Annotated in this window: 52 protein-coding genes (1 of these 52 only partly in view); 17 read left to right on the top strand and 35 right to left on the bottom strand. The window is 70.3% G+C overall.

Translation table 11 applies throughout. The features are described from left to right. Both Psi02_RS25895 and Psi02_RS25890 read left to right on the top strand, forming a co-directional pair. Positions 1 to 338 carry the 3' portion of an RrF2 family transcriptional regulator gene (locus Psi02_RS25895; protein WP_203882727.1) on the top strand. 127 nt of this gene lie to the left of the window's left edge, so the window shows 338 of its 465 coding nt (coding positions 128–465); its start codon lies beyond the left edge, outside the window; it ends in the stop codon at positions 336 to 338. A 67-nt stretch (positions 339 to 405) separates the two neighbouring features. Continuing rightward, positions 406 to 1,191: a DNA-formamidopyrimidine glycosylase family protein gene (locus tag Psi02_RS25890; protein WP_203978249.1), complete on the top strand. Its 786-nt coding sequence runs from the start codon at positions 406 to 408 to the stop codon at positions 1,189 to 1,191. On the opposite strand, the gene Psi02_RS25885 is transcribed toward Psi02_RS25890, so the two are convergent. From Psi02_RS25885 to Psi02_RS25860, 6 genes are all read right to left on the bottom strand, one after another. Then, a complete protein-coding gene (locus tag Psi02_RS25885) occupies positions 1,188 to 1,553 on the bottom strand; it encodes a helix-turn-helix domain-containing protein (RefSeq protein WP_203957093.1) in 366 nt (121 codons plus the stop codon). The genes Psi02_RS25890 and Psi02_RS25885 overlap by 4 nt on opposite strands. Positions 1,554 to 1,824: 271 nt before the next feature. Continuing rightward, on the bottom strand, positions 1,825 to 2,301 hold the full coding sequence (locus Psi02_RS25880; RefSeq protein WP_203978248.1) for a CinA family protein: 477 nt from the start codon (positions 2,299 to 2,301) through the stop codon (positions 1,825 to 1,827). Then, a complete protein-coding gene (pgsA, locus tag Psi02_RS25875) occupies positions 2,298 to 2,957 on the bottom strand; it encodes a CDP-diacylglycerol--glycerol-3-phosphate 3-phosphatidyltransferase (protein WP_203978247.1) in 660 nt (219 codons plus the stop codon). Before pgsA ends, Psi02_RS25880 begins: the two co-directional genes overlap by 4 nt. Then, positions 2,954 to 4,369 (bottom strand): 30S ribosomal protein S12 methylthiotransferase RimO, encoded by a 1,416-nt coding sequence (gene rimO / locus Psi02_RS25870; protein WP_203978246.1) that lies wholly within the window; start codon positions 4,367 to 4,369, stop codon positions 2,954 to 2,956. The genes pgsA and rimO overlap by 4 nt, the downstream gene beginning before the upstream one ends. A 29-nt stretch (positions 4,370 to 4,398) precedes the next feature. Next, positions 4,399 to 5,130: a helix-turn-helix domain-containing protein gene (locus tag Psi02_RS25865; RefSeq protein WP_203978245.1), complete on the bottom strand. Its 732-nt coding sequence runs from the start codon at positions 5,128 to 5,130 to the stop codon at positions 4,399 to 4,401. Positions 5,131 to 5,262: 132 nt separating this feature from the next. Beyond that, positions 5,263 to 7,776 carry a DNA translocase FtsK gene (locus Psi02_RS25860; protein ID WP_203978244.1) on the bottom strand — a complete coding sequence of 838 codons (2,514 nt, stop codon included), beginning with the start codon at positions 7,774 to 7,776 and terminating at the stop codon, positions 5,263 to 5,265. Positions 7,777 to 7,898: 122 nt separating this feature from the next. Here Psi02_RS25860 and Psi02_RS25855 point away from each other — a divergent pair, with 122 nt between their 5' ends. Further along, entirely contained in the window at positions 7,899 to 8,822 is a 924-nt protein-coding gene (locus Psi02_RS25855; protein ID WP_203978243.1) for a sugar kinase, read from the top strand. Here the strand turns inward: Psi02_RS25855 and Psi02_RS25850 are convergent. The 8 genes from Psi02_RS25850 to Psi02_RS25815 all read right to left on the bottom strand — a co-directional run bounded on the left by Psi02_RS25850 (position 8,803) and on the right by Psi02_RS25815 (position 17,023). Continuing rightward, positions 8,803 to 10,170, bottom strand: a complete 1,368-nt coding sequence (locus Psi02_RS25850) for a purine-cytosine permease family protein (protein WP_203978242.1) — start codon at positions 10,168 to 10,170, stop codon at positions 8,803 to 8,805. The two genes, Psi02_RS25855 and Psi02_RS25850, sit on opposite strands and share 20 nt — an antisense overlap. Then, a complete protein-coding gene (locus tag Psi02_RS25845; protein WP_203978241.1) occupies positions 10,167 to 11,114 on the bottom strand; it encodes an isopenicillin N synthase family dioxygenase in 948 nt (315 codons plus the stop codon). The genes Psi02_RS25850 and Psi02_RS25845 overlap by 4 nt, the downstream gene beginning before the upstream one ends. 31 nt (positions 11,115 to 11,145) lie before the next feature. After that, the gene (locus tag Psi02_RS25840) at positions 11,146 to 11,604 is read right to left on the bottom strand and encodes a nucleoside deaminase (protein WP_203957102.1); all 459 of its coding nucleotides are present in this window, start codon (positions 11,602 to 11,604) and stop codon (positions 11,146 to 11,148) included. A gap of 230 nt (positions 11,605 to 11,834) precedes the next feature. Beyond that, positions 11,835 to 12,608 (bottom strand): IclR family transcriptional regulator, encoded by a 774-nt coding sequence (locus tag Psi02_RS25835; protein ID WP_203978240.1) that lies wholly within the window; start codon positions 12,606 to 12,608, stop codon positions 11,835 to 11,837. 30 nt (positions 12,609 to 12,638) lie between these two features. After that, on the bottom strand, positions 12,639 to 13,802 hold the full coding sequence (locus tag Psi02_RS25830; RefSeq protein ID WP_203978239.1) for an enolase C-terminal domain-like protein: 1,164 nt from the start codon (positions 13,800 to 13,802) through the stop codon (positions 12,639 to 12,641). Positions 13,803 to 13,919: 117 nt separating this feature from the next. Then, the gene (locus Psi02_RS25825) at positions 13,920 to 15,212 is read right to left on the bottom strand and encodes an ABC transporter substrate-binding protein (protein WP_203978238.1); all 1,293 of its coding nucleotides are present in this window, start codon (positions 15,210 to 15,212) and stop codon (positions 13,920 to 13,922) included. Between the two features lie 26 nt (positions 15,213 to 15,238). After that, positions 15,239 to 16,126: a carbohydrate ABC transporter permease gene (locus Psi02_RS25820; protein ID WP_203957106.1), complete on the bottom strand. Its 888-nt coding sequence runs from the start codon at positions 16,124 to 16,126 to the stop codon at positions 15,239 to 15,241. A 30-nt stretch (positions 16,127 to 16,156) separates the two neighbouring features. Next, entirely contained in the window at positions 16,157 to 17,023 is an 867-nt protein-coding gene (locus Psi02_RS25815) for a carbohydrate ABC transporter permease (protein ID WP_239095155.1), read from the bottom strand. A gap of 230 nt (positions 17,024 to 17,253) precedes the next feature. Between Psi02_RS25815 and Psi02_RS25810 the strand changes: the two genes are divergently transcribed. Then, a complete protein-coding gene (locus Psi02_RS25810; RefSeq protein ID WP_203978236.1) occupies positions 17,254 to 18,171 on the top strand; it encodes a 5-dehydro-4-deoxyglucarate dehydratase in 918 nt (305 codons plus the stop codon). Positions 18,172 to 18,232: 61 nt separating this feature from the next. Then, entirely contained in the window at positions 18,233 to 19,813 is a 1,581-nt protein-coding gene (locus Psi02_RS25805; protein ID WP_203978235.1) for a pectate lyase family protein, read from the top strand. 168 nt (positions 19,814 to 19,981) lie between these two features. Here the strand turns inward: Psi02_RS25805 and Psi02_RS25800 are convergent, their stop codons facing one another. Continuing rightward, positions 19,982 to 21,532 carry an aldehyde dehydrogenase (NADP(+)) gene (locus tag Psi02_RS25800; RefSeq protein ID WP_203978234.1) on the bottom strand — a complete coding sequence of 517 codons (1,551 nt, stop codon included), beginning with the start codon at positions 21,530 to 21,532 and terminating at the stop codon, positions 19,982 to 19,984. 1 nt (position 21,533) lies between these two features. After that, positions 21,534 to 22,334, bottom strand: a complete 801-nt coding sequence (locus Psi02_RS25795; protein WP_239095154.1) for an NAD-dependent epimerase/dehydratase family protein — start codon at positions 22,332 to 22,334, stop codon at positions 21,534 to 21,536. 265 nt (positions 22,335 to 22,599) lie between these two features. Between Psi02_RS25795 and Psi02_RS25790 the strand changes: the two genes are divergently transcribed. Genes Psi02_RS25790 through Psi02_RS25770 form a run of 5 tightly spaced genes read left to right on the top strand, consistent with a single transcriptional unit; the run spans position 22,600 to position 30,715 of the window. Then, positions 22,600 to 23,505, top strand: a complete 906-nt coding sequence (locus tag Psi02_RS25790) for a 5-dehydro-4-deoxyglucarate dehydratase (RefSeq protein WP_203978233.1) — start codon at positions 22,600 to 22,602, stop codon at positions 23,503 to 23,505. Next, a complete protein-coding gene (locus tag Psi02_RS25785; RefSeq protein WP_203978232.1) occupies positions 23,499 to 24,758 on the top strand; it encodes a glucarate dehydratase family protein in 1,260 nt (419 codons plus the stop codon). The genes Psi02_RS25790 and Psi02_RS25785 overlap by 7 nt, the downstream gene beginning before the upstream one ends. Continuing rightward, positions 24,755 to 25,885, top strand: a complete 1,131-nt coding sequence (locus Psi02_RS25780; protein WP_203978231.1) for a hypothetical protein — start codon at positions 24,755 to 24,757, stop codon at positions 25,883 to 25,885. The genes Psi02_RS25785 and Psi02_RS25780 overlap by 4 nt, the downstream gene beginning before the upstream one ends. A 15-nt stretch (positions 25,886 to 25,900) precedes the next feature. After that, complete coding sequence (locus Psi02_RS25775) at positions 25,901 to 29,146, top strand: AfsR/SARP family transcriptional regulator (protein ID WP_203978230.1); 3,246 nt, start codon at positions 25,901 to 25,903, stop codon at positions 29,144 to 29,146. A 30-nt stretch (positions 29,147 to 29,176) separates the two neighbouring features. Further along, positions 29,177 to 30,715 carry a DHA2 family efflux MFS transporter permease subunit gene (locus Psi02_RS25770; RefSeq protein ID WP_203978229.1) on the top strand — a complete coding sequence of 513 codons (1,539 nt, stop codon included), beginning with the start codon at positions 29,177 to 29,179 and terminating at the stop codon, positions 30,713 to 30,715. Here the strand turns inward: Psi02_RS25770 and Psi02_RS25765 are convergent. From Psi02_RS25765 to Psi02_RS25750, 4 genes are all read right to left on the bottom strand, one after another. Continuing rightward, positions 30,708 to 31,280, bottom strand: a complete 573-nt coding sequence (locus Psi02_RS25765; protein ID WP_239095153.1) for a DUF402 domain-containing protein — start codon at positions 31,278 to 31,280, stop codon at positions 30,708 to 30,710. The genes Psi02_RS25770 and Psi02_RS25765 overlap by 8 nt on opposite strands. Before the next feature lie 85 nt (positions 31,281 to 31,365). After that, on the bottom strand, positions 31,366 to 33,051 hold the full coding sequence (locus tag Psi02_RS25760; protein ID WP_203957117.1) for a ribonuclease J: 1,686 nt from the start codon (positions 33,049 to 33,051) through the stop codon (positions 31,366 to 31,368). Between the two features lie 225 nt (positions 33,052 to 33,276). Further along, a complete protein-coding gene (gene dapA, locus Psi02_RS25755) occupies positions 33,277 to 34,194 on the bottom strand; it encodes a 4-hydroxy-tetrahydrodipicolinate synthase (protein ID WP_203978228.1) in 918 nt (305 codons plus the stop codon). 254 nt (positions 34,195 to 34,448) lie between these two features. Beyond that, the gene (locus Psi02_RS25750; RefSeq protein WP_239095152.1) at positions 34,449 to 34,838 is read right to left on the bottom strand and encodes a hypothetical protein; all 390 of its coding nucleotides are present in this window, start codon (positions 34,836 to 34,838) and stop codon (positions 34,449 to 34,451) included. A 217-nt stretch (positions 34,839 to 35,055) separates the two neighbouring features. Here Psi02_RS25750 and Psi02_RS25745 point away from each other — a divergent pair, with 217 nt between their 5' ends. From Psi02_RS25745 to Psi02_RS25735, 3 genes are all read left to right on the top strand, one after another. Next, positions 35,056 to 35,793, top strand: coding sequence for a GntR family transcriptional regulator (locus Psi02_RS25745; RefSeq protein WP_203978227.1), 738 nt, complete (start codon positions 35,056 to 35,058; stop codon positions 35,791 to 35,793). Between the two features lie 52 nt (positions 35,794 to 35,845). Further along, on the top strand, positions 35,846 to 36,529 hold the full coding sequence (locus tag Psi02_RS25740) for a JAB domain-containing protein (protein ID WP_203978226.1): 684 nt from the start codon (positions 35,846 to 35,848) through the stop codon (positions 36,527 to 36,529). A gap of 87 nt (positions 36,530 to 36,616) precedes the next feature. Further along, positions 36,617 to 37,099, top strand: a complete 483-nt coding sequence (locus Psi02_RS25735) for a GntR family transcriptional regulator (protein WP_239095151.1) — start codon at positions 36,617 to 36,619, stop codon at positions 37,097 to 37,099. 31 nt (positions 37,100 to 37,130) lie between these two features. Here the strand turns inward: Psi02_RS25735 and Psi02_RS25730 are convergent, their stop codons facing one another. The 5 genes from Psi02_RS25730 to Psi02_RS25710 form a co-directional block, all read right to left on the bottom strand. Continuing rightward, complete coding sequence (locus tag Psi02_RS25730) at positions 37,131 to 37,754, bottom strand: DJ-1/PfpI family protein (RefSeq protein WP_203978225.1); 624 nt, start codon at positions 37,752 to 37,754, stop codon at positions 37,131 to 37,133. After that, positions 37,688 to 38,722: a GlxA family transcriptional regulator gene (locus tag Psi02_RS25725; RefSeq protein ID WP_203978224.1), complete on the bottom strand. Its 1,035-nt coding sequence runs from the start codon at positions 38,720 to 38,722 to the stop codon at positions 37,688 to 37,690. Before Psi02_RS25725 ends, Psi02_RS25730 begins: the two co-directional genes overlap by 67 nt. Positions 38,723 to 38,805: 83 nt before the next feature. After that, positions 38,806 to 39,234 carry an MmpS family transport accessory protein gene (locus tag Psi02_RS25720; protein WP_203978223.1) on the bottom strand — a complete coding sequence of 143 codons (429 nt, stop codon included), beginning with the start codon at positions 39,232 to 39,234 and terminating at the stop codon, positions 38,806 to 38,808. A 213-nt stretch (positions 39,235 to 39,447) separates the two neighbouring features. Next, a complete protein-coding gene (locus Psi02_RS25715) occupies positions 39,448 to 40,470 on the bottom strand; it encodes a hypothetical protein (protein WP_203978222.1) in 1,023 nt (340 codons plus the stop codon). A gap of 65 nt (positions 40,471 to 40,535) precedes the next feature. Beyond that, positions 40,536 to 41,555: a DMT family transporter gene (locus tag Psi02_RS25710; RefSeq protein ID WP_203978221.1), complete on the bottom strand. Its 1,020-nt coding sequence runs from the start codon at positions 41,553 to 41,555 to the stop codon at positions 40,536 to 40,538. Here Psi02_RS25710 and Psi02_RS25705 point away from each other — a divergent pair. The 4 genes from Psi02_RS25705 (at position 41,554) to Psi02_RS25690 (ending at position 45,463) form a co-directional block, all read left to right on the top strand. After that, positions 41,554 to 42,957, top strand: coding sequence for an aminotransferase-like domain-containing protein (locus tag Psi02_RS25705; RefSeq protein ID WP_203978220.1), 1,404 nt, complete (start codon positions 41,554 to 41,556; stop codon positions 42,955 to 42,957). The genes Psi02_RS25710 and Psi02_RS25705 overlap by 2 nt on opposite strands. 221 nt (positions 42,958 to 43,178) lie before the next feature. After that, positions 43,179 to 43,757, top strand: a complete 579-nt coding sequence (locus Psi02_RS25700) for a CGNR zinc finger domain-containing protein (RefSeq protein ID WP_203978219.1) — start codon at positions 43,179 to 43,181, stop codon at positions 43,755 to 43,757. Between the two features lie 5 nt (positions 43,758 to 43,762). Continuing rightward, positions 43,763 to 44,347, top strand: a complete 585-nt coding sequence (locus Psi02_RS25695; RefSeq protein ID WP_203978218.1) for a GNAT family N-acetyltransferase — start codon at positions 43,763 to 43,765, stop codon at positions 44,345 to 44,347. A gap of 246 nt (positions 44,348 to 44,593) precedes the next feature. Beyond that, complete coding sequence (locus Psi02_RS25690) at positions 44,594 to 45,463, top strand: 1,4-dihydroxy-2-naphthoate polyprenyltransferase (RefSeq protein WP_203978217.1); 870 nt, start codon at positions 44,594 to 44,596, stop codon at positions 45,461 to 45,463. Positions 45,464 to 45,520: 57 nt separating this feature from the next. On the opposite strand, the gene dapB is transcribed toward Psi02_RS25690, so the two are convergent. From dapB to infB, 10 genes are all read right to left on the bottom strand, one after another. Then, complete coding sequence (gene dapB, locus Psi02_RS25685; RefSeq protein WP_203978216.1) at positions 45,521 to 46,258, bottom strand: 4-hydroxy-tetrahydrodipicolinate reductase; 738 nt, start codon at positions 46,256 to 46,258, stop codon at positions 45,521 to 45,523. Positions 46,259 to 46,348: 90 nt separating this feature from the next. Next, on the bottom strand, positions 46,349 to 47,659 hold the full coding sequence (locus Psi02_RS25680; RefSeq protein ID WP_203978215.1) for a M16 family metallopeptidase: 1,311 nt from the start codon (positions 47,657 to 47,659) through the stop codon (positions 46,349 to 46,351). Next, a complete protein-coding gene (locus Psi02_RS25675; protein WP_203978214.1) occupies positions 47,656 to 49,962 on the bottom strand; it encodes a polyribonucleotide nucleotidyltransferase in 2,307 nt (768 codons plus the stop codon). The genes Psi02_RS25680 and Psi02_RS25675 overlap by 4 nt, the downstream gene beginning before the upstream one ends. 367 nt (positions 49,963 to 50,329) lie before the next feature. Beyond that, a complete protein-coding gene (rpsO, locus tag Psi02_RS25670) occupies positions 50,330 to 50,599 on the bottom strand; it encodes a 30S ribosomal protein S15 (protein WP_203957134.1) in 270 nt (89 codons plus the stop codon). A 240-nt stretch (positions 50,600 to 50,839) separates the two neighbouring features. Then, on the bottom strand, positions 50,840 to 51,808 hold the full coding sequence (locus Psi02_RS25665; RefSeq protein ID WP_203978213.1) for a bifunctional riboflavin kinase/FAD synthetase: 969 nt from the start codon (positions 51,806 to 51,808) through the stop codon (positions 50,840 to 50,842). Between the two features lie 194 nt (positions 51,809 to 52,002). Further along, complete coding sequence (gene truB / locus Psi02_RS25660) at positions 52,003 to 52,902, bottom strand: tRNA pseudouridine(55) synthase TruB (protein ID WP_203978212.1); 900 nt, start codon at positions 52,900 to 52,902, stop codon at positions 52,003 to 52,005. A 177-nt stretch (positions 52,903 to 53,079) separates the two neighbouring features. After that, positions 53,080 to 54,099, bottom strand: a complete 1,020-nt coding sequence (locus tag Psi02_RS25655; protein ID WP_203978211.1) for a DHH family phosphoesterase — start codon at positions 54,097 to 54,099, stop codon at positions 53,080 to 53,082. After that, positions 54,096 to 54,581, bottom strand: coding sequence for a 30S ribosome-binding factor RbfA (gene rbfA / locus Psi02_RS25650; protein WP_203978210.1), 486 nt, complete (start codon positions 54,579 to 54,581; stop codon positions 54,096 to 54,098). Before rbfA ends, Psi02_RS25655 begins: the two co-directional genes overlap by 4 nt. 48 nt (positions 54,582 to 54,629) lie before the next feature. Beyond that, the gene (locus tag Psi02_RS25645; protein WP_203882775.1) at positions 54,630 to 54,929 is read right to left on the bottom strand and encodes a DUF503 domain-containing protein; all 300 of its coding nucleotides are present in this window, start codon (positions 54,927 to 54,929) and stop codon (positions 54,630 to 54,632) included. A 61-nt stretch (positions 54,930 to 54,990) separates the two neighbouring features. Beyond that, positions 54,991 to 57,078 (bottom strand): translation initiation factor IF-2 (gene infB, locus Psi02_RS25640; protein ID WP_203978209.1); only part of this gene is annotated, 2,088 nt, incomplete at its 5' end.

Here is a 57,078-nt window from a genome sequence, read left to right as displayed (position 1 = left end):
ACATCCTCCTCCAGATGCGCCGTGCCGGGCTCGTCCGCGGCCAGCGCGGCCCTGAGGGCGGCTACGTGCTGGCCCGGCCGGCCAGCCAGATCTCGCTCGCGGACGTGATCCGCGCCGTTGACGGACCGCTTGCCAACGTCAGGGGTGAGCGGCCCGAGCACGTGGGCTACCTGGGCGCGGCCCAGGCGCTGCAGCAGGTGTGGATCGCGTTGCGGGCCAGCGAGCGGGCCATCCTGGAGGAGGTCACGCTCGAGCAGATCGCCAAGGGTGAGCTGCCCGCCCGCGTGACCGAGCTCTCCTCCGACCCGTCGGCGTGGAACTCGCACACTCCGGTCTGAGAACCGGCGGCGACGCCAAGATCTTTCCGAGCAGGTGGCGCGGCGACGCGCCGGAGAGACGGTCCGCATGCCCGAAGGTGACGCCGTCCACCGGACCGCGAAACGGCTCAGGGAGGCCCTCGACGGCCGGGTGCTGACCCGGTCGGACTTCCGGGTCCCCCGTCACGCCACCGCCGACCTGCGGGGTCGCGCCGTCGTCACGACCATCTCGTACGGCAAGCACCTGCTCACGCGAGTCCAGGGCGGGGTCACCGTCCACACCCATCTGCGGATGGACGGCAGTTGGCGGGTGGTCGCGACGGGGCGTCCCGCGCCACGAGGCGACGTCGTCCGGCTCATCCTGGCCAACGCGGAATGGACGGCCCTGGGCGTCAGGCTGGGCATGGTCGACCTGGTTCCCACGGATCGGGAGGATCGTGTCATCGGCCATCTGGGGCCGGATCTGCTCGGCCCGGGCTGGGACGCGGCGGTGGCGGCGTCGAACCTGCTCGGGGAACCGCGGCGCACGATCGGGGAGGCGCTCCTGGACCAACGCCACCTGGCGGGGATCGGCACGATCTGGCGGGCCGAGACGCTCTTCGCCGCGCGTCTGTCGCCGTGGCGGACGGTGGAGTCGATTCCACCCGATGAGCTGCACTCACTGGTGACGCTCGCGCACCGGCTCATGGACGCGAGCAAGGACGCGCCGCTACCGGTCACGACGGGGGATCTCCGACCCGGGCGCTCACTCTTCGTGTACGGCAGGGCCCGCCGACCCTGCCGCCTCTGCGGAAACCCGGTCAGCAGCGGAGAGATGGGGGAACAGCCATACGAACGGTTGATCTTCTGGTGCCGTGTGTGCCAGCCCGGCTAGGCGGCGACCATGTCCTTCACTTCGGGGAAACCGTCGAAACCCGAGTCCGAAATGGCACCCGGCACGGTCTCCGCAACGGGAAGCCGCTCGTGCTCCGGCACATCGGCCATCACCGGGGCGGCCTGGAGTTCGGCGAGCGCGAACTGGTCGGACACCTCACGCAACACCTGAGAAAGCGGCACGCCGAGGGCGCCGCAGATCGAGGCGAGCAGCTCCGACGAGGCTTCCTTCTGGCCGCGCTCGACCTCGGACAGGTACCCGAGCGAGACGCGCGCGAGAGTGGAGACCTCGCGAAGGGTGCGATTCTGCCGCACCCTCAGCCGCCGCAGCACGTCACCGAGCAGCTGACGCAGCAGGACCATCTGTCGCTCCCTCCCCAGCGGGGGCGCCTTGACGACGCCTCGCGCGGTGGGCTCATGTCGCCCGTTCTTCGAACGCCCTTCGTACATGCTCCTCGCCGTCATCATCGATTCGCTCGGCCCCTTCGCCGGACGCGTGCCTGACTTGCTCCTCGCCGATGGCTCACGGACCTCACTCACACATCCACCGTACCTGTAGAGGGCAACACCGCGGCAGACCGTGGTGAGCATGTTCGCTGGTGACGTAACGCGGTAATCACCCAGAATGTTCCCCTCAATTTGCCTCCAGCACACCTGCGAGCAGGCCCAAAGCCTCCAGACATGTCCCGGTTCGTATCGCCTCGCGGTCCCCGTCAAGGAGCAGATCCCGGTGCCAGACGCGGTCCCCGGGACCTCGCAGAGCGATGTGGACCGTGCCCACCGGCCTGCCGTCCTGAGGGTCGGGTCCCGCCACTCCGGTCACCGCGAGCCCGTAGTCGGATCTTGTGAGCTTGCGCACTCCGGCCGCCATCGCCGCGGCGACGTCCGGGTGGACCGCGCCTTCTCTTTCGAGCAGATCCGCGGGCACGCCGAGTAACTCGGCCTTGAGTTCGGTCGCGTAGGCGATCACGCCCCCGCGGAACGCGGCCGACGCCCCCGCCGTGCCGGTCAGGGTCGCGCCGATGAGCCCGCCCGTCAGGGACTCGGCCACGGAGATCGTGGCGTTGCGCCGGACCAGCGACGCGAGGATCCGCGCGGCGTCGGCCGTCATTCGGACCGCGCCGCCTTGGCCACCCGCCTGAGCCGGACGGCCCGGAACACGTAGTCGGCGCCGGTTCCGATGGTCACGGCCAGGGCCAGCCCGAGGACGGCCCACCGGAGCAGGTCCGGGACGCCGGGGAGGATGTACAGGCCGATGGCGACGATCTGCAGGACGGTCTTGACCTTGCCGCCGTAGCTCGCCGGAATGACGCCGTGGCGGATCACCAGGAAGCGCAGGAGGGTGACGCCGGCCTCTCTGGCGATGACGACGATGGTCACCCACCAGGGGATCTCACCGAGGATCGACAGGCTGACGAGCGCGGCGCCGATCAGCGCCTTGTCCGCGATCGGGTCGGCGATCTTGCCGAAGTCGGTGATCAGGGCGTACTTCCTGGCGAGCCAGCCGTCGAGCTGATCGGTGACGGAGGCGACGATGAAGACGGCCAGGGCGGCGATCCGCCACCCGGACCCCTCGAAGAACAGGAAGACCGTGAAGACGGGGACGATCGCCAGCCGGGCGATGGTCAGCACGTTGGCGATGTTCCACGTGCTGACGCGCCGGATCAGCGGCTCGGCGGACGCGTCCGCGACGGAGGGGGGCTGAGCCGCCGGCGCGGCTTCCGGCGGGCTCGGAACGCCGGAGGGGGGCTCTATTCGCTCCGTCATGCGCCTGCCTTGATGCGGGCGATCAGGTCAACCCCCTCCGAATCGACGACGACCGCCTGGACGATCTGACCGGGGACCAGGCCGATGCCCTGAACGGTGACCGACCCGTCCACCTCGGGCCCCTGGTGGGCCGCACGGCCCTCGTAGCCGCCGTCTCCCAGGTCCTCCTCTATGAGGACCTCGAGCTCGGTTCCGATGCGCTCCTCGGCCCGCTGAGCGGTCAGCTCCTCGGCGAGCTCGCTCAGTGCGGCGACCCGCTCGTCGACCACGTCCTGGTCGAGCTTGTCGTCGAAGGAGAACGCCTCTGTGCCCTCCTCGTCGGAGTAGCCGAAGACGCCGATCACGTCGAGCCGCGCCTCTTCGAGGAACGCGGTCAGCTCGTCGAACTGCTCCTGGGTCTCCCCGGGGAAGCCGACGATGAAGTTGGAGCGCACACCCGCCTCCGGCGCCAGTTCGCGGACGCGCTCCAGCAGGTCGAGGAAGCGCCGCGGATCGCCGAACCGCCGCATGCGCCGCAACACCGGCCCGCTCGCGTGCTGGAAGGACAGGTCGAAGTACGGCGCGACGCCCTCGGTCGAGGCGATGATCTCCAGGAGGCCGGGACGCAGCTCGGCGGGCTGGAGGTAGCTGACCCTGACGCGCTCGATCCCCTTGGTCCCGGCGAGCTGGGGCAGCAGCTTCTCCAGCGCCCGCAGGTCCCCCAGATCCTTGCCGTAGGAGGTCGAGTTCTCGCTGACGAGCACGAGCTCCCGCACTCCCTCGCCGGCCAGCCACTCGGCCTCGGCCAGCAGGTCCTCAGGCCTGCGGGACACGTAGGAGCCGCGGAACGCCGGGATCGCGCAGAACGTGCACCGGCGGTCGCACCCCGACGCGAGCTTCAGCGCGGCGACCGGTCCCCCGGTCAGCCGCTTCCTGAGCGTCCTCGGCCCGCTGGCGGGCGCAAGACCCTCAGGAAGGGCCTCCGGGAGTGCGCCGTGCCCGGGGATGTGCGCGTGCGCGGCGGAGCGGTCCACGGGACTGATCGGCAGCAACGTCCGCCGGTCACGCGGCGAGTGCGGTGTCAGCGCCCTGCCCTCGAGCACGTCGTCGAGACGCGCCCCGATGTCGGCGTAGTCGTCGAAGGAGATCACGGCGGCCTCAGGCAGAGCGCCGGCGAGTTGCTCGCCGTACCTCTCGGCCATGCAGCCCGCCGCCACCACCTTCGCGCCGGAGTCGGACGCGGCGAGCAGGGTGTCGATGGAGTCCTTCTTCGCCGAGTCGATGAACCCGCACGTGTTGACGACGATGACGTCCGGATCGTCGTCGTGCATCTGCCAGCCGGCAGCCTCGAGCCGGGCCGCGAGCTCCTCAGAGTCGACCTCGTTGCGTGCGCAACCCAATGTGACCAGCGATACGGTTCGGCGAGAAGACATGATGAACCTACGGTATCGGGAGTAGGCCCCTAACGGGCACTCGGGATGCCGAGCCCGAATGACCGGCGCACGGTCTGCCCATCCTTGCCGATGGCTCCGATGTCCTTGCCGTTGACCTCGAACCGGACCGCACCCGCGTCACCGATGACGACCTTCACCTTGTCCTTGGCCGTCCATGTGGCCGTCTTCCCCTGTTCCAGGGTGCCCTGGAAGAGCCGGTGGTTCTTGGCGTCCCTGACGTTGATCCAGGCCGGCTTTACGGCGGACACCTTGACGACGACGACGTCACGGGCGACGTGCGGCGCCTTCGCGTGCTGCACCTTGGCGTCCGACGAGCCCACGGGCGCCTCCGCCGCCGTCTGCCCCGTCTTCGCGTCCGACCCCCCGAGGAGCCGCACGATCGCGAAGATGACCACGATCGCCAGGGCGACCGCCGCGGCCATCGTCCAGTTCGGTATCCGGCGCCCGTGCTTGCCGGGGAACAGGTTGTTGACGTTGAACACGGTCGCCGCGCGGACGGGAGGCCGCGTGTCGGCGTGCACGTCGTCGTACTCCCGGATGATCGACTCCGGTTCCACTCCCAGATAGCCCGCTATCGCCCTGATGTGACCGCGAGCGTAGAAGTCGCCGCCGCACGCGGAGAAGTCGTCCCGTTCGATGCCGTGAATGATCGTTTCTCGGATATTCGTGCGATCGCTGAGCTGGCTAACGGTCAGTTCGGCGTTCTGTCTCGCCTCCGACAGAGCAGCGCCAACACTCATTTGGTCACGCCCCCTCGCCCGAGCTTCCACCTCGTCCTACATTGCGTAGTTAATCACATTCAGCGAGTAATCGCTACGCAGAGTACAGGCGAGTCCACTCAGAGCATTCACCGGCCCTCTTCGGCCGGGCTCTCACTGGCCGCGGAGGTCGGCCAGCAGACCGGGCAGGTCGTCGGGTTTGACCATGACCTCGCGCGCCTTGGAACCCTCGCTGGGCCCCACGACGTTGCGGCTCTCCAGCAGGTCCATCAGGCGGCCCGCCTTGGCGAATCCGACCCGCAGCTTGCGCTGGAGCATCGAGGTCGAGCCGAACTGGGTGGAGACGATCAGCTCGGCGGCCTGCACCAGCAACTCGAGATCGTCGCCGATCTCCTCGTCGACCTCGCGCTTCGCCGCGGCCGGCGCGGCCACGTCGTCGCGGTACTCGACCTGCATCTGGGTCTTGCAGTGCGCGACGACCTCCGCGATCTCCTTCTCGGAGACGAAGGCGTTCTGCAGCCGGATCGGCTTGCTCGCACCCATCGGCAGGAAGAGCGCGTCGCCCTGCCCGACCAGCTTCTCGGCGCCGGGCTGGTCGAGGATGACCCGCGAGTCGGCGAGGGAGGAGGTGGCGAACGCGAGACGCGACGGCACATTGGCCTTGATCAGGCCGGTCACCACGTCGACAGAGGGCCGCTGGGTCGCGATGACCAGGTGGATCCCCGCGGCACGGGCGAGCTGGGTGATGCGGACGATCGAGTCCTCGACGTCACGCGGAGCGACCATCATCAGGTCGGCGAGCTCGTCGACGATCACGAGGAGGTAGGGGTAGGGCTGGTAGACGCGCTCACTTCCGGGCGGCGGCACCAGCTTGCCCGCCCGGACGGCCTTGTTGAAGTCGTCGACGTGCCGGAAGCCGCTGGCCGCGAGGTCGTCGTACCGGCGGTCCATCTCCCCCACGACCCACTCGAGGGCCTCGGCGGCCTTCTTGGGGTTCGTGATGATCGGCGTGATGAGGTGGGGGATGCCCTCGTAGGTGTTGAGCTCGACCCGCTTGGGGTCCACCAGCACCATGCGCACCTCATCGGGCGTGGACCGCATGAGGATCGAGGAGATCAGGCCGTTGATGCAGGTCGACTTGCCCGCGCCGGTGGCGCCCGCGATGAGGATGTGCGGCATCTTCGCCAGGTTGGCGACGATCGTGCGGCCTTCGACGTCCTTGCCCAAGCCGACGATCATGGGATGGTGGTCGGCCTGCGCCACCTGGGAACGCAGCACGTCGCCCAGCGAGACGAGGTCCTTGTCCGTGTTCGGGATCTCCACCCCGATCGCCGACTTGCCGGGGATCGGGGACAGGATCCGGACGTCGGCCGACTTGACGGCGTAGGCGATGTTCTTGGTGAGGGCGGTGACTTTCTCCACCTTGACCGCCGGGCCGAGCTCGATCTCGTAGCGGGTGACCGTCGGCCCGCGGGTGAACCCGATCACCTGGGCGTCGATGCCGAACTGCTCCAGCACGCTCGTCAGGGCGTTCACCACGATCGTGTTGGCCTTGGTCTGCGGCTTGGGCGCGCTCCCCGGGCGCAGCAGCTTCGGGTCGGGCAGCGTGTACGGCCCGGCCTGCGGAGAGAGCACGAGCTGCTCGACCTTGCGCGGGGCGGGTGTGGGAAGAGGCGGCTGAGAGGGCGACTTCGCCGGCTCGGTCTCGACGCCCTCCGGCGCCTCCGCGTCGTCGACCAGGCCGGGCACGATCTCGGGAGAGTGGTCCTTCTCCGACAGGACCGGCGTGTCGTACGGCTTGACGTTGTCGCCGACCTCACGCTTGCCGTCCGCCGGCTTCTTGGTCCGCTTCCTCGGCGGCGTCGCGGGCTTCGGCTCGCCGTCCTCGTCCGGCCGCTGGAAGAGCAGGTGCCTGATCTCGGCGAAGCGTTCCGGGATCCGGTGGATCGGAGTGGCCGTGATCACCAGCACGCCGAACCCGGACAACATGAGCAGAAGCGGGATCGTGATGAACGAGGGCAGGATGCTCGACGGCGGAGCCGACACGATGAACCCGAGCATGCCGCCCGCCGCGGACACCTTGTCCATGCCGTCGGTGGGGCCGCCCGAGGGGTACGGCGTGCCGTGCGCGACGTGCACGACACCGAGAACGCCGACGAGCAGCGCCGTCCAGCCGATCCCCATCCGGCCGGTCTCCGCGTTCTGGTCCGGGTGGCGCAGGAGCCGCCACGCGAGCAGCGCGAGCAGGACGGGCACGCACCAGGCGAACGACCCCACGACCCCGCGCAGCGCCACGTCGACGACCAGGGCGATCCCGGTCTTGGTGTCGCGCCAGATCATCGTCGCCAGCACGATCGCACCCGCGAGCACCGACAGGCCGACGCCGTCGCGGCGGTGCGCCGGGTCGAGGTCGCGCGCGCCCTGCCCGAGCGCCCTCGCCGCCGCGCCCATGCCGTGCGCGAGCAGCAGCCACAGGCCGATGACCAGCTTGCCGATCATCAGGAAGACCCAGCTGACGGGATCCTGGCCTGTCGCCACCGGGCGCTTCTGTGCGGGCCGGGAGGACGTCCTGCCCCGGGCCGGTGAACGCTTCGCGGAAGTCGTGCGAGACCCGGAGCGCGCTGTCGGGCGCTTCCCGGGACCCTTTCCGGACGTACGGGTGGCCATGATGCCGAAGGTACCGGGGTGGCCAGGAGATTTCGGGAAGACTCGCCGAAGGCGGATAGCTCTACACTGGCTGTTGCATAGGGGCGTAACAGTGTTTCACTACATGGAACATGGGAGCACTCATGAATGTCGTGGTGCTGGGCGAGCCCCTGGTGGAGTTCTCGACGGCGGCCTCCCTCGATCGGGCCGACCTGTTCCGCCTCTCCTTCTCCGGTGACGCGCTGAACGCGTCCGTCGCGGCCGCCGCCACCGGGGCGAGCGCCGCTCTCGTGGCCCGCGTGGGCGCCGACGAGTTCGGGGAGCGCCTGGTCCGGTTCGCCGCGGGGCACGGCGTGGACACCCGGTGGATCGTCACGGGTGAGGGCTCCACCGGCGCGTACGCCCTGAGCGCGGACCCGACCGGCAGACGGGCGTTCGCCTACATGCGCGCCGGCAGCGCGGCCTCCCGCATGGGTCCCGGCGACGTCGACCGCTCCCCCGTCTCCACCGCGGGCGTCGTGCTGCTCTCCGGCGTGACCGCGGCTCTGTCACCATCGTGCGACCAGGCCGTACGGCACGCGGCGGCGACCGCCCGCGGCAAGGTCGTCTACGACCCCAACTTCCGGTCGAGGCTCACCGGACCCGAGGCCGCGCGGGACGTCCTGAAGGCGGTGGCGCCGCACGCGGCCCTGGTGGTGCCCTCGTGCCCCGGCGACAGCGGCCCGCTCTTCGGCACCGACGACCCGCACGAGGTGCTCCGCGCCTGCCTCGGCCTCGGCGCGCGGGCGGCCGCGGTGACGATGGGGGCCGAGGGAGTGCTCCTCGGTACGGAGGACGGCTCGGTCCTGCACGTCCCCGCCATCCCCGCCGAGTCCGTCGTCGACCAGACGGGCGCGGGCGACGCGTTCGCGGGCACGCTGGCCGGCTGGCTGGCCAGGGGCGCCGACCTGGTGCAGGCGGTCCGGGCGGGCACGGCCGCCGCGGCGATCTCCCTGCACGGCCAGGGCGGCACGGGCCGGGTCGCCACGACGGAGGAGATCCACGCCCTCATCGGCGAAGCGGCCTGAGCACCGCGTAGACCACGGCGGAGATGACGAAGCCCACCTCGAAGGCGATGTCGCCCACCTCGGGGACCCGCGCGGGCACCAGGCCGACGTACCGCTCCTGGTTGGAGAACAGCCAGACCGACAACACGACGCCCGCCACCATCGCGATCGGCCCGGCCCAGTTGACGTGCCGGGTGTCGAACAGCAGGCGTTCGATGTCACGGTCGCGGCGCAGGTAACGGTCGGCGAGCACGACGCCGAGCCACGGTCCGATCCAGTAGGCGATGATCAGCAGGAACGCCTCGTACTTGTGCCCGGCGTCCTCCAGGCCCGACAGCGCCACGAGGAAGCCCGCCACGCCGCAGGCCAGCGCGACGATCGCGCGCCGCAGGGTGAGCGGGAGCCGTACGCCGAGGGCGAGCAGGGACATCGCGCCCGAGTAGACGTTGAGCGCGTTGGCCGAGATCGCGCCCAGGGCGATGGCGAGAAGGGTCAGGTTCGCCACCAGGCCGGGCAGGTGACCGGTGAACGCCGTCGTCGGCTGTCCGAGGGCGTCGCCGCCGATGGTCGCCGACGCCGCTCCCACGACCTCGAGGACCACGCACGAGACGAACACGCCCAGCCCGGCCGACAGCCCGACCGCCCGCCTGCTGGAGCCGGGCGGAAGGTAACGGGTGTAGTCGGCGGCGTAGGGGTTCCAGCCGGCCGCATACCCGAACGTGGCGCCGACGGCCAGCAGGAAGCCGCCCGTCCCTCCCCCGGTGCCCGCGTAGCCGGGATCGGCCTTGCCGAGGATGACGGCCGCGGCGATGAGGAAGATCAGGGCGAGCACGGGGAAGGCGTACCGTTCGAAGGCCTGCACGAGGTTGTGGCCGAAGAACCCGAGCGCGACCATCACCGCGACCACGATGACGAGGCACGCCCAGCCCGGCAGCCCGGTCAGCGTGTTGAGGGCCAGCGCCCCGCTCACGCTGTTGACGGCGAACCAGCCGATGCCCGCCGCCACCGTGTTGAACGCCGACGGCAGCAGGTTCCCCCAGAAGCCGAACGGCACCCGGCCGAGCACCATCTGCGGCACTCCGGCCGACGGGCCGCGGGCCGAGAGCACGCCGTGGGCGAGGGCACCCAGGCCGGTGCCGACCACGGCGGCCAGCGCGGCCTGCCAGAAGCTCAGCCCGAACGCCGCGACCGCCAGCACACCGAGGAAGACGGTCGCGAACTCGAGGTTGGGCGACATCCAGGTCCACAGCAGATCGAGGGGCCTGCCGTGGCGTTCCGTCAAGGGGATGAACTCCAGGCCGCCGGGCTCGACGGCGGCGACCCTGTCGCCGTACTCGCCTTCCCGTACGGCAGGCCCTGTGGTGGTCATAGGCTGATCGCCCTCAGTTTCTCCAGCAGGTAGTCGGACGCCCGCACCGGCGGGTAGGTGGCCGTGCCGACGGGCAGCGACTCGACGAGGGCGCCGGGGTCGCACTCGTAGAAGTAGATGAGCGAGACGAGTTCCTCGTCGGGGGCGCTCGGGTCGGGCGGCAGGACGCGGTGCCGGTTAGAGCACCAACGGTCCCCCGTCCACCGGGCCAGGAGATCACCGATGTTGATCGTGAACGAGTCCTCGGCGTAGGGGGCGTTCACCCATTCGCCGTCGGCCCAGACCTGCAGCCCGCCGACGCCCTGCTGGCGGTCGAGGACGGTGACCGTGCCGAAGTCGGTGTGCGGCCCGATCCGGAACTGGCCCGGCTCCGGCTCTCCCACCTGCGACAGCGGCGGATACCTGTTGATGTTCATGGTGTACGACGGGTGGGCGGCGCGTGAGGTGAAGAAGCCACCGTCGAGATCAAGCGCCTTCGCGCAGATGACCAGCAGTTCGTCCGCGAGGGCGCGCATCCGGGCCAGATACTCGACGATCAGCGGTTCGAGGTCGGGGACCTCTGCCGGATAGACGTTGGCCGGGAACCAGACGTCGTCGACGGACGGGTCGCCGATCGGCCGGTCGGCCCCCACGGCGAACGTCTCCTTCAGGTCGGGAGGGGTCGGCGTGCCCTCGGCGTACCCGTTGGCCTCCACTCCCGGCGGCAGCCACCCCCGCTCGCCGACCTTGGCCGCATATCGCGTCTTGGCCTCCTGCGGCAGCCCGAAGAACCGCTTGGCCGCCGCCCGCACGTCGGCCCGCAGGCCGGAGGGCACGCCATGGCCGGTGATGAGCAGGAACCCCACCTCGCGGAGGGCGGCGTCGACCCGTTCCGCGACGTCCCGCCGGTCCGCTGGGCCGCCCTCGAACCAGGGCGTGAGGTCGATCGTCGGGACGGTCCGCATGGGCCCTCCTAAGGCGGCGGATCAGGGGTTTTCAGCGCCCGATGTCCTCGTTCCACAGCTCGGGACGGGCCGCGATGAACTCGGTCATCAGATCGACGCACTCCCGGGAGTCGAGGACGTGGACCTCGACACCCGCCTCGGCCAGCCACTCGTGGCGGCCCATGAACGTTCGGCACTCGCCGACCACCAGGCGGGAGATGCCGAACTGCCGGATCAGGCCGCTGCAGTACCAGCAGGGCGACAACGTGGTCACCATGGTCGTGCCGTGATAGCCGCGCTGGCGGCCCGCGTTCCTGAAGGCCGCCGTCTCGCCGTGGACCGAGGGGTCGTCGTCCTGGACCCTGCGGTTGTGGCCCCTGCCCAGCAACCGGCCGTCGGCGGCGAACAGGGCCGCCCCGATCGGGATGCCGCCTTCGGCGTATCCCTTCCTCGCCTCTTCGACGGCGACCGCCAGCATGGCGAGGTCCGCGTCGTCACGTCCGTCTGTCATCGGGCCGCCTCTCCGCTCCGCGAAGGGACCTGCGACGGAGGATCACGCGGCCGGGGCCGCGGTGTCCGCCACCTCCACTATCCGCCTTCGGGGCGTCCGGGAGAAGATCTCCGGACGTCCCAAAAGGGCCCGATGGACGGCCGTGCGATCCGCGCAACGTCCGTGACACGAATCCGGTGGCGGGCGCATGCGGCGCGACCGCCGGGGGCGCGGACTCCGGGGGCGCGGGTTCAGTAGGCGCGGCGCTGCCGCAGAGCCGACCGTTCGATGCGCTCCCGCGCCTCCAGGAGGCAGGCGACGATGTCCTTCTCCCTCTCGGCGGTCAGCCGCGGCACGGGCACCGAGCAGCTGATGGCGTCGCGGGGCGGGTCGGTGATGTGCAGGGCGACGCCGAAGCAGCGCAGCCCCTCGGTGTTCTCCTCCCGGTCGACGGCGTAGCCGCGCTTGCGGACCCTGTGCAGATCGGTGACGAGCCGGTCGTGGTCCACGATCGTGTGCCGGGTCAGCGCGGGGAGCTCGGCCGGCAGCAGGGTGCGGACCTCCGCGTCGTCCCTGGTCGCCAGGATCGCCTTGCCCAGAGAGGTCGTGCTGGCGGGCAGCCGCCTGCCGACCCGGGAGAACGGCCGCAGATAGTGACGGGACGCCCGGGTGGCGAGGTAGACCATGTCGAAGTGGTCTAGCCGGGCCAGGTGGACGGTCTCCCCCGTGGTCTCGGCCAGCCAGTCGAGCGCGTCATGGGCGATCTGCACCAGCGGGTCCCCGTCGATGTAGGTCGCGCCGACGAGCAGGGCCCGCATGCCGATGCGGTACAGCGTGCCGGTGACGTCGGTCTCGATCCAGCCGAGGTCCACGAGCGTCCGCAGCAGGGCGTGCAGGCTGCTCTTGGGGTAGCCGAGCTTCCCCTGGAGGTCGGTGAGACTGTGCTGCCCGGGATACTGCGCGAAGAAGTCGAGCAACTCGACCGTTCGCAGCGCCGACTTCACGTGTGGCACCGGTTCCGCCATGTGTACCTCCCTGACCCGCCTGTCCGCCTCCTATTGTGAGCGGGTTCCCCAGGACGCGACCGCGTGGGCGGCGATGTAATCGTGGTCCAGGTCGTCGCCCAGCCCCGGAGCGGTGGGCATCCGGACGTTTCCGCCGGTCAGAGGGTCGACGATCGACCGCAGATGCGGCGGCGCGGTGTCGTAGTCCGAATGGGGATGCAGCAGCCCCCGCTCGTACCAGTGCCCGCACGTGGTGGCGCCGATGACCGCGAGCGCCCCCGAGCCGTTGCCGTGGATCTCGCACTCCATCCCGAACGACTCCGCGAGATGCACGGCCTTGAGCGCCGGGATGACCCCGCCGGATCCCACCACGCCCACTCGGAGGATGTCGCACGCCCCGGCGGCGACCCATTCGGCGCGGGCCATGTGCTTGCCCCACGAGGTCTCCGGCCCGAGGATCGGCGTGCTCAGCTGATCGGCCAGCCAGCGGTAGGACTGGACCGACGCCTCCTCCATCGGCTCCTCGTACCAGGCGAAGCCGAGGCCGTCGAGCGCCCGCCCCAGCGTCAGCGCCTCCGACCGGGAGTACCAGTGATTGCTGTCGAGCATGAGCGCGACGTCCGGCCCGACCGCCTCGCGGACCGCGGCGCACGCCGCGATGTCGCGGGCCACGCCGTACGGCATGGGCGGCATCCAGGTGTGCAGTTTGATGGCGCGGTAGCCGCGGGACACCAGGTCCTTGGCGAAGGCGGCGTAGTCCTCCGGCGTCGCCAGCCCGCCGGGGATGTCGTCGCCGCACATCGTGCTCGCGTAGGCGGGGACCTCGGACCGGGCGCCGCCGAGGAGCTTCCACACGGGAAGGCCGACCGTGCGCCCGGCCAGGTCCCACAAGGCCTGGTCGGCGGTGCTGAGCGCGCGGTCGGAGAGATTCCCCTGGGCGCCGCGCTGACGGTGGGCGATCCGGTGCCACAGCCGCTCGCGTTCGAGGCTGTCCTGCCCGAGGAGCGCGGGCCCGATGTGGTTCCTGATCACGGTCTCCCTGACCGTGTCCGGCTGGGTCAGGCAGTGGCCGGTCACGCCGTCGCTGTCGGTGACGGTGAACAGCGCCTCCTGGACCTCGCGCGGCGGTCCCGGATGCCGGTGGCCGTGCCCGTCGACCACGGATCTGGTCACCGTCGTGAACACGGTGACCTCGACGCTTTCGACGACCGCCATGTACCCGCTTCCTTTCTCGATGCCTCTTCTGGGCCTCTTCTGGGCCTCTTCTGGGCCTCTTCCGGTCGCTCCTGAGGGCCGGTGCGAGGTCAGGGTCGCACCGGCCCCGTCCAGGGGTCAGCCGCCGGTCGCCTTCTTCCATTCGGCCTGGGCGTCGGTGAGCTTCTGCGCCATGGTGTCGAGGAACTCCTGCGGCTTCATCTGCCCGAGCAGCACCTTCTGGAAGAGCGGCTCGGTGTCGGCCTTCGTGATCGAGGAGAACTGCGGCAGGTAGTAGGGCGGCGACACGACCGCGGTGTTCGGGTCGTTGAGCGCGTCCACCGCCGTCTTGAGGTGCGGCAGGGCCGTCACCCAGGAGTCGCCCTGCGCCTCGGTGTTGGCCGGGATCTGGCCCGTCTGCTGGTTCCAGTAGCTGTTGCTCTCCTTGGAGACCAGGAACTCGACGAACTTCCAGGCGGCGTCCTTGTGCTCACTGCCCTTGAAGACCGCGAAGCCGTCGACGGGGTTGGCCACGATCGTGCGCTTGCCGGACAGGCCGGTCGGCAGCGCGAACGCGCCGATCTTGTCGGCCCCGTGCGCCTTCACGTGGTCGTTGTACGAGCCGAGGTTGTGGTGCATCATCGCGATCTTCCCGGTGCCGAACGCGGCCACCATCTTCGGGAAGTCGTTGGTGACGTCGGCTTCCGGCGTGTCCTTCTTGTACAGCCCAGCCAGCTTGGTCAGGTACTCCACGTTCTTCGGGTCGTTCACCGTGCTCTTGCCCGAGGCGTCGAAGAACTCGGTGACGCCCGAGTAGGCGTACATCTCGGCGAGCACCTGGAAGATCGAGCCCGCGCCGCCGCGGATCGTGTAGCCGTACTGGTCGGGGGCCTTGGTGAGCTCGTGCGCGTCGGTGAAGAACTCGTCCCACGTCTTCGGCGCCTCGGGAAGCTTGTCCTTGAGGTACCAGACGACATCCAGGTTGGAGGTGCCGGGAACGAGGTACAGCTTGCCGTCCGGCACGGTGTCGCGGACCGAGTCGAGCATGGGCGCGGCCAGCTTGCCGTTCACCGCGCTCTTGCCGAGCCAGTCGTCAGCGGGCTCGAGGGCCTGCTGGCCGACCAGGTTCGCCAGGTAGGAGGTGGTCACGCCGCCGACATCCGGGGTGTCGCCGCCCGCGACGGCGGTGTCGTACTTCTGCTGGACCGAGGCGATCGGGATGCCGACGTACTCGACGTGGATCGTCGGGTTGGCGGTCTCGAACCGCTTGATCAGCTCCTGGTAGATCGGGGTGCGCGTGCCCCCGTTGTTGTCCCAGAAGGTGATCGTCGTCTTGCCGGACTCCGCCGAGCCCGGATCGGATCCCGAGCCGCAGCCCGCGACCGCGACCGCGAGGACGGCTGTCGCCGCCCAGGCCGTTGTTCTCTTCATGGTTCCTCCTGATGGTGGCGGGGGAGCTATCCCTTCACCGCCCCGGCGCTGATACCGGTCACGAGATAGCGCTGGACCACTGCGAACACGCAGACCACGGGAACGGCGGCGACGACGCCCCCGGCCGCGAGAGCCCCGAAGTCGGCGCTGTACTCCCCGATCGTGTAGCTGAGCCCGACGGGGATCGTGAAGCTGTCCTGCCGGCTGACGAACATCAGCGCGAACAGGAAGTTGTTCCACGTGTGGATGAACGCGAACGATCCGACGGCGATCAGCCCCGGCCGCAACTGGGGCAGGACGACGGCCAGGAAGGCCCGCAGCCGGGTGCAGCCGTCGACCATGGCCGCCTCCTCGACCGTGAAGGGAACGGCCGAGATGAATCCGCTCATGAGGATGACCGAGAGCGGCAGGTTGAACACCGTGTCCGCGACGATGAGGCTGCCGAGATTGTTGATCAGCCCGAGCGTCTTGAAGATCGTGAACAGTGGGATGAGCAACATCGCCCCGGGGATGAACTGGGTGCACAACAGCACGACCATGAACAGGCTCCGGCCCCTGAACCGGAACCTGGACAGGGCGTACCCGCCCATCACGGCGAGGACGGTGGTGGCCAGCAGCGACCAGACCCCCACGATCACGCTGTTGCGGAAGAACACCGCGTAGCCGATGTCGTTCCACACCGTCTCGAAGTGCTCGAAGGTGATCGGCCAGGGCACGGGCGTGGTCGAACCCGAGGGCCGCACCGCGAAGACGACCATCCAGTAGAAGGGGATGAGGGTGAAGACCAGGTACAGCCCGAGCGGCACGTAGAGCCGAAGGACACGGCCGCGGTCCCGCTTCGGCCGGGGCCGCCTGCGGGATCGGTTCTGCGGCGCGTGCGCCCGCCCCGGCCGGATCGCGACGTCAGTGCTCATTCCGGTCGCCCATCTCCTCGGCTTCGCCCGTCATCGTTCCTCCCCGAACCGGCTGAGCCGGAGATAGAGAAGGGAGAAGAACAGCAGGATCACGAACCCGGCCATCGTCAGCGCCGAGCCGTAGCCGAAGTCCTTCGAGTCGATGGCGCGCTGCGCCACGTAGAGCGGCAGCGTGGTCGTGACCTGCGCGGGGCCGCCGCCGGTGAGCGTGTAGAGCAGGTCGACGTTGTTGAACTCCCACACGGAGCGGAGCAACGTGGCCAGCACGATCGCGTCACGCAGATGGGGCAGCGTCACGTGGCGGAACCGCCGGACACGGCCGGCGCCGTCGACGGCCGCCGCCTCGTACAGCTCACCGGGGATGCCCTGCAGTCCGGCGAGCAGGAGGATCGCGAAGAACGGCACCCCGCGCCACAACTCCGTCACGACGACGGCGGGGAAGACCGTGTCGAGGTTTCCGAGGACGGCCGTCTCCGGCTGACCCAGGAACCTCAGCACGCCGGTCCCCGGTGTGTAGAGGAGGATCCAGATGCCCGTCGTGAGCACGCCGGAGACCGCCCACGGGGAGAACACCAGCGACCGGGCGAGCCCCCTGCCGATGAAACTTTCATTCACGATGAGTGCCAGCGCGAGACCCAGCAGGAGTTGCAGGCCGATCTCCGCGACCACCCATTTCGCGGTGAAGCCCAGGCTCTGCCAGAAGAGCTCGTCCTCGAAGAGCATGCGGCGGAAGTTCTCCAGCCCGGCGAACCCGTCGGCCCACGGCCGGGTCAGGTTGCGATTTTGCAGGCTGTAGTACGCGACGCTGCCGATCGGATAGACGAGGAACGCGGCGATGAGCGCCACCGTCGGGGATATCAGCAGGTACGGCACCGCTCTGCGGCGCAGGGACGCCATCGGCACCCACCTCTCAAGATGACACATTTCTGAACCAGGTTCACAAACGTGGACGGCCTCCACGGTGATGTTCGGTCAGGGGGTTGTCAAGGAGTCGTGTCCTATTCGAAATGTTTCCGATCTCCGCATTCCTGATTTCGGCTCGATGTCTTGACCGCGGGGCGTGCCGGGCTTACCGTCCGGGTGTTCATGTATATGAATTCCGTCCAGAGACATGTCAGGGGTGCCAGTTGTCGTTCGACGGCCTGCTGTTCTTCCCGGTCACGCCTTGCGACGAGGAGGAGCGGCTCGATCTCGGAGCCTTCCGGCGGCATGTCCGCCAGGGCGTCGAGGCGGGCTGCGGAGCCGTGTTCGCCTGCTGCGGGACCGGCGAGTTCGCCGCGCTGAACCTGCGCGACTACGCGGCCTGCGTGGCGGCCGCCGTCGAGGAGGCCGGCGGCCGGGTGCCCGTCGTCGCCGGCACCGGGTACGGCACGGCGATGGCCCTGGAGTTCGCGGCGGCCGCGGCGGACGCGGGGGCCCAGAGCCTGCTGGCGCTCCCGCCGTACCTCGTCCAGGCCGGCCAGGACGGCCTGCGCCGCCACTACGAGGCGCTCGCCGACGGGAGCCGGTTGCCGATCATCCTCTACCAGCGGGACAACGCCGTCTTCGAGCCGGAGACCGTGGCGGAACTCGCCCGGCATCCCGGGATCATCGGCCTGAAGGACGGCCACGGCGACCTGGATCTGATGCGGCGGATCATCGCCGCCGCGCCCTCCGGGCTGCTCTACTTCAACGGCCTGCCGACCGCCGAGACGTCCCAGCGGGCCTACCGCGACCTCGGGGTGGTCCGGTACTCCTCCGCGGTGTTCTGCTTCCTGCCGCAGCTGGCACTGGCCTGTCACGACGCCTTCCGCGACGGGCGGGACGACGTCGCGGACCGTCTGATGAAGGAGTTCTATCTGCCGCTCGTCGAATTGCGGGGCCTGGGCCCCGGATATGCCGTCTCCCTGGTGAAGGCGGGGGTGCGCCTGCGTGGTCAGGACGTGGGACCCGTCCGCCGGCCGCTCGTCGATCCGAGCCCCGAGCACGTGAGCAGGCTCGCGGAGCTGATCGAGCGCGGCCTCGCCCTGATGGAGGACCTGGAGCGATCCCCGGACCCGCCATGAGATCGCGGCTCGGCAGCGATCGCGGGAGCCGGCCCCGGGCCACCGGAAACGGAGTCAGCTCATGCGCAACAAGACCCTCCTCCTGTCGGCCGTTCTGGCGCTCGCGACGGCCGCGCCCGCCGGGGCGGCGACCGCGAGCGAGGCGGCCGCCACCGGGACGGCCACCGGCGTCGTCAGCACCATCGCCACGGCTACCGACACGACCACTGACACGACTACCGGCACGGGTGCCGGCGCCGTCAGCACCGCCGGCGCCGAGCACGGCGCCGGGCTCGGCGCCGGGCTCGGCCGTCGGATCCTGCCCGCGAACGACGGCTGGGCGTCCGCGGGGACCGGGACGACCGGTGGAGCCGCGGCCCCACCGGCGAACGTCCACACCGTCACCAGCCGGTCGCAGCTCGCGGCGGCGCTGGCCGCGCCCGGTCCCCGGATCATCTACGTCAAGGGCCGCCTCGACAGCGGCAGGAGCTGCGCCGACTACGCCACGGACGGATACACGCTCGCGGGCTACCTCGCCGCCTACGACCCGGCCGTCTGGGGCAGGGACGCCGAGCCGTCCGGCCCCCTCGAAGACGCCAGGGCCGCCTCGGCGGCGAACCAGACCGCCCACATCAAGCTGAAGGTGCCGTCGGACACCACGATCGTCGGCCTGCCCGGCGCGACGATCCGGCATCTCAACCTGCACGTCGACAAGGCCGACAACGTCATCATCCGCAACATCCGGTTCGAGGACGCGGTCGACTGCTTCCCCCAGTGGGACCCCACGGACGGTGAGACGGGCAACTGGAACTCGCTCTACGACAACATCTCGGTGACCGGCTCGACACACGTCTGGGTGGACCACAACACCTTCACCGACGGCACCAACCCCGACTCCGCCCAGCCGCTCTACTTCGGCCGGCCGTACCAGGTGCACGACGGGCAGACGGACATCACCAACGGGTCCGACTTCGTGACCGTGTCATGGAACGAGTTCTCCGGCCACGACAAGACCATGCTGATCGGCTCGACCAACAACCCGGCGGCCGATGCCGGGAAGCTCAGCGTGACCGTTCACCACAACCATTTCTCCGACACGCTCCAGCGACTGCCCCGCGTGCGGTTCGGCAAGGTCCACGTCTACGACAACTATTACGAGGTCCCCGACGCAGCCACGTTCGTCTACGCGATCGGCGTCGGCGTGCAGTCCCAGATCGTCGCGGAGAACAACTACTTCCGGCTGAGCCGCGCCGTCGACCCGGCGGCGCTGCTCTACGACTGGGGCGGCACGACGCTGACCGCACGCGGCAACCTGCTGCGCGTCGGCGGGAAGGAGCGGCCGATCGACCTGGTCGGCGTTTACAACGCGGCCCACGACCCCGACCTGGGCACCGACGCGGGATGGACCCCGACGTTGCACACGCGGATCGACCCCGCGGGCACGGTCAGGCGGGAGGTGTCCCGCCACGCGGGTGCGGGTCACCTGTCCTGCCCCGTCCCCGTCCCGACCGGCGCGGCGATCGCGCCGGGCCCGGGGCGCCTCAGGCCCAGGGCGCCCAGGGCGCTCAGGGCCGGGCTCGCCATCGAGCCCGGCCCCCGAGTGGGCGTGATCATGCACAAGTTCGGTCCTGCACCCCTCCGCCTGCGAATTCTTCAAGCATGATCATGCACGGATTCGGAAGAGTGCCCGCTGACCTGCACCGCCGGTCATGGTGATCATGCAGAAGCCTGGGGGCGTCACGAGGCCACAGCGGCGTAGAAGCCGAAAGCAGGGCACAGCCGACAGCGTGTTGAGGAGTACCGACGATTAGGGCCGGCGCGGAGGCGTCCTTCAGGCGCGCAGACGGCCGTCCACGCGCTGGGGCACCCCGAGCGGGTTGTCGTCGCGCAACTCGGGCGGCAGGAGTGCCTCGGGCCAGTCCTGGTACGCCACGGGGGTCAGCCACCGCCTGATCGCGGCCGCTCCGACCGAGGTGTGAGCGGGGGCGGTAGACGCGGGCCACGGGCCGCCGTGGTGCATGGCCCACGTGACGGCGACCCCGGTCGGCCAGCCGTTCCAGATGAGGCGGCCGGCGAGCCGTTCGAGGACCGGCACGATGTCAGCGGCCTCCTCAGGCCCGGCCCCCTGATCGGCTCTCTGATCAACTCTCTGACCGCCCGCCTGCGCGGCTTCCTGCGCGCCTCCCTGTACGGCCGAGTGGACGGTTGCCGTCAGCGAGCCCGGCAGCCGCCGAAGTACGGCAGGCAGGTCGGACGGATTGCGATATTTCACGACTATCGCGGCGGGGCCGAAGCACTCCTCCCCCAGCTCGGGAAGCCCGTCGGCGAAGGCCTCCAGCGGAACGGAGAAGACCTGGGGAGTCACCGCGTCCGCGACGGTCCCGGCGGCGCCGGTCGCCAGCCGGGCCACGCCGGCCCGCACGGACAGCCGGTCGACCGCGCGGAGATACCCGTCGTGGATTTTGGCGGTGAGCATCCGGCCGCCGGTGGTCGCGGCGACCGCGTCCCCGATCGCCCGCTCGAACTCGCCCGCGTCACGGACCCTGTGCCCGCCCGCGTCACCGGCCGTGTCGCCATCCGGGCCCTCCGGCACGAAGATCAGGCCGGGGTTGGTGCAGAACTGCCCGACGCCCAGCGTCAGCGAGGCGGCGAACCCCGCCGCCACGGCCGCCGCGTCCGCCGAGGGCAGCACGATCACCGGGTTGACGCTGCCGAGCTCGCCGTAGAAGGGGATCGGATCCGGCCGCTGGTCGATCAGCCCCTTGATGGCCGTGCCGCCCGCGAGCGAGCCGGTGAAGCCGACCGCCGACACCAGCGAATGCCGCACCAGCGGTCCGCCCGCGTCGAAGCCGTGCACGAGCCCGAGGAGGTCGGGATCCGGCAGGGCCTGCCGTACGACGGAGGCGGTCAGGTCGGAGGTCTCCGGGTGGCCCTCGTGCGCCTTGACCACGACGGCGCAGCCGGCCGCGAGCGCCGAGACCGTGTCGCCGCCCGCCACCGAGAACGCGAACGGGAAGTTGCTCGCCGCGAAGACCGCCACGACCCCGACGGGGTGGTTCATGCGCCGCACGTCGGGACGGGGAGGCGTCGCCCCCGGATCCGCGTGGTCGATGACGGCCTCGGCCGAGCCGCCGTCTCGCAGCACCTCGGCGAACAGCCGGAACTGCGAGGCGGTCCGCCCCACCTCACCGCGCAGCCGCACCTCGCCGAGGTGCGTCTCGGCGTCGGCGACCGGCCACAGTTCGTCGAGATGCTTCAGCAGCGCGTCGGCGACGCCCTCCAGGATCGTCGCGCGCTCCGCCGCCGGGGTGGCCCGCCACTTCGCCCCCGCCGCGGCCGCGCGTTCCACCACCGTGTCAATCACCGTGTCGATGCCGGTCATGTCAGCGCTCCCGGGTGAGGTTGTCGACGTCGAGCGCGGGTCCGCAGAACCGCCCGCCCAGCAGCGCGTGCTCCATGCTCTCCGGATCGGGCTCACCGAGCTCGGCGATGAGGTCCGGCGCGTAGACCTCGGCGTCGTCCTTGGGCTCGTAGCCGATGGCCCGGCCCTCCTCCAGCGACCACCAGCCGCGGGTGTTGGCGGAGACCCCCCAGACCACGTGATATCCGTCCGCGGCCAGCGACGCCTCGGTGAGCCGGGCGCAGTCGTCGGGCGACAACCAGGTCGAGAGCATGCGCAGGTCCCTCGGCCGCGCGAAGCACGACCCGATGCGCAGACAGGTCACCGCCATGCCGTACCTGTCGTGGTAGAGGGAGCCGAGCGCCTCCTTGGTCACCTTGCTGACGCCGTAGAAGGTGTCCGGGCGGGGGAACAGATAGTCGGGGGCCTCGGCCTCCCGAGGGTGGAAGCCGACGGCGTGGTTGCTGCTCGCGAGCACGACGTGCCGGACGCCGGCCTTCCTGGCGGCCTCCAGCACCACGTAGGTGCCGTTGATGTTGACGTCCAGGATGTCCTGCCAGGGGTGCTCCACGCTGTACCCGCCGAGGTGCAGCACGGCGTCGACGCCGTCCATGGCCCCGGCCATGGCCTCGGGATCGGTCACGTCGGCCGTGACCGCCTCCTCGCCGTCGCCGGGCTCGACCGCGGCGAGGTCGAGCAGGCGAAGGACCCGCCCCTCGCGGGCCAGTCTGGGACGCAGCAGGGTGCCGACGCCGCCCGCGGCCCCCGTCATGAGAATTCGCATGGTTCTCCTGTCCGACGTCGAACCCGCCGCACCTTGGCCTTGCCGGCCCGTCGTGGCGGCCTCTCCCGTAATCTCCACCTGTCAGATATCAGCATCTATGTCCGCTTATTTAGGGAACCTTGACACCGTTAGTACCGATTCTTACAGTTGCCGAGGACAGTTCACAATCCTGACTCTGATTCACGTATATGAACAGAGATGGATGTCGCCCTCGGCTCCGGCCTGGCCGCGCCGACGGTGACGGCTACGAAGATTGCGTGGATCGATGCGTCTCGATGGTGTCTTGTTCTTCCCGGTCACTCCTTTCACCGCCGACGGCACGCTCGACGAGGAGGCGCTGCGCCGGCACGTGGAGGACGGCGTGCGCGCGGGCGCCGGAGGGGTCTTCGCCGCCTGCGGCACCGGCGAGTTCCATGCCCTGAGCCTGGAGGAGTACGCACGCGTGGTGCGGATCGCCGTCGAGGCGACGGCGGGGCGCGTCCCCGTGTTCTCAGGCGCCGGAGGACCGCTGCCGTTCGCGCGGGCGTGCGCCGAGACCGCCGCCCTGGCCGGGGCGGACGGCCTGCTGGTGTTCCCGCCCTATCTGGTGACCGCTCCCCCCGCCGGACTGGTGGGCTACGTCCGCCGGGTGTGCGCGGCGACGGATCTTCCCGCGATCGTCTACCAGCGCGGGAACGCGGTGTTCACCCCCGGCGCCGCGGCCGAGCTCGCTCTGGAGCCGAACATCGTGGGGTTCAAGGACGGCCTCGGCGACCTCGACCGGCTGCAGCGGATCGTCCTGGCCGTACGGCAGGCCACCGACCGCGACTTCGCCTTCTTCAACGGGATGCCCACGGCGGAGATGACCGTCCTCGCCTACCGGGGGCTCGGCGTGAACCTCTACTCCTCGGCCGCCTTCTGCTTCGCGCCCGAGGTCGCGCTCGCCTTCCATCGTGCGGTCACACAAGGGGACGAGGTCCTGACGCGACGGCTGCTCGCCGAGTTCTACCGCCCGCTCGTCGAGCTCCGCGATCTCGTGCCGGGCTACGCTGTCGCCCTGGTCAAGGCGGGCGTCACGCTGCGCGGGCTCGACGTCGGCGTGGTGCGCCCGCCCCTGATCGACGCCGCGCCCGAGCACGTCGCGCTGCTCGAACGCCTCATCACGAGGGGAATGGAGATCGCCGCATGCTGATCCGCGAGGTCACGGTCACGCCCGTCGCCTTCAGGGACCCCCCGCTCCTCAACGCGGCGGGCGTGCACGAGCCGTGGGCGCTGCGCACGATCGTCGAAGTGGTGACCGACGAGGGCCTCACCGGCCTGGGCGAGACCTACGGCGATCTCGACCACCTCGGCAAGGTGCGGACGGCCGCGCGGGCGCTGATCGGGCTCGACGCCTATCACCGCAACGCCGTGTACACGGCCGTGGCCGCCTCCGTCGGCGCCGAGGTGGTCACCGACAAGCACGGGCTGACCGGGGCCTCCACACGGGAGAAGACCGTCGACCGGGTGTTCTCCCCGTTCGAGGTGGCGTGCCTCGACATCCAGGGCAAGGCCGCGGGACGGCCCGTCGCCGACCTGCTGGGCGGCAAGGTCAGGGACGCCGTGCCGTACAGCGCCTATCTCTTCTACAAGTGGGCCGGGCATCCGGACGGGCCCGACGACGTGTTCGGGGCGGCGCTCGACTCCGCCGGCCTCGTCGAGCAGGCCCGCCTGCTGGTCGACCGGTACGGCTTCCGCTCGATCAAGGTGAAGGGCGGGGTGCTCCCTCCCGCTGAGGAGGTCGAGGCCGTCCTGGCCCTTCGGGAGGCGTTCCCCGAGCACCCGCTGCGTCTCGATCCCAACGCGGCCTGGAGCGTGGACACCTCGATCGAGGTGGGCCGCGCGCTCGACGGCGTCCTGGAGTACCTGGAGGACCCCGCCGACGGCATCGAGGCGATGGCCGCCGTCGCGCCGCACGTCCCCATGCGCCTGGCGACGAACATGTGCGTGGTCACACCGGACCACCTCCCCCCGGCGGTCCGGCAGGGGGCGATCGGCGTGCTGCTCCTCGACCACCACTACTGGGGCGGGCTGGTGAAGTCCTCCCACATCGCGACGTTGTGCGCGACCTTCGGCATCGAGCTGTCGATGCACTCCAACTCGCACCTGGGGATCAGCCTGGCCGCGATGACCCACCTGGCGGCGGCCACGCCCGCCGTCACCCACGCCTGCGACACCCACACGCCGTGGCAGGACGGTCAGGACGTGGTCGCGCCCGGCGCGCTGCGCTTCGTGGACGGGGCCGTCCCCGTGCCGGACGGCCCGGGGCTCGGTGTCGAACTCGACCGCGACACTCTCGCGGTCATGAACGAGCAGTATGAGAAGTGCGGGATACGCTCACGCGACGACACGTCGTACATGAAGCGCTTCCACCCGTCCTTCTCCGCCCGGAGGCCACGCTGGTGAACGTCATCTACGCCTACCCCTGGGACCTCATCGGCGACGACGCCGCCGCAGGGCGTCTGAAGGCGCTCGGCGCCGACGCCGTGGCGCTGGCCGCCTCTTACCACACGACCCGGGCGGCCACCCCCCTGCATCCGGCCCATCGGCTGGTCGACGCCCCGCACTCCGCGTGTTACGTCCCGGTCCGGGAGGAGGCGTGGAAGAACAGCCGCCTGGTGCCCGGCACGCCCTCGTGGATGGCGTCCGGCGACCCGTTCGGGGAGGCGCGTGACAGTCTGCGCGCCGAGGGCCTGGCCGTACACGCCTGGACGGTGCTCACGCACAACTCGCTGCTGGGCGCGGCCAATCCCGACCTCGTCGTCAGGAACGCCTTCGGGGAGTCCTATCGATACGCGCTCTGCCCTGCGTCCGGCGACGTGCGTGAGTACTGCCGGACGCTGGTGCACGAGGTGGTCGAGCTCGGCGAGCCTGACGCGCTGATCCTCGAGGCATGCGGCGCGCTGGGGTTCCGCCACGGCGGCCACCACGAGAAGACCGACGGGACCGACTGGTCCCCCGCCCAGCTCACGCTGCTGTCCCTGTGCTTCTGCGCGGCCTGCGTCTCCCGGTACGAGTCGGCGGGTCTCGACGTCACCGTGCTGCGTTCGAGGGTCAGGGCGGCCGTCGACCGCGACCCCCGGTCCGTCTCGTCGGTGGAGGAGGCCCTCGGCGACCTGGCGGAAGCCGTACGGGATCTCCGGACGGGGCTCGCGGGCGAGTTGCGGGACCTGCTCCTCGCCGAGGCCCGGTCGGTACGGCCCGGCATGCCCGTCGCCCTGCACGCGAGCGCCGACCCATGGGCGACGGGACCCTTCGCGACCGTGCCCGCCGGGGTGGACGCCGACGTGCTCGTGGGCAACTGCTGGAACGCCCTCGAGGTCGACGAGGCCGGCCTGCGGGCGCTCGCGCGGCTCGGCCCGCGCGTCGGCGCCTACCTGCTGGCCCTTCCCCCGCGGCCCGCGGACCCGGCGGCCCTGTCGTGGCTGGCCGACGCCTACACCGCGGCGGGAGCCGAGGAGATCCACTGGTACCACGGCGGCCTCGCCTCGGCCGCCCGCCTGGAAGCGATCTCCGCGACCATCGCCCGGTGAGCGACAATCACTGTCATGCGGTTCGGCATTCTTGGCCAGACAGAGGCCTGGCTCGACCACGAGCGCCCGGTCTCCATCGGAGGCCCGGGCCTTCGTGCGCTTCTCGGACTGCTGCTCCTCGGCGCGGGCCGGGTGGTCACCAGCGAGCGCCTGATCGACGGCCTCTACGGCGCCGAGCCTCCGGCGAGCGCGACCAACGCCCTGCAGGCCCAGGTCTCCCGGTTACGTCAACAGATCGGCGACCTCGTGGTGCGCCACCCCGCCGGCTATCGCCTGGCCGTCGAACCCGACGACGTGGACGTGTCGCGGTTCGAACGGCTGGCGGCCGAAGGCCGGCGCGCCCTGGCATCCGGCGATCATCACGCGGCCGCGGCGCTCCTGCGTGAGGCGCTCGGCCTCTGGCGCGGCCCCGCGCTCGCCGACATCCCCGACGCGCCGTTCGCCGCCGCGGAGGCCGCACGGCTGGAAGAGCTGCGCCTGGACACGGCCGAGGACCTCGCGGAGGCGGCGCTCGCGCTCGGTGAGCACCGCGATCTCCTGCCCGAGTTGCACCGGCGCGTGACGGTCCATCCGCTGCGCGAACGGTCGCGCGGCCAGCTCATGCGCGCGCTGTACGCGAGCGGACGGCAGGCCGAGGCGCTCGCGGCCTTCGAGGACGCACGGCGGCGGCTCGCCGACGAGCTGGGCACCGATCCGTCCGCGGAACTGGCCGCGATCCACCTGGCCGTGCTCCGCTCCGACCCCTCCCTCTCCCCCGCCTCTCCGGCCCGGCGGTCGATACCGGCCCAGCTCACGACGCTGGTCGGGCGGGCGGACGAGCTACGGCTCATCGACGCCCTGCTCAGTGAGGCACGGCTGGTCACCCTCACGGGACCCGGCGGCACCGGCAAGACCCGGCTCGCGGCCGAGGCCGCGGGGCGCCGGTCCGGCGGCGTCTGCTTCGTCGAGCTGGCGCCGCTCGGTGACGGGACGGACGTGCCCCAGACGGTGCTCGCCGCGCTCGGCCTCCAGGAGACCGGCCTGCTGGCAGGCCCCGCCCCCGGACGGCAGGCGGCGCTCCCGGATCCGCTCGCCAGGCTCGTCGCGGCCCTCACCGACCGGCCGCCACTGCTCGTGCTGGACAACTGCGAGCACGTCGTCGAGGAGACCGCCCGGCTCGCCGACCGGCTGCTGGCCGCCTGCCCCGCACTCCGCATCCTCGCCACCAGCCGCGAGGCGCTCGGCATCACCGGCGAACGGCTCTACCCCGTTCCGCCGCTGGCGCTTCCGCCGTCGGGCAGCGGCGCCGGCGAAGCGCTCGCCTACCCGGCGGTCGAGCTGTTCGCCGAGCGTGCCCGCGCCGTGTGGCCCGGCTTCGAGCTCGACGCCTCGATCGCCGAGGACGTCCTGCGCGTGTGCCGCGCGCTCGACGGGCTGCCGCTCGCCATCGAGCTTGCCGCCGCCCGGCTGCGCTCGATGAGTGCCACCGAGATCGCGACCAGGCTCGGCGTCGCCGTGCGGGGCGACGTGGAGACGATCTCCGGGGTCGCGGACGACGCTCCCGCCGACCGTTTCGCCCTGTTGTCACGCGGAAGCCGTACGGCGCAGCCACGGCATCGGACGTTGCGCGCGGTGGTCGAGTGGAGCTGGGACCTGCTCGACGACACCGAGCGTGCGCTCGCGAGACGACTGACGGTCTTCGCGGGCGGAGCGACGCTGGAAGGGGCCGAGCAGGTGTGCGGGCTTCCGGACACCGACGGCGTGCTCGCCTCCCTCGTGGAGAAGTCCCTGGTCGAGGTGGTGGGCGACCGCTATCGGATGCTCGAGACCATCAGGGCCTTCTGCGCGGAACGGCTCGCGGAGGCGGGCGAGGAGGCACGCCTGCACGACGCCCACTCCGCGTATTTCCTTCGGTTCGCGGAGTCCGCGGACGCCCACCTGCGCCGGTCGGAGCAGTTGGAGTGGCTGCGCCGGCTGGACGACGAGCACGACAACCTGCACGCGGCCGTGCGCAGGGCGATCCGCTCGGGCGACGCCGTCCGCGCGCTGCGCCTGCTGTCCGCCTCGACCGGTTACTGGCTCCTGCGCGGTCTGCGCAGTGAGGTCGCCGGCCTCGCGAGGGACCTCCTGGCGCGGATCGGCCCGGAGGTGCCGGCCGGTCTCGACGAGGAGTACGCACTGTCCGCGTTCTTCGCCGTGTGGGGCGGCGGTCACGTCGCCGAACTCGGCGGCTACATGGAGACCGCCCTCGGGCTGGTGGACCACATGGAGACCATTCCGCGCCAGCCGTACGTCTTCCTGGTCCGCGCGACCGTGGGCGGCCCGCCGGAACGGGGCACCGAGATCCAGGTCCCGCCCGGTCTGCTCGGGGTGGATCCGTGGGTGAGTGCGCTCATCAACTTCGGCGGCGCGTTCCTCCTGGCCTTCAACGGGCGGCTCCAGGAGGCCGAGCGCCAGGTCATCGCGTCGGTCGCCGCGGTCAGGGCCATCGGCGACCGCTGGTTGCTGGTGACCATGATCTCCGCCCACGCCGACCTGGTCACCCTGCGAGGCGACTACGGCGAAGTCGAGGCGCTCTGCAACGAGGCACTGGAACTGGCCGAACAGCTGGGCGCCGTGCTGGACGTGGCCGAGATCCTGTGCCGCCGGGCCGCGGGACGGGCCCGGATGGGCGATGAGGCCGGAGCCCGCGCCGACTACAAGCGCGCCGTGGGCCTGGCCAGGCGCGCCGGCGCGCCGGAGATCCTCGCCACCGCGCACCTGGGACTCGGCGAGATGATCCGCCTGCGAGGTGACCTCGGCGAGGCCCGCTCGCTGTTCGAGAATGCACTGGCGGAGTGCACCGCGGACTCCTACAGCGCCGAGGAGGCACGCACCCGCCTGTTCCTGGCGCTCGGCTGGATCGCACAGATGGAGGGCGACGAGGCGAACGCCCTGGCCTGGCACCGCCGGGCGCTCACCACGGTGGTCAGCGACCGGGACCTCTCCCTGGCCGCCCGGATCGCGGAAGGGCTCGCCGGAGTCGCTCTGCTCTCCCACGACGGCGAACGGGCGGCCCTGCTTCTCGGCGTCGGGTCGGCGCTGCGGGGCTCGCCGTCCGTAGGGGACCCCGACGCCGCCCGGGTCGCCGCCCGCTGCCGCGCGCTTCTCGGCGACGCCGCCTACGACGACGTGTACGAGCGCGGCAGGCTGCTGACGGGTGAACGGATGACCGCCGTCCCCGACGCCTCGGCGCCCGCACTGACCGTCCTGGAAGGGCACCTGTCAGCGTTCGGTGGGTGACTCGTCAGCGCTCCCGTCCACGCTGACGGCATGAACGACACCCGTAAATGGGGCACGCTCGTGATCGCCTGCCTCGCCATGTTGCTGCTGTCCATCGACCTGACCGTGTTGCACCTCGCCGTCCCCAAGCTGGTCGTGAGCCTGAACCCGTCGGCGACCCAGTTGCTCTGGATCGCCGACATCTACGGCTTCGCGCTGGCCGGCCTGCTGGTGACCATGGGCAACGTGGGCGACCGGATCGGCAGGAAGCGGCTGCTGCTCATCGGCACGGTCGCCTTCGGGGTGGCCTCCGCCGTGACGGCCTATGCTTCCGGCCCCGGCCTGCTCATCGCGGCCCGGGCCCTGCTCGGCGTCGCCGGGGCGACCATCATGCCGTCGACGTTGTCGCTCATCCGCAACGTCTTCACCGATCCGCGGCAGCGGACCACCGCCGTCGGCATCTGGAGCAGCGTCTCGGCCATCGGCTTCGCCCTCGGGCCGATCATCGGCGGGGCGCTGCTCGACCACTTCTGGTGGGGGTCGGTCTTCCTCATCAACCTGCCCGTCGTCGCGCTCATCCTCGTCGCGGGTGCGTTCGTATTGCCCGAGTCGCGCAATCCCAACCCCGGCCGGATCGACCTGGTCAGCGTCCCGCTCTCGGTGGTCGGTGTCCTCGGGCTGGTCTACGCCCTGAAGGAGGCCGCCTACCACGGTGTCGCGGAGGTCTCCGTCGTCGTCTCCGCCGCCGTCGGCCTCGCGGCGCTGGTGGTGTTCGTCCGGCGGCAGACGAAACTGGCCGAGCCCCTCATCGACGTTCGCCTCTTCCGCCGGCGGTCGTTCTCCGCGTCGGTGGGCGCGGAGCTGGTCGCCATGTTCGCCATGCTGGCGATGTCGCTCGTCTTCGCCCAGTACTTCCAGCTGGTCGCGGGCTGGACACCCCTCATCGCGGGCCTCGCGGGGATGCCGGGCGGGCTGGCCGGCGGCGCCGGCGGCGCCCTGGCAGGACCGCTCGTCCAGAAGATCGGCCGGGGACCGGTCGTCGCGCTCGGCCTGGTCATGGTCGCCATCGGATTCGCGCTGTTCAGCCGCATCGGGATCGAGGTGAGCTATCCCTACATCCTCGTCGCCATGATCATCCAGGGCATGGGCATCGGATTCACCTTCGCCGTCACCAACGACACGCTTCTCGCGACGGCGCCGAAGGAGCGGGCCGGAGCCGCGGGGGCGATCTCCGAGACCGCCCACGAGATCGGAGGCGCGCTGGGGATCGCCGTGCTCGGGAGCGTGCTCAACTCCGCCTACCGCAACGGGCTCGACCTGCCGTCCGGGGTACCCGCCGCGGCGGACGGCCAGATCCGCGACACGCTCGGAGGCGCGATCGAGGCCGCCGCCACGCTGCCCCGCGACCTGGCCGCCGCCGTCACGGACGCGGCCAAGCAGGCGTTCGTGGACGGCATCCAGGTCACCGTGCTGACGGCCGCGGCGATCCTCGTCTGCCTCGCGGGCGCCACCCTGTTCGCCCTGCGCGGGGTCCCCAAGGTGATCCCCGAGCACGAGGAGCCGGCCGACCGGCCCGTCGCGGTCAGCTGACGAGCGACAACCACGGGGCGTGCGCGCCGCCGAAAGGGCCGGACGCGCGGCCCACGGCGTCCATCAGCCAGGCGGCCGACCGCTCCGCCTGGCTGATGACGTCGTCCGGATACGCGTACCGGACCTGATGTTCGGCGAACTCGTCCTCGTCGTCCAGGTGAAGACGGCCGTCTCTGAACCGGATGACGTCGAGGTCGAGATCGACCATGGTCACCTCGTCACCGTGCCACCGCGGCACGGTGGTGACATCGCAGTAGATCTCCATCGTGTGCGGGGCCGCGTAGAACACCGCGGTCCACCACGCGTCGCGGGGGAACAGGCCCACATGCGCCTGCACCCACGTCGTCGGCGGACCGTGACCCTTGCGGGCCACGGTCCCCGCGGGACAACCGACCCACACCCCGTGCTCGTCCTCGCCGAGCAGCCGCCCGGAATGATTCCAGTGCAGGCCGCCGCCGTATTTGCGGTAGACCACCCTCACCTCGGCGACGTTCACCCCATCCGCGCCCACCTCGTCCGCGCCCACCTCGTCCGCGCCCACCTCGTCCGCGCCCACCTCAGACATGGGCGGCACGCTACGTCAGGGTCCGCGCCGGGCGCAACGGTGATCGCCGTACGGGGGCCACACCGGAGTGCGGCCCCTGCGGAGACTAGACCTCGACGATCACCGGAATGATCATCGGCCGGCGACGGTAGGTGTCGCTGACCCAGCGGCCCACCGTGCGGCGGACCGTGCGGCGGATCTGCATGATGTCCGCCACTCCGGCCGCGGCGACCTCCTGGAGGGCGATCTCGATCTGCGGAATGACCGCGTCGAACGCCTCCGGGTCGATGCCGGACCCACGCGCGGTGATCTCCGGTCCGCCTGCCAGCTTCCCCGTGGTGGAGTCGACCACGATGACGATGGAGATGAATCCTTCGTCGCCGAGGATGCGCCGGTCCTTCAGCGCCACATCGGTGATGTCCCCGACCGAGGTGCCGTCGACGAACACGTAACCGCAGGGCACCGCCCCGACGACGGAGGCCTTGCCGTCGACCAGGTCGACGACCACGCCGTCCTCCGCGATCACGATGTTCTCCTGCGGGACCCCCGAGAGGCTCGCCAGGTGGGCGTGCGCCCGCAGGTGGCGCCACTCGCCGTGAACCGGCATGAAGTTGGACGGCTTGGTGAGGTTCAGCACGTACAGCAGCTCACCCGCGGCCGCGTGACCCGAGACGTGGACCCGCGCGTTGCCCTTGTGGATGACCTTCGCGCCCCAGCGTGTGAGACCGTTGATGACCTTGTTGACCGCCGTCTCGTTGCCGGGGACCAGCGAGGACGCCAGCAGGACGGTGTCACCCGCCGCGATCCGGATCGGGTGATCCCGGTTGGCCATCCGTGACAGCGCCGCCATCGGCTCGCCCTGGGAGCCGGTGCAGATCAGCACCACGTCCTCCGGCGGCCACTCCTCGATCTCCCTGGAGTCGACCAGCAGGCCGGCCGGGATCTTGAGGTAGCCGAGATCGCGGGCCACGCCCATGTTGCGGACCATGGACCTGCCGATGAGGGCCACCTTGCGGCCGTGGTGCTCCGCCGCGTCCATGACCTGCTGCACGCGGTGGATGTGCGAGGCGAAGCTCGCCACGATGATGCGCTTGTCGGCCGTGCGGAACACGTCGTCGATGACCGGCGCGATCTCCCGCTCGCTCGTGACGAACCCGGGCACCTCCGCGTTGGTCGAGTCCGACATGAGCAGGTCGACGCCCTCGGCCCCGAGCCGGGCGAAGCCGCCGAGATCCGTCAGCCGCCCGTCCATGGGCAACTGGTCCATCTTGAAGTCGCCGGTGTGCAGCACGATTCCCGCGGGCGTGCGGACGGCGACCGCCAGCGCGTCCGGAATCGAGTGGTTCACCGCGAAGAACTCGCACTCGAACGGCCCGAACCGGCGCCGCTCCCCCTCGATGACCTCGGCCTTGACCGGCTGAATCCGGTGCTCGGCCAGCTTGCTCTCGATCAGCCCCAGGGTGAGCCGCGACCCGACCAGCGGGATGTCCACCCGCTCACGCAGCAGGTACGGCACGGCGCCGATGTGGTCCTCGTGCGCGTGGGTCAGGACGACGGCCTCGATGTCGTCCAGGCGATCGCGGATGTAGTCGAAGTCGGGCAGGATCAGGTCGATGCCCGGCTGGTCGGGCTCGGGGAACAGGACCCCGCAGTCGACGACGAGAAGACGGCCCTCGTACTCGAAGACCGCCATGTTGCGGCCGATCTCCCCCAGACCGCCGAGCGCGACGATGCGCAGCCCGTTGTCGGGCATCGGCGGGGGCGGCGCAAGCTCGGGATGCGGGTGGCTCATGAGAGCTCCTCCCCGCGCTCGTGCCGATGACTATCTCTGGTATTTCGCTCGCTCATTCGGCTCCATATGACTCAGGGATTGTGGACAACGTGCTGAACGCCGCAGCCCCGGTTCCTTGGGGGAAGGGGACGCGGCGAAAGGACCGGAGCCGGGCTCCGGCCGAAGACGAAGGGGCGCGGCGCCACGAGGGCCGCGCACGGCCGGACGCGACGCGTCCGGCGTGACTCAGCTGTCGGCAAGTTTGAGACCTCCGGCGATGAGGTCCTCGCGCAGCACCACGACCTGCTCCTGGGTGGCGTCGACCAGCGGAAGCCGGACGAAGCCCGCGTCCAGGCCGGCCAGCTTCAACGCCGCCTTCACCATGATCGCACCCTGGGTCCGCGTCATGATGCCGGTGGCCACCGGCAGCAACTGACGGTGGACGGCGAGGGCACCCGCCACGTCACCGGAGCGGTACAGGTCGATCATCGAGGCCAGCTCGGCGCCCGCGACATGGCCGATGACGCTGACGACGCCGGCCGCGCCGACCGACAGCCAGGGCAGGTTGAGCAGGTCGTCGCCGGAGTAGAACGCCAGGTCCGTGGTGGCGATGACATGGGAGCCCGCGAACAGGTCGCCCTTGGCGTCCTTGACGGCGACGATGCGGGGATGCCGCGCGAGCCGTACCAGCGTCTCGGTGTGGATCGGCACGCCGGAGCGGCCGGGGATGTCGTACAACATCACGGGAAGCTCGGTCGCGTCGGCCACCGCCGTGAAGTGGCGGAACAGCCCCTCCTGCGGTGGTTTGTTGTAGTACGGGGTCACCGCCAGCAACCCGTGCGCCCCCGCACGCTCGGCGGCGCGGGCGAGCTCCACGCTGTGGTGGGTGTCGTTGGTCCCCGCGCCCGCGACCACGCTGGCGTGGTCACCCACGGCTTCCACGACCGCTCGCAGAATGCGGTCCTTCTCCTCGTCGGTGGTGGTGGGGGACTCCCCCGTGGTGCCACTGACGATGAGACCGTCATTGCTCTGCTCGTCCACCAGGTAGGTGGCGAGCCGCTGGACACCCTCGTAGTCGACCGCGCCGTCGGAGGTGAACGGCGTGACCATCGCAGTGAGCATGCGGCCGAAGGGGGCGTCGGAGGTTCCAGTTGGCGATGCCATAAACGGAACGCTACCTGGATCCCGACATGCCCGTGGACCCCGCCACCCCGTTATGCCGAAGTCACCGCCGCCGCCGCGACACGCGGGACAAGGCAGGGCGATCCACATCACATGCGGGCAACGAAAGAGACCGCCGATATGTGCTCGGGGGTACACACATCAGCGGCCTCTACCGGAGAATCGCCGCGTCTTACGCCGGCGTTACACGCTCCTGAAGAGAATTTTTCCGAACCTCCCCGCGGGACGGCGGACGCTCAGCGTGCCTGCCCAAGAATCAGCCTCATCCATAGATCTTCCATGCGTACGGTGATGAGCCGTTCGGTCTCGTGAGCCACAGGACCGCCGGGCTCGCGAACGGTCCGCCGGATGAACAGCAGGCCGCCGGCGTGGCACAGCTCGTAGATCGTCTCCTTGCAGTCGCAGGTGTGCCTGCGGACCCGCACGCGATCACTACGCCGCGTGTCCCTCATCCACTTGATCCGCTCGTGCTCCCGCTGGAGGGGCGCGACGTGGATGCCGTGATACGGCGGCGCGATCGCGACCGACCGGCGGGCCCGGGACTTCGCCGGGGTCCGGCCTCGGGACGGCACCGCGGTCCGAGGGGCGGGACGGGTTCCCCCCGGCCGCCAGGCGGCGCCCGCCACCCGGCCTGGATCGTCCGGTGGCCGCGAACCGCCTGCGACCGCCGTGAGATTACGCGAAGAATCCAGAATCGGGGGACCTGACCGTGGAGCACCACATTGGACCATTTGGCGACCTTTCAGCGGGCAAAGTTGGAGCCACAGGCGAGCTTCATTACTCAGGGTTGTCTGCCGAATACGCCAAGATTGGGTTTCCGCCCAGCCCCCGAGGGATGGATTGATGGCCAACTCTGATCCGGTTTACCTGCGCGTAGTCGAGGACCTCCGCCGTCAGATCGTCGACGGCACGCTTCCGCCAGGAGCTCCGATCCCCTCGCGGCATCAGATCACCCGGAAGTACAGCGTCGGTGAGACCGCCGCACGTCACGCACTGCGCGTGCTGGCCCAGGAGGGCCTGATCGTCGGACGGGTGGGCTCGGGACACCGGGTCCGCGAAAAGCCGACTCTCCTGCCTTCCTACCGGAGCCGCGTGCCCGAACCCCACACACCGTTCGCCATGGACATGCAGGCCAACGGCCGGCAGCCGAGCTGGAACTGGCGCAGCGAGCTCGCCGAGGCGCCGCCGGAGATCGCGCAGCGCCTGCAGCTCAGCCAGTGGAGCCCGGTGATCAGAATCCGCTTCGTCTTCCGTGGCGACGGAAAGCCGATGCAGCTCGCCACGTCCTACGAACTGATCGAGTTCGGCCAGAGCCAGTCCCCGGAAGAGGGCACCGCCGAGCGCAGGAGCACGGTGTCCCGCATGGCGGCGAACGGCACCAAGATCACGGAGATCAGTGAGAGCGTTCACGTGCGCGTGCCGCAACCGACCGAGAGCGACCTGCTCGAACTGCCCACCGGCGTGCAGGTCCTGCACGTCGAGCGAACCCACTGGGCCGCTGAGCGCCCGGTGGAGACCAGTGACATCGTGATCCCGGGCGACAAGTTCCGCCTGGTCTACGGGATTCCCGTCTCCCTCTGACTGTCGGTGACCGCTGGTACAACCATTCCGGATTCCCCATCCGGAGGTGCCGATGCGCGTCAAGGACCTGCCCCCGGCCGACCAGCCTCGTGAACGGCTCCTGAACTCGGGCGCGACGGCCCTGGCCGATCGAGAGTTGCTCGCCCTGCTGCTCGGCTCGGGCAGCAGGGGCGTCAGCGCGGTCGAGCTCGCCTCCCAGCTCATCGCCCACTGCGGCGACCTCGGCGAGCTCTCCCGATCCGAAGCGCACCGGCTGCTGGCGGTGCCCGGCGTGGGGCCCGCCAAGGCCGCGCGCGTCGCGGCCGCCTTCCATCTCATGCGGAGAGCACAGGCCGAGCCCGAGCGGCTACGCGTCAGATGCTCGGCCGACATCGCGACGGTGGCCGCTCCGCTGCTCCACGGTTGTCCGCGCGAGAAGCTCGTGATCGTGGTCTGCGATCCGCGCGGCGCCGTGATCCGGCGGACCGTGATCAGCGAGGGCGGCAGCGACCACACCTCCGCGCCCGTTCGCGACATCGTCGCCACCGTCCTCATCTCCGGCGGTGCCGCCTTCGCCCTCGCGCACAACCACCCCAGCGGTTCGCTCGAACCGAGCGCCGCCGACCTCGACGTCACCGCCCGTCTCAGCGAGGCCGCGGAGACCGTCGACCTGCGCTTCCTCGACCACGTGATCGTCACCGACGTCGCCTGGCGCAGGATCGCTCTTTCTTCTGACACGGATCGAAGATACGTCTAGTTGTATTGACCTGTCTAGTAGAATACTTTGGTCTAAACAGACATAGCTCTACGATTGGCCCTGTTCCAGGTCGCCTATCTTTCGAGCGTGCTCGACCATGACGGTGACACTCACCTGTACGTGCAGATCGCCGAGATCATCCGGCAGCAGATCCTGCGCGGCGATCTCGCGCCCGGACACGCCGTTCCGAGCGAGGCGACGATCCAGAGCGAGTTCGGCGTGGCCAGGACGACGGCCCGGCGGGCGTTCCATCTGCTGCGCGAAGAAGGTCTGATCTACACGGTCCAGGGAGAGGGCACGTTCGTCGGCCCTCCGAGCGAGGCGGCGAGGGAACCGCGCAGGACTCCTCTGTACCGCCAGATCGCGAACGACCTCATCGACCGCATCCGCGGCGGAGATCTGCGGCCCCGTCGCCCCGTCCCCAGTGAGACCACGCTGGTGCAGCAGTACGACGTGGCCCGCGAGACCGTGCGCAAGGCGATCGCCGTCCTGCGTGAGGAGGGCTGGATCTACACGGTCCCGCAGCGGGGAAGCTTCGTCTCCCCCGAGGACGAGCAGCCCCGGTCGTAGACCGTCGTCCCGCTCCACCGAAGGGAATCGGTCAGCTGATCAGCCGCAGGGCCCGGTCGGCCAGTCCTTCGGGTGCGGTCGCCGGCGAACCCGCGTCGAACGGCGGTTCGGGGTCGTACTCCATCGCCAGTTGAACGGCCTGCGCCGTCGTCACGTCGCTGAGGCGCGCGAGCAGGGTCAGCGCCATGTCGATGCCGGACGAGACGCCCGCCGCGGTGACGATCTTCCCGTCCACGACGACACGCTCGCTGACGGGCTCGGCGCCGAAGCCGGCGAGATGTTCCAGCCACCCCCAGTGGGTGGTCGCCCGCCTGCCCTTCAGCAGGCCCGCCCCGCCCAGCAGGAACGAGCCGCTGCAGACGGACGTCGTCCACAGGGTGTGCTCGTGCGCCTCGGCGATCCAGGCGACCAGGTCGGCGTCCTCCAGCGCCTCGGCCGTGCCGGGACCACCGGGAACGATGATCACATCTGGCCTCGGGACGTCCGCGAGGGACGCGGTGGCCGTCAGGCTGAGACTTCCCCTGTCGTCGACGACCGGCCCGGCCTGGGCGGCCACGAAGGTGACCGTGCAGCCCGGCGCGAACGCCATCACCGTGTACGGCCCGACGGCGTCGAGGGCGGTGAAGCGGGGGTAGAGGGGGATGGCGACGTGCACGATCGGTTCTCCTTCGACTGGAACCGGCGACGGTAGTCGCCGGGCGAGATGCGCCAGTGACGGCGGAAGACGCGATAGAGGGTCTCCGGCGCCCCGAGCCCCGACTCCCGCGCCACCCGGTCCAGAGGGTGGGCGGTGACCTCGAGCAGCCTCCGGGCGATGTCGGCCCTGCTCCGCTCGACGTACCGGCCGGGCGACAGGCCCGTCTGCTCGGTGAAGACGCGGGAGAAGTGGCGCTCGCTCATCCCCGCGCGCCGCGCCAGAGCGGGCACGCTGAGATCTCCCGCCGGGTTGGCGTCGATGAACGCCTGAAGCTCGCGTAGAGGCTCCAGACGGGGGACGACGGCCCGCATCGCGGTGCTGAACTGGCTCTGCCCACCGGGCCTGTGCAGGTAGACCACGAGCCCGCACGCGATGTCCCGCGCGAGCGCGTGGCCGTGGTCCTCCGCGACGAGAGCGAGGGCGAGGTCCACCCCGGCGGTGACTCCGGCGGAGGTCCAGACGTCCCCGTCCTTGATGTAGATGGGGTCGGCGTCCACCTCGACCTCGGGATATTCGGCGTCCAACTCGGACGCCGTCAGCCAGTGCGTGGTCGCCCGCCTGCCGTCGAGCAGTCCGGCCTCCGCGAGGAGGAAGGCGCCGCTGCAGACCGAGGCGACCCTGCGCGACACCGACGCCAGGCGGGCGACTCCCCCGACCAGGTCCCGATCACGCCGGTGCTTCTGCGCGGACGGGCCGCCCACGACCAGGAGCGTGTCGATCGGCCCCGCGACCTGGTCGAGCGGGGTCTCCACGACGGTCGTGATCCCGTTCTGCGCCGACACGTGACCGGCCCGCACTGCGGTCATCTCGATGCGATAGCCGTACTCGGCCGCGAGCAACGTCGCGGTCGCGAACACGTCCGCCGGACCCGCCAGGTCGAGCAGTTGAAAGCCATCGAAGACCACGATCACGACACGCCGTTCCATGGACCCATGGTGGCCAGAGGGGAGGCATGGCGTCCACGCCACGTGTATTGCAGATCACGCCAAGAGGCGGCGCCTGTACAGGTCTAGTCGCCGAGCCCGTCGACCTCGACCTGGCATGACCCGAACGAGTTGGCCTTCTCCTCGCCGACGATCTTCCCGTCCATCTTGATCCGGCAGGTGATGGTCCCCTCCGTGTCGTCGCTCTGCATCAACAGCGACAGCGCGTGCACGTCGTCCTCCGCCGAGGCGGTCGTCGAGAAGGGGAGGGGGACGTCGGACTGCTGCGTTGTGCCGAACCCGACGCTGTACGAGAGATACCTGGCGGTCTTCGCTCCGCCGGAGCCGGTCACCTCGAAGGTCACCTCGTGGTCGCCGTGGGCGGGCCCACCGCCCGTGCACCCGCCTGTGACGAACCCCGTCAGGCCGAGGACGAGGCTCGCGACGGCCAGTCCGTTCGTACGGCTCGGCTGCGGCGGCCGGGCGGGCTGACCGTACGGGGGCTGCTCGGTCACGTCGGACTCCAGAGGGTGAGGGGAGGCCACGTCTGGTCGACAGAGGGTGTGCGTCACCCATGCTCCACGATCTTGCCGGGCTCCGGAACGGCCTGGAGCGTCCTTTCCCCGACTCCCCGACTCCCCGGCGAATCGGGGCGGCCCTTCAGCGCCCCCGGGGAGATGGCCGGTCACCCGGCGCCGATCACCACGCCGTCCCCTCGATCAGGCCTGTCAGAACACCGGAATGATGTCCTCGGGGTCGATCACGTCGACCGCGACGCCCTCGATGTCCAGTTCGGGGATCGCGGGAAACTCGATCCCCCACCGCTCGACGATCACCCGGACGCGTGCCATCGCGATCCGCCAGTTCTCCGCCTGCTCGTCGTAGGACAGCACGCCGAGACCGGCGTCCCGCGCGTGGTCCATCAGGACCCGGTGGTTGTGCAGGAAGTACGGCGGGAGCTCCCAGAAGCCCTCCGGCGGCTCCCAGAGGATCATCGACAGGAACACGAAACCGGCCCGTAGCTGCCTGGTGATGAGGCTGCGCACGTCGTCGGTGAGCCCCGGCCACTCGTTCTCGAGGATCGTCATGCAGATCTGCAGGTGCCGCGACTCGTCCCGGCCGATCTTGTGGAACATCTCGGAGAACAGGGGGTGGCCGGTGGCGCCGGCCATGCCCCGGAACAACGTCGAGGCCGCCATCTCCCCCATCATGAAGCTGGTGAAGAGCACGGCCAGCGAGTACTTCCCCACGGCCGCGTTGTAGCCCGTCCAGTAACGGCCGCCGTTGTGGTAGAGCCAGCCGATGTTGTTGTGCGCGGCGTGCTCCAGGTCGGTGGACGGCTCCCAGCCGAGCGGCCCGCCCGGCCACAGCCGGGAGATCGACCGCTGGCAACACTCCTCGTGGTTCATCTCGTCACGGGTGATCGAGAAGAAGCACTTGCGGACGGGATCCTCCTCGTGCTTCTCGAACGCCTGGATCGTCGCGCGGGCGAAGACGGCGGGACCCGACGCGTCGAAGTTGGCCAGCACGGAGAACCAGTACATGATCCCCAGCCGTTGCTCACGGGTGAACGCCGCGGGATCGAGCAGGTCCCAGGGGAGGTCGGCGGGATTCCACACCATCCGCTTCGACTTCTCGTAGATCGCCGCCAGCTTCGCCGTCTCGACCCGCCACTCCATCGGGTAGATGTTCGGCTGCGGCACCTCGGGCGCGGGCCAGAAACCGCCTTCGGGAATCGTGACGTCCGTCATCGCTCCACCGCCGCTCGTATGGTGTGACAGTTTCAGCCCTATCCTGCGCCGACCTGTTACACGATTCAAGCCCTTCCGGCTCCGCTCTCGCCCGTGTCCGGCAGCGACCGTCGCCGGGCGCGGGCCCGCAGCCCTCGCTCCCGCCCGGGATCGGCGCCCCTCCGGCTGCCCTGGCTCACCGCGACGCAGACGAGGACGGCGGTCGCGGCCACGACGGTCGCGACGCCGAACCGCTCGTCCAGCAGCAGCCAGGCCCAGACGAGGGTGAGGAGCGGCTGCGTCAACTGGACCTGCCCGGCACGGGCGATCCCCCCGATGGCGAGCCCGGCATACCAGGGGATGAAGCCGAGGAACATCGAGATCAGGCTCACGTAGGCGAAGCCCGCCAGGGACACGGCGGTGAGCCGGGGATCGGTCACCAGCGCAAGGACGACGGTCGCGGGCACCGTGAGGGGGGCCGCCATGACCAGCGCGTACGAGATGACCCGCCAGCCCGGCTCCGCACGGGCCAACCGGCCGCCCTCGGTGTAACCGACGGCCGCCGAGAGCAGGGCGAGGACGAGCAGCAGGTCGGCGCCCGCGAACTCCCCGCTCCCCCTGGTGAGGGTGAACGCCGTGATGGACACCACTCCCCCGGCGCACGCGAGCCAGAAGAGCACCCGCGGGCGTTCCCCCGCCCGCAGGACGGCGCAGGCGGCGGTCGCCGCCGGCAACAACCCGATGACGACCGCGGAGTGCGCCGTGCTCGCGCCACTGTGCAGGGCCAGCCCGCTGAACAACGGGAAGCCCACGACCACCCCGAGGACGATCAGACCGTACGAGCGGAGATGCGCACGAGGCGGCAGGAGGGGCGCGCCCGCCACCTTGAGGCAGATCACGGCCACGATCGACGCGAAGGCGGCGCGCCCGATCGCCACCAGATAGGGATCGAGGCCGCGCATCGCGAAGACGGTGGCGGGAAACGACCCGGAGAACGCGATCACTCCGATCCCCGCGAGCAGAGTGCCCCGCCAGGCGCGTCGCCGGTCCGCCGCCATGTGCAGCGCTACCGGCGGAGAGGCGATAGCGCTATTGTCAGTCTTCATGAATGACGATAGCAGTATCGTGCGTCTTGCCGCGATCCTCCGGAAAGAGGTGGAGAAGTCGCGGCCCGGCGAGCGACTGCCGTCGAGCCGGGAGATCATGCGCCGTCACGGGGTGAGTCCGGTGACGGTCTCCCGGGCCATCGCCCAACTCGCCGCGGAAGGGCGCGTGGTGACCCGGCCGGGCAGCGGAGCGTTCGTGACCTCTGTCCGCACGCCCGCGGCCGAGGCCCCGGACCTGTCGTGGCAGACCGTCTCACTCGGGGACCGGGTCGTGGACGACTCGGGTGTCGTGAGCCTGCTCGCACAGCCGACGGACGGTGTGATCCCGTTGACGGGCGGCTATCTGAATCCGGAACTCCGGCCGGTGCGGGAGTTGTCCGCTGCGGGGGCGAGAGCCGTACGGAGACCGGGAAGCTGGGCGGTGCCGCCCCTCAGCGGCCTGCCCGACCTGCGGCGGTGGTTCGCGAGCGAAGTGGCCGGCACGGTGACGCAGAGCGACGTCCTCGTGGTCAGCGGAGGCCAGTCGGCGCTCACCCACGCCTTCCGTGCACTGGCCGCCCCCGGCGAGGCCGTGCTGGTGGAGACCCCCACATATCCGGGTGCGCTCGCAGCCGCAAAGGCGGCCGGGCTGCGGGCGACGGCGGTGCCGGTCGACGTCGACGGCGTGCGGCCCGACCTGCTGGCGGAGGCCTTCGCGCTCACGGGCGCGCGGGTCTTCCTCTGCCAGCCCACACTGCACAATCCGACCGGGGCGACGCTGCCCCTCGAGCGCAGGGAACAGGTGCTGGCCGTCGCCGCGGCGGCCGGAGCCTTCGTGATCGAGGACGACTACGCGAGATATCTCACGCGGGGCCCGGTGCCGCCGCCCATGGTGACCCTCGACCGGCACGGCACGGTCGTCCACATCCTGTCGCTGAGCAAGATCACCGCGCCGAGTCTCCGGGTGGCCGGTCTGATCGCGCGCGGCCCGGCCGCCCGGCGTCTGCGGGCGAGCCAGGTCGTCGAGTCCTTCTTCGTCGCCGGGCCACTCCAGGAGACCGCCCTCGAGTTCGTCGGCTCACCCGGATGGCGCCGGCACATCGCGGCGGTCGGGCACGAGGTCGACGTCCGGCAGGAGGCGCTTCTCACCGGCCTGGCCCTGCACGCCCCCGAGGTGGAGGTCCATCTCGTCCCGCGTGGAGGCCTGCACGTCTGGTTGCGGCTTCCCCAGGAGACCGACGAGGCGATGCTCGTGGAGGCGGCACGCCGGGAGGGCGTCCTGGTCAGCCCCGGACGGATCTACTACCCCTCCGAGCCGCCCGGCCCCCGGCTCCGGCTGACCCATATCGCGGCCGTCACCCTCGCCGAGTTGGGCGAGGGCGTCCGGCGCTTCGGGGTCGCGCTCCGGGGTCTCGAACCGTGAGGTTCATGCTCTCGGCCCGCTCAACGGGTGCCGGCCTTCTTTCGTGCGGCGGGCACGCGCCTGCGGTCGCGGCGGCTCTTCTCCTGCATGGCCAGGTAGGCCAGGTAGCTGATGCGCATCGTTCCTCCAGAAATACTCGACACCGGTGAAACACTTATACTGGTGTTGAATATTCCGTGCCGGCGACTCCCCTACAGTGGTGGGAGGAGGCGATCACCCAGATGACGAGTCCGGCGGAGCTGCTCCGCGACTTCGTGAACACCTACGACGTCGAGGAGGACGCCGATGAGCTGTCCTCCCCCGCCGAGCTGTCCCTGTGGCTTCGTGAGCGGGGACTGATCGACGCCGCCGACAGCGCCATGGAAGGCGACCTCATGGTGGCGACCCGGCTGCGCGAAGGACTGCGGCACGTCCTGATCGCCAACCACGACGCCACGCCGTACGACGTCTCCGGCGACCTGGCCTCCGCCCTGCGCGCGCTGCCGATGCGGGTGACGCTGACCGATGGGACGCCGGCGCTGGAGCCGGCGGTCGCCGGCGCACCGGCCGGGCTGGCGAGGATCGCCGCGCTGATCCCCGCCGCCCACGCCGACGGGTCCTGGTCGCGGCTGAAGGTGTGCGCGGAGAGCACCTGCCAGTGGGCGTTCATCGACTCCTCGAAGAACCGGTCCCGCTCCTGGTGCTCGATGCGCGTGTGCGGGAATCGCAGCAAAACCCGGACATATCGGGCGCGACGCCGGGCGGACGACCCATCAGGCCACGACGACCAGTACGGTGAGACGGGCAAGGAAGGGAGTTGACCCACATGGGTGTCAGGACTGCTCGCCTCGAGGACGTCGAAGCGGTGACGAGCACCCAGATCCGCGCGTGGAAGTACGGCTACCGCGACTTCCTGCCGCCCGGTCCGCTGGAGCAGATGACGGGTGCGGCCGCCGAGAAGATGTGGCGCCGCCAGTGGGACGAGGCGATCGTCTCGCCGCCCACTCCCCGGCATCGCGTGCTCGTGGCCGTGGAACGCGTCATGCCCGACAGCGAAACCTCGGACGCCGCGGAGACCGAGGAGTCGTCGGACTCCGATCGCGTCGTCGGGCTGGCCTCGCACGGACCGGCCGAGGACCCGGACGTGAGCCCCTCCACGACCGCGGAGCTGCTCACCCTGCTGATCGACCCCAATCACATCCGGCGTGGTCACGGCAGCAGGCTCCTCAACGCGACCGTCGACCACCTGCGCGACGACGGCATCCGCACCGTGGTGACGTGGGTCTTCGCCGACGATCACGCGATGGTCGGCTTCCTGGAGTCGGCCGGCTGGGGCGAGGACGGTGCGGAGCGCGTGCTCGACATGGGCCGCCCCATCCGCATGATCCGCCTGACCACCGACATCAGCTGACCCCCCGCCCCCCTCCGCCGTGATCATGCACACCTTCGCGCCCACCCCGTCCGACCTGCCCTCCCCCCGGGCGTGATCATGCACAGGTTCGTGCATATGGCCTCCGACCAGCACGCTCTTCGGGCGCGATCATGCGCAGATTCGCGCGCGCGGCTGTGACCTGTGGGCATTCAGTTCGTGATCATGCATCCCAGGCGTCCCTTTCGCGGTCCCGCGAAGGCAAGACAAGCAAGAAAAGGTAAGAAAGTGGCCACACCAGCTCAGTGGTTAGCGGGCGCACGCCCCCGTACGCTCCCCGCGGCCGTCGTCCCCGTCGTCGTCGGCACAGGGGCGGCGATCTCGCAAGGCGGCGCGGTCTGGTGGCGGGCCGTGATCGCGCTGTTCGTGGCGCTGGCCCTGCAGGTCGGGGTGAACTACGCCAACGACTACAGCGACGGCGTCAAGGGCACGGACCGGGACCGGGTCGGCCCGATGCGACTGGTGGGCTCGGGCGTGGCCCCGCCGAAGGCCGTGCTCGCCGCCGCCCTCGCGTGCTTCGCCGCCGCCGCGGTCGCCGGGCTCGCCCTCGTGATCGTGACCGGCGCGTGGTGGCTGCTCCTGGTCGGGCTCGCCGCCATCCTGGCCGCATGGTTCTACACCGGAGGTTCCCGCCCGTACGGCTATCGCGCCATGGGCGAGATCTCGGTCTTCGTGTTCTTCGGCCTGGTGGCCGTCGCGGGCACGACCTATGTCCAACTGGAGCGGCTGACCTGGCTGTCCCTCGTCGCGGCGATCCCCGTGGGCCTGCTCGCGTGCGCCCTGCTGGTCGTCAACAACCTGCGCGACATCAATACCGACGTGGTGTCCGGCAAGCGGACCCTCGCCGTGGTCCTCGGTGACGGCCGCACACGCGTGCTCTACTCCGCGGCGCTGATCCTGCCGATCGTGATCGCGCTCGTCCTGGTGCCGGCTCGGCCCTTCGCCGCGCTCACCCTGCTGGCCGTTCCCCTTGTGGCGGCTCCCGTCAAGGCGGTCCGCTCCGGTGCGACCGGCCCGGCGCTCATCGCCACACTCCAGCAGACCGGGCGCCTCCAACTCGTCTTCGGCGTCCTGTTCGCGATCGGCCTCGCGCTCTGACCCGCGTGCCCGTACGGCTGCCGCCGAAACCCCGGCAGCCGTACCCTGGCGCGCCGCCTACAGGTCGAGGAGACGGTCGAGCCCGACCGTGAGACCGGCCAGTCCCTGAACGCGGCGGACGCCGAGCAGCACGCCCGGCATGAAGGACGACCTGTTCATCGTGTCGTGCCGGATCGTCAGGATCTCCCCGTCACCACCGAGGATCACCTCCTGGTGGGCGATCAGCCCGGCCAGCCGTACGGCGTGCACGTGAACGCCGTCGACCGAGGCCCCGCGGGCGCCCTCGAGCTCGGTGGTCGTGGCGTCGGGTGACGGGCCCAGCCCCGCCTTCCTGCGCGCCTCGGCGATGAGCTCAGCCGTACGGCGGGCCGTTCCCGACGGCGCGTCCGCCTTGTTGGGGTGGTGCAGTTCGACGATCTCGGCCGACTCGAAGTACTTGGCCGCCTGCTGGGCGAAGTGCATCATGAGCACGGCGGCGATGCCGAAGTTGGGCGCGATCAGCGCGTTGGTCCCCGGGCTGGCGGCGAGCCAGCCGCGCACGGTCTCGAGCCGCCCCGCGTCGAAGCCGGTGGTGCCGACCACGGGGTGGATGCCGTTGCCGATGCACCATTCGAGGTTGCCCATGACGACGTCGGGGTGGGTGAAGTCGACGACCACCTCCGCGCTCGCCAGAGCGTCGAGGGAGTCGTCCTTGTCGACCGCTCCCACCAACTCCAGGTCCTCCGCCGCGTGCACGGCCTTGCAGACTTCCACACCGACGCGCCCGCGAGCGCCCAGAACACCGACCTTAATCACGCGCCCAAGGCTATATCGCCCGCACGGGCCGACATGACGAAGCCGCGCGGGCGACGAGCGCACCGCGCGGCTTCGAGTGAACGACGGACCTCAGGCGATCGCGAAGCCGAAGTCCTTGTCCGAGTAGGGACCGATGACCGCGAGCGTCAGCGGCCGGTTCAAGATGTCGCCGGCCACGGCGGCGAGGTCGTCGGGTGTGACCGCCTCGATCCGGGCGAGGACCTCGTCCACCGACATGAGCTCCTCGTAGACGAGTTCGCTCTTGCCGATGCGGGACATGCGGGAACCGGTGTCCTCCAGCCCCAGCACGAGCCCGCCGCGCATCTGGCCCTTGCCGCGGGCGATCTCCTCGGCGGTGATGCCCTCGGCCACGACCCTGGCCACCTCGTCACGGCAGATCTTCAGCACATCGTCGATCTTGGACGGCAGGCAGCCGACGTAGATGCCGAACTGGCCGGTGTCGGCGTACTGGGAGGTGTAGCTGTACGCGCTGTAGGCCAGGCCGCGCTTCTCCCGGATCTCCTGGAACAGGCGTGACGACATGCCGCCGCCGAGCGCCGCGTTCAGGACACCCAGGGCGAAACGCCGCTCGTCCGTCCGGGACACGCCCGTCATGCCGAGGACCAGGTTGGCCTGCTCGGTGGGACGGTCGACGACCCTGATGCCGGAACGCTCCTCGACGCCGGGACCGCCGAGCCGAGGAGGCGCGGGGCTGGCCGAACTGCCCAGCGCCCCTGCCCGCTCGTACGCCGCGGCCACCAGTTCGACCACCCGCTCGTGGCTCACGTTGCCGGCCACCGACACGACGGTCTGCGGCGGCACGTAGTAGCGCTGGTAGTACTCGGCGATGCGGTCACGGGTGAGCGCGTTGATCGACTCCTCGTTGCCGAGGATCGGCCGCCCGATCGGCGTGTCGCCGTACAACTCGGCGGAGAACTGCTCGTGCACCACGTCGGACGGATCGTCGTCGTGCATGGCGATCTCTTCGAGGATCACGCCGCGCTCGGACTCCACGTCCTCAGCGGTGACCAGCGAGGAGGTGACCACGTCGGCGAGCACGTCGATCGCGATCGGCAGGTCCTCGTCGAGCACCCGGGCGTAGTAGCAGGTGTACTCCTTGGCGGTGAAGGCGTTGATCTCACCGCCGATGCCCTCGATGGACGCCGAGATCTCCATGGCGTCCCGTGTGGGCGTGCCCTTGAAGAGCAGGTGCTCGAGGAAGTGGGTGGCCCCCATGTGCTCGGGGGCCTCGTCACGTGATCCGATGCCGACCCACATGCCGACCGCGACGCTTCGCACGGTCGGCATGGTCTCGGTCACCACCCGGAGACCGCCGGGAAGGACGGTGCGGCGAATGACGCCCGCGCCGTCCTTACCGGGGTGCAGAGTCGTGGTGGTCACGAGTTGCGGTCGTCCCGGCCACCGCGGGTGCGGCGGCGCGGCCTCTCCGTGCGCTGCTCGTCCTGCGGCTCCGCCGCCGCCACGGGCGCGCTCTCGACCTCGTCGCCGCCACCGGCCGCCTTCTCCGCGGCCTCCTTCTCGACGACCTCGACCGGCACCAGCGACAGCTTGCCGCGGGCGTCGATCTCGGCGATCTCGACCTGGACCTTCTCGCCGACGCTCATGACGTCCTCGACGTTCTCGATGCGCTTGCCGCCGTGCAGCTTGCGGATCTGAGAGACGTGCAGCAGGCCGTCCTTGCCGGGCAGCAGCGACACGAACGCGCCGAAGGCGGCGATCTTGACGACCGTGCCCAGGTAGCGCTCGCCGACCTCCGGCATGTGCGGGTTCGCGATGCCGTTGATCAGCGTCCGGGCCGCCTCGGCCGACGGGCCGTCGGTGGCGCCGATGTAGATCGTGCCGTCGTCCTCGATCGTGATCTCGGCGCCGGTGTCGTCCTGGATCTGGTTGATCATCTTGCCCTTGGGGCCGATGACTTCGCCGATCTTGTCTACCGGGACCTTGATCGTGATGATGCGCGGCGCCGTCGGGTTCATCTCCGCCGGGGAGTCGATGGCCTCCTGCATCACGTCCAGGATCGCCAGCCGCGCGCCGCGCGCCTGCTTGAGCGCGGCCGCCAGCACGCTGGCCGGGATGCCGTCCAGCTTGGTGTCGAGCTGCAGGGCCGTGATGACGTCCTTGGTGCCGGCGACCTTGAAGTCCATGTCGCCCATGGCGTCCTCGGCGCCGAGGATGTCGGTCAGCGTGACGAACTGGTCGCCCTCGCCGATGAGACCCATGGCGATGCCGGCCACCATCTCCTTGAGCGGGACACCCGCGTCGAGCAGGGCCATCGTCGAGGCGCAGACCGAGCCCATCGAGGTCGAGCCGTTCGAGCCCAGCGCCTCCGACACCTGCCGGATCGCGTACGGGAACTCCTCACGCGAGGGCAGCACGGGGATGAGCGCGCGCTCGGCGAGCGCCCCGTGGCCGATCTCGCGGCGCTTGGGCGAGCCCACGCGGCCGGTCTCACCGGTGGAGTACGGCGGGAAGTTGTAGTTGTGCATGTAGCGCTTGGTGCGCTCGGGGTTCAGCGTGTCGATCATCTGCTCCATGCGGAGCATGTTCAGCGTGGTGATCCCGAGGATCTGGGTCTCACCGCGCTCGAACAGCGCCGAACCGTGCACCCGCGGGACCACGTGGACCTCGGCGTTGAGCTGCCGGATGTCCTTGGGGCCGCGGCCGTCGATGCGGACGCCCTCCTTGATGACGCGCGCGCGCATGAGCTTCTTGGTCAGCGACCGGAACGCGGCGCCGACCTCCTTCTCCCGGCCCTCGAAGTCGGCGAGGACCTTCTCCGCGGCGAGCGCCTTGACCCGCTCGATCTCGAGCTCGCGCTCCTGCTTGCCCGCGATGGTCAGCGCGGAGGCGAGCTCGGTGCTGACGGCCGCGGTGACGGCCTCCAGGACGTCGTCCTGGTAGTCCAGGAAGATCGGGTACTCCGCGGTCTCCTTGGCGGCGACCCCGGCCAGCTTCGCCTGCGCGTCGCACAGAACCTTGATGAACGGCTTGGCCGCCTCGAGGCCCTGGGCCACGGTCTCCTCGGTCGGGGCGACCGCGCCCTCGGCGACCAGCTTGAGCGTGTCGCGCGTCGACTCGGCCTCGACCATCATGATCGCGACGTCGCCGTCCGCCAGGACACGACCCGCCACGACCATGTCGAACGTGGCGTTCTCGAGCTCGGGGTGGGTCGGGAACGCCACCCACTGGCCCTCGATCAGCGCGACGCGGACGCCGCCGATCGGGCCGGAGAACGGCAGGCCGGCGAGCTGCGTGGACAGGCTGGCCGCGTTGATCGCGACCACGTCGTACAGGTGGTCCGGGTGCAGCGACATGACGGTCGCCACGACCTGGATCTCGTTGCGCAGGCCCTTGACGAACGACGGGCGCAGCGGCCGGTCGATCAGGCGGCAGGTGAGGATCGCGTCCTCGGACGGCCGGCCCTCCCTGCGGAAGAACGAGCCGGGAATCCGGCCCGCGGCGTACATCCGCTCCTCGACGTCGACGGTGAGCGGGAAGAAGTCCAAGTTCTCCTTGGGATTCTTGGACGCGGTGGTGGCGGACAGGACCATCGTCTCGTCGTCGAGATAGACGACGGAGCTTCCTGCCGCCTGGCGCGCGAGGCGACCGGTCTCGAACCGGATCGTGCGCGTGCCGAAGGAGCCGTTATCGATAACGGCTTCCGTGCTGTGGACACCCTCCACGGGGGACCTCCTTCTCGGGTCGGTCTCCCGCGTCCTTCCGTTTGCCGGGCTCCCCGTTCAGGTGCAGTGCCGGTCTTCGATCGAAGCGCCCGGTTTCGTCTGTACGGCTGTCGCCGTACTGACCGGGGGCCACTACCGAGGACCGGCCCTCTCACGCCGCGGGATCGCGCGTGCTGCTTGCTTGCGGACGCGGGGCACATGTTCTGTCGGGTCGAGTCGGCCTTCCGGCTCCCTCTCCCTCTCGGCTATTCAGTTGTCTCGTCCCGGGCCGCTCACACCGGCGGCTCCCCGGGACCTTTCTCGTAGCAGGCCAATTGTGGCCTGCTACGAGAAAGGAGCGGCGAAGACTCGCCGCTCCTCGCCCACGCTATCGGCGCAGACCCAGCCGCTCGATCAGCGTGCGGTACCGGGTGATGTCCTTGGCCTGCAGGTACTTCAGCAGCCGGCGGCGGCGGCCGACCAGCAGGAGCAGACCGCGACGGCTGTGGTGGTCGTGCTTGTGGGTCTTCAGGTGCTCCGTGAGGTCGCTGATGCGCTTGCTCAGCAGCGCGATCTGGACCTCAGGGGACCCGGTGTCGCCCTCGCCCGTGCCGTACTCGGTGACGATGGCCTTGGTGGTGGCGGTGTCAAGCGACACTGCTTCTCCTTCTCATGGGAAGGCACGCGGAATACTCTCAAGCCCGCGAACGACCGTGCGTGCCTACAGTCGCCGTGACAGGCCAGCCCGGTGGTGAGAAGCACCATCTGAACATGGCTGACATGCAAGGCTACCACCGCAGCTCAGCGGGCCGCACACTCGCGATCGCGAAGGGGTCCGGACGGTCGTCCCCGCCCGGCCTGCCGGTCATCTCGCCTGGTCATCGCCGGCTTGCCCTGGTCATCCCCGACTTGTCCGGTCATCCCCGACGGTCAGGCGGCGGGCCTCGTCGACGTCCGCACGCATCTGCACGATCAGGTCCTCGATCGAGTCGAACCTGAGGGTGTCGCGGAGCCGCTCCGAGAAGTCGACCGCCACGTGCGCGCCGTAGAGATCGAGATCGTCGCGGTCCAGGGCGTACGCCTCGACTGTGCGCGACACCCCGTCGAAGGTCGGATTCGTACCGATGGAGATCGCGGCCGGCCACCGCTGCCCCTCGTACGGCGAGGGCTCCTGCGTGCACTGCAGCCACCCCGCGTAGACCCCGTCGGCCGGGATCGCCATGTGCTGGGGCGATTCGACGTTGGCCGTCGGGAAGCCGAGCGCCCGGCCGCGCTGATGACCCCGGACGACCACTCCCTCGACGCGGTGGGGCCGGCCGAGCGCCGCCGTCGCGCCGACCACGTCCCCCGCGGCCAGCATCTCGCGGATCAAGGTCGACGAAATGGCCTCGCCGTCACGTACCAACGGCACGCCTTCAGTCACGTAATCGTATTTTTCGCCCAGCGTCCTCAATGTCTCGATATCGCCGGAGGCTTTGTGGCCGAAGCGGAAGTTCTCCCCCACCACGACCCCGGCCGCATGGAGCCGGTCGACCAGGGCGGTCTGCACGAACTCGTCCGGCGACATCCGGGAGAACTCGAGCGTGAACGGCAGCACGCACACCGCGTCGACGCCCAGCGCCGCGAGCAGTTGGGTGCGCCGGTGCGGAGTGGTCAGCTGCGGCGGGTGGCTGCCCGGCCGCACGACCTCGTCAGGATGGGGGTCGAAGGTCACGGCCACGGCGGGAACACCGAGGTCCCGGGCCAAATCGACCGCCCTGGCCACCATGTGCTGGTGACCGTGGTGCACACCGTCGAACACGCCGATCGTGACGACGGACCTGCCCCAGTCCCCGGGGACGTCCTCCAGCCCGTGCCAGCCCTGCACCTCGACCTCGATTCCTGTACGGCTTTCGCCAACCGGCCGAAGACAAGCCTGCCATGCCCTACGGCGATTGCGGGAACCAGCCCCTGGACAGTCTCCGATCAGCGTCTGATTCAGGGCCTGATTCCGAGCCTTGATTCAGTGCCTGGTTCCGCGCCTGCTTCCGCGCCTGCTTCCGCGCCTGGTGCAGAACTCGCTCAGGGCACGAAGACCGCGAGCGGCCTCGCCGTCCCGCCGCGCTCCTCGACGAGCGCCAGCAACGTGCCGTCGGGGCCGAAGACCCCGATAGGCCCGGCGCCCAGGCCCGCCGACGCGAGGCGCCCTCCGTGCGCGACCAGCCGGGCCTCCTCCTCCGACACGTCCCTGCGGGGGAACGCGGCGGCCACGGCCTCGGCCATGGGCAGGATCACGCACTCCCGCGACAGGTCGTCGATGGTCCTCGCCGACTCGATGCCGTACGGCCCGACCCGCGTCCTGCGCAAATAGGTGAGATGGCCGCCCACACCGAGGGAGGCGCCGAGATCACGGGCCAGGGCACGGATGTACGTGCCGCTGGAGCAGGTGATCGTGGCGTCGACGTCGACCGACTCCCCCTCCCGGCGGATCCCGGTCACCTCGAAGGCATGGATCGTCACCGGACGGGCCGCGAGCTCGACCTCCTCGCCGGCCCTCGCCCGCTTGTAGGCCCGCTCACCGTTCACCTTGATGGCGCTGACCTGCGGGGGAACCTGCATGATCTCGCCGGTCAGCGCCGCGATCCCCTTGCGGACGTCCTCCTCGGCCACGTGGCCCGCCGGCGTGGTGGCGGTGATCTCCCCGTCGGCGTCGTCGGTGTTGGTCGTGGCGCCGAGACGCAACGTGGCCTCGTAGACCTTCTCGGTGAGCGCGAGATGCCCGAGGAGCCGGGTCGCCTTCTCCACGCCGATCACCAGGACCCCGGTCGCCATCGGGTCCAGGGTGCCCGCATGGCCCACCTTGCGGGTTCCGGCGATGCCGCGCATCTTGCCGACCACGTCATGCGACGTCCATTCCGCCGGCTTGTCGACGATGATCAGCCCACTGGGGGGCGCGGGCCGGCGCGGCCTAGCCGTACTCATGAGAGGTCCAATGCATGGTCACGAAACGAGGGTACGCAGGTCAGGGTGCATGTTCGGGAATTCGCGCATGATCACGAATCGGGTCGTCGCAGGTCAGGCAGGTCGCACCCGAACCTGTGCATGATCACGGGTCAGGTTGGGGCAGGTCGGGACCCCTGCGCGCGAACCTGTGCATGATCACGCGGAAGGGGGGTGTGGGGGGCGGAGGTGGGGGCGGAGGGCGGCCATCGTCTCTTCCGGGGATACGTGGGAGGAGAACCCGGCGGCGGACGGATGCCCTCCGCCGCCGAGGGTGGTGCAGGCCCTGCCCACGTCGATGGCGCCCTTGGAGCGGGTCGAGACGTTCCAGACGCCGTCGTCGGCCTCCTTGAGCACGACCGCGACGTCCGCCTCGTCGACCCGGCGGACGACGTCGATCACGCCCTCCACCTCGTCGTACGGCAGGGCATGTGCCGCGCGGTCGGCCCTGGTCACGTAGGTCCACACGATCCCGTGGCCGGCGGCCTCGGCGGGCTCCAGCGTGACGCGGTCGAGAGCGGCGCCCAGCACCCGCAGATAGGCGAACGGCGACCGGTCCCACAACTCGCGGGCGATCTCGTCCGGGCGGAGGCCCGCGGCGATCAGCCGCCCGGCCATGGCGTGGGCCGCCGGGGTGGTCGCCGAGTATCGGAAGGACCCGGTGTCGGTCACCAGCCCCGTGTAAAGACAGACGGCGACGTCCCGGTCGATCGTGAGCCCGAGCCGGTGGATCAGCTCCTCCACGATCACGGTGGTCGAGGCGGCGGACGGGTCGATGAGGTGCAGCGACCCGAAACCGGTGTTGGAGACGTGATGGTCGAGCACGACCAGGTCCCCGGCCCTGCCCGCGTTGGGGACGAGCAGGCCGAGCCTGTCCATGGTGGAGGCGTCGAACGTGATCATCAGGGGAGGTTCCGCCGGGTAGGCCGCCGGCTCCACCAGGAGGTCCTGACCGGGAAGGAATCGCAGCAGCCTGGGCACCGCGAACCCCTGGTCCCCGAACGAGGCGACCACTTCCGTGCCCGCCTGCCGCAGGGCCAGACCGAAGCCCAGCATCGACCCGAGCGCGTCCCCGTCCGGGGACACATGGCAGGCGAGCGCGACCGAGCCCGCGCCGCGGACCAGTTCCACGGCCCGCTCCCAGTCCGTCTCGGCGACGGCCGTACCGTGCGTGATCACGTTGTGCGGTGCCCTGCCCGGTCCGAAGTCTCGTCCTCGTCCTCTTCGCCGGCCTCGCCGTCCAGTTCCTCGTCGAACCGGTAGGGATCGGCGTCGCCGGCGAACTCCGCGCCTTCGGCCCGCTTGGCGATCTCCTCGTCCCTGGCCTTGGCCACGGCGAGCAGATCGTCCAGGTGGCGCGCGCTGTCGGGCAGCGGGTCGTGGACGAACGAGAGCGTCGGCGTGTGCCTCAGGCCGGTCTGACGGCCGACCTCGGATCGGATGATCCCCTTCGCGCTCTCCAGCGCGGCGGCGGTGCCGCTCCGCTCGGCCTCTGAGCCGAACACGGTGTAGAACACCGTCGCGTCACTCAGATCAGCGGTGATCTTTGCGTCCGTCACCGTCACGAAACCGAGCCGCGGATCCTTGATCCGCCGCTCGAGCATCTCGGCGACGACCTGCTGGATGCGGTCGGCCAGCTTCCTGGCGCGCGCTGCGTCCATGCTCACGCTCCCTCGTTCGATGTACGGCTGACGCGCCGGCCGTTCGGTCTATTCCTCGTGGTCGTTGAACAGCCGCTGCCGTGCCGACAGCAGCTCGATCTCGGGGTGGTAGGCGACCACTCGCTCGCACGCGTCGAGCACCTCGTCGCAGTTGGCCGCCGACGCGGAGACGACGGCGACGCCGATCTCCGCGCGACGGTGCAGGTCCAGATGGCCGGTCTCGGCCACGGCCACACCGGGGAACCGCCGCTGCACCTCAGCGATGAGCGGGCGGATCACGGAGCGCTTCTGCTTCAGCGAATGAACGTCGCCGAGCAGGATGTCCAAAGAAAGAGCACCTACATACATGGGTACGTGTCCACGTCTCGGACGGTTCGGCCGCCGCCCGCGAGGGCGGCGGCCGAAGACGTCAGCTACGCGGCTTCTCCCGCATCTCGAACGTCTCGAAGACGTCGTCGATCTTGATGTCGCTGTATCCGAGGCCGATACCGCACTCGAAGCCCTCGCGGACCTCGGTCGCGTCGTCCTTGAACCGCCGCAGGGACACGACGTTCAGGTTGTCGGCCACGACGACACCGTCGCGGATGATGCGGGCCTTGCTGTTGCGGGTGATCGTGCCCGAGCGGACCAGCGCACCGGCGACGTTGCCGATCTTCGGCACCTTGAAGACCTCGCGGACTTCGGCGGTGCCCGTCTGGACCTCTTCGAACTCCGGCTTCAGCATGCCCTTCAGGGCCGCCTCGATCTCCTCGATCGCCTGGTAGATGACCGAGTAGTACCGGATGTCGACGCCCTCGCGCTCGGCCAGGTCGCGCGCCCGGACCTCGGGGCGGACGTTGAAACCGATGATGACGGCGTTGTCGTCGGCGATCGCGAGGTTGACGTCGTACTCCGTGATCGCACCGACGGCGCGGTGCAGGACGCGGAGGTTGACCTCCTCACCCACATCGATCTTGAGCAGCGCGTCCTCAAGGGCTTCCACCGAACCGGAGACGTCACCCTTGATGATGAGCTTGAGCTCGTCGACCTGGCCCTTCTCGAGGTCCTTGAACAGCTCCTCGAGAGTGCGCCGGCGACCGGACTTGGCCATGTCCGCGATGCGCTGCCGGGCCGCCCGCTGCTGGGCGATCTGACGTGCCATCCGGTCGTCGGTGACGACGATGAAGTTGTCACCGGCGCGGGGGACGGCGGTCAGGCCGAGCACCTGGACCGGACGCGACGGGTCGGCCTCGTCGACCGTGTCCCCGTTGTCGTCCAGCATCGCCCGGACGCGGCCGAATGCCTCGCCACAGACGATCGAGTCGCCGACCCGCAGGGTTCCGCGCTGCACGAGCACGGTCGCCACGGGACCGCGGCCCCGGTCGAGGTTCGCCTCGATGGCCAGGCCCTGGGCGTCCATGTGCGGGTTGGCCCGCAGGTCGAGTTCGGCGTCCGCGGTCAGCACGATGGCCTCGAGCAGGTTGTCGATGCCCGTGCCCTGCTTCGCCGAGATGTCCACGAACAGCGTGGAACCACCGAACTCCTCGGCCACCAGGCCGTACTCGGTCAACTGGGCCCGGACCTTGGTCGGGTCCGCACCCTCCTTGTCGACCTTGTTGACCGCCACCACGACCGGGACGTTCGCCGCCTGGGCGTGGTTGAGCGCCTCGATGGTCTGCGGCTTCACACCGTCGTCGGCCGCGACCACCAGCACCGCGATGTCGGTGGCCTGCGCACCACGGGCACGCATGGCGGTGAACGCCTCGTGACCCGGGGTGTCGATGAAGGTGATCTTCCGCTCTTCACCCTCGTGCACGGCCGTCACCTGGTAGGCGCCGATGTGCTGGGTGATGCCGCCGGCCTCGCGGGCGACGATGTTGGTGTTCCGGATCGCGTCGAGCAGCTTCGTCTTACCGTGGTCGACGTGACCCATGACGGTCACGACCGGCGGACGCGGAGCGAGGTCCTCCTCGTCACCCTCGTCCTCACCGAACTCGATCTTGAAGGACTCGAGAAGCTCCCGGTCCTCCTCCTCCGGGCTGACGACCTGGACGACGTAGTCGAGCTCGGCCCCGAGAAGCTGCAACGTCTCCTCGTTGACCGACTGGGTCGCGGTCACCATCTCGCCGAGGTGCAGCATGATCTGCACGAGCGAGGCGGGGTTCGCGCCGATCCTGTCGGCGAAGTCGGCCAGCGACGCGCCGCGCGGAAGGCGGATCGTCTGCCCGCCGCCACGCGGAGCCTGCACGCCACCGATCGCCGGGGCCTGCATGTTGTCGAACTCTTGACGCCTCTGACGCTTCGACTTGCGACCACGGGTCGGCCGGCCGCCGGGACGCCCGAAGGCACCCGCCGTACCGCCGCCACGGCCACGGCCGCCGCCACCACCGGGACGACCGGCGAAACCGCCGCCGCCACCGCCACCGGGACCGCCCGTGCCGCCACCAGGACGACCGGTGCCCGCGGCACCCGTGCGAGGACCGCCGAAGCCGCCACCGGGACGACCACCGCCGCCACC

The sequence above is a fragment of the Planotetraspora silvatica genome (assembly GCF_016863315.1).
Taxonomy (GTDB): domain Bacteria; phylum Actinomycetota; class Actinomycetes; order Streptosporangiales; family Streptosporangiaceae; genus Planotetraspora; species Planotetraspora silvatica.
Note: the sequence above shows the minus strand (reverse complement) of the source record. Positions and strands in the feature narration are given on the sequence as shown.

Excerpts from the sequence above, each read along its gene's own strand:
- Psi02_RS25890 (WP_203978249.1), top strand. The coding sequence starts at position 406 with ATGCCCGAAGGTGACGCCGTCCACCGGACCGCGAAACGGCTCAGGGAG.
- Psi02_RS25885 (WP_203957093.1), bottom strand. The coding sequence starts at position 1,553 with ATGGTCCTGCTGCGTCAGCTGCTCGGTGACGTGCTGCGGCGGCTGAGG.
- Psi02_RS25880 (WP_203978248.1), bottom strand. The coding sequence starts at position 2,301 with ATGACGGCCGACGCCGCGCGGATCCTCGCGTCGCTGGTCCGGCGCAAC.
- pgsA (WP_203978247.1), bottom strand. The coding sequence starts at position 2,957 with ATGACGGAGCGAATAGAGCCCCCCTCCGGCGTTCCGAGCCCGCCGGAA.
- rimO (WP_203978246.1), bottom strand. The coding sequence starts at position 4,369 with ATGTCTTCTCGCCGAACCGTATCGCTGGTCACATTGGGTTGCGCACGC.
- Psi02_RS25865 (WP_203978245.1), bottom strand. The coding sequence starts at position 5,130 with ATGAGTGTTGGCGCTGCTCTGTCGGAGGCGAGACAGAACGCCGAACTG.
- Psi02_RS25860 (WP_203978244.1), bottom strand. The coding sequence starts at position 7,776 with ATGGCCACCCGTACGTCCGGAAAGGGTCCCGGGAAGCGCCCGACAGCG.
- Psi02_RS25855 (WP_203978243.1), top strand. The coding sequence starts at position 7,899 with ATGAATGTCGTGGTGCTGGGCGAGCCCCTGGTGGAGTTCTCGACGGCG.
- Psi02_RS25850 (WP_203978242.1), bottom strand. The coding sequence starts at position 10,170 with ATGACCACCACAGGGCCTGCCGTACGGGAAGGCGAGTACGGCGACAGG.
- Psi02_RS25845 (WP_203978241.1), bottom strand. The coding sequence starts at position 11,114 with ATGCGGACCGTCCCGACGATCGACCTCACGCCCTGGTTCGAGGGCGGC.
- Psi02_RS25840 (WP_203957102.1), bottom strand. The coding sequence starts at position 11,604 with ATGACAGACGGACGTGACGACGCGGACCTCGCCATGCTGGCGGTCGCC.
- Psi02_RS25835 (WP_203978240.1), bottom strand. The coding sequence starts at position 12,608 with ATGGCGGAACCGGTGCCACACGTGAAGTCGGCGCTGCGAACGGTCGAG.
- Psi02_RS25830 (WP_203978239.1), bottom strand. The coding sequence starts at position 13,802 with ATGGCGGTCGTCGAAAGCGTCGAGGTCACCGTGTTCACGACGGTGACC.
- Psi02_RS25825 (WP_203978238.1), bottom strand. The coding sequence starts at position 15,212 with ATGAAGAGAACAACGGCCTGGGCGGCGACAGCCGTCCTCGCGGTCGCG.
- Psi02_RS25820 (WP_203957106.1), bottom strand. The coding sequence starts at position 16,126 with ATGAGCACTGACGTCGCGATCCGGCCGGGGCGGGCGCACGCGCCGCAG.
- Psi02_RS25815 (WP_239095155.1), bottom strand. The coding sequence starts at position 17,023 with ATGGCGTCCCTGCGCCGCAGAGCGGTGCCGTACCTGCTGATATCCCCG.
- Psi02_RS25805 (WP_203978235.1), top strand. The coding sequence starts at position 18,233 with ATGCGCAACAAGACCCTCCTCCTGTCGGCCGTTCTGGCGCTCGCGACG.
- Psi02_RS25800 (WP_203978234.1), bottom strand. The coding sequence starts at position 21,532 with ATGACCGGCATCGACACGGTGATTGACACGGTGGTGGAACGCGCGGCC.
- Psi02_RS25795 (WP_239095154.1), bottom strand. The coding sequence starts at position 22,334 with ATGCGAATTCTCATGACGGGGGCCGCGGGCGGCGTCGGCACCCTGCTG.
- Psi02_RS25790 (WP_203978233.1), top strand. The coding sequence starts at position 22,600 with ATGCGTCTCGATGGTGTCTTGTTCTTCCCGGTCACTCCTTTCACCGCC.
- Psi02_RS25785 (WP_203978232.1), top strand. The coding sequence starts at position 23,499 with ATGCTGATCCGCGAGGTCACGGTCACGCCCGTCGCCTTCAGGGACCCC.
- Psi02_RS25775 (WP_203978230.1), top strand. The coding sequence starts at position 25,901 with ATGCGGTTCGGCATTCTTGGCCAGACAGAGGCCTGGCTCGACCACGAG.
- Psi02_RS25770 (WP_203978229.1), top strand. The coding sequence starts at position 29,177 with ATGAACGACACCCGTAAATGGGGCACGCTCGTGATCGCCTGCCTCGCC.
- Psi02_RS25765 (WP_239095153.1), bottom strand. The coding sequence starts at position 31,280 with ATGTCTGAGGTGGGCGCGGACGAGGTGGGCGCGGACGAGGTGGGCGCG.
- Psi02_RS25760 (WP_203957117.1), bottom strand. The coding sequence starts at position 33,051 with ATGAGCCACCCGCATCCCGAGCTTGCGCCGCCCCCGCCGATGCCCGAC.
- dapA (WP_203978228.1), bottom strand. The coding sequence starts at position 34,194 with ATGGCATCGCCAACTGGAACCTCCGACGCCCCCTTCGGCCGCATGCTC.
- Psi02_RS25745 (WP_203978227.1), top strand. The coding sequence starts at position 35,056 with ATGGCCAACTCTGATCCGGTTTACCTGCGCGTAGTCGAGGACCTCCGC.
- Psi02_RS25740 (WP_203978226.1), top strand. The coding sequence starts at position 35,846 with ATGCGCGTCAAGGACCTGCCCCCGGCCGACCAGCCTCGTGAACGGCTC.
- Psi02_RS25725 (WP_203978224.1), bottom strand. The coding sequence starts at position 38,722 with ATGGAACGGCGTGTCGTGATCGTGGTCTTCGATGGCTTTCAACTGCTC.
- Psi02_RS25715 (WP_203978222.1), bottom strand. The coding sequence starts at position 40,470 with ATGACGGACGTCACGATTCCCGAAGGCGGTTTCTGGCCCGCGCCCGAG.
- Psi02_RS25705 (WP_203978220.1), top strand. The coding sequence starts at position 41,554 with ATGAATGACGATAGCAGTATCGTGCGTCTTGCCGCGATCCTCCGGAAA.
- Psi02_RS25710 (WP_203978221.1), bottom strand. The coding sequence starts at position 41,555 with ATGAAGACTGACAATAGCGCTATCGCCTCTCCGCCGGTAGCGCTGCAC.
- Psi02_RS25700 (WP_203978219.1), top strand. The coding sequence starts at position 43,179 with ATGACGAGTCCGGCGGAGCTGCTCCGCGACTTCGTGAACACCTACGAC.
- Psi02_RS25695 (WP_203978218.1), top strand. The coding sequence starts at position 43,763 with ATGGGTGTCAGGACTGCTCGCCTCGAGGACGTCGAAGCGGTGACGAGC.
- truB (WP_203978212.1), bottom strand. The coding sequence starts at position 52,902 with ATGAGTACGGCTAGGCCGCGCCGGCCCGCGCCCCCCAGTGGGCTGATC.
- rbfA (WP_203978210.1), bottom strand. The coding sequence starts at position 54,581 with ATGGACGCAGCGCGCGCCAGGAAGCTGGCCGACCGCATCCAGCAGGTC.
- Psi02_RS25645 (WP_203882775.1), bottom strand. The coding sequence starts at position 54,929 with ATGTATGTAGGTGCTCTTTCTTTGGACATCCTGCTCGGCGACGTTCAT.